Raw genomic sequence first — 53,756 nt, forward strand, 5'->3', positions numbered from 1 at the left:
ACTGGTCGCGCCGAACTCGCCGGACTCGCTGGGCGTCTACGGCGACCGCGGCGAACAGTACGTCGTCGTGTTGCTGGCCGGCGACCCGGGGACGGCACCGGCAGTCGGGGACATCGAACTGGTCGCCGGCGGGGAGACCTACCCCGCGACGACGGAGGTGGGCAACCAGGCGTGGACGCTGTTCGACCACGGGACGCCGTACCTGCCCGACCGCGACGCGTTCGACGGCTGGGTCGTCTTCCGCCTCCCGAAGCCGCTCGCCGTCGACGCCGCGGCGGTCTCCTGGCCGGGCGGCGACTACCCGCTCGTCGCCGACGCCCTCGCGGCGCTCGCCCGGCCGCCCGCGTCGTTCGAGGTCCGCTCGTTCGACGCACCCGACGCGGTGCCCGTCGGCGAGCGGTTCACACTCTCGCTCACCGTCGAGAACACCGGCGACGCCGACGGCACGTTCGTGGGCGCGGTGAACCGGAACTTCCCGGCGTACGCGCCGGTGGCGTCGGTCCGGTTGCCGGTCGCGGCCGGCGAGCGGGCGACGTGGGAGCGGACGGTCGAAGCGGGAACGATAGACAACGAGGGCGGTCAGTTGCGGCTCTGGCTATACTGGCGCGACGACGCGGCCGACCGGGAGGTGACGGTCGACGTGGGGTCGGGAACGCCCGACGGGACGGTCGCGAGGGCCGAACGGGACAGTCGGACGGGAACCGAACGGAGCGACACCTCGACGGAGACGGACGAACCGACCGAGGAGGACGGGGCGTCGACACCCACGAGGGTCGCCGCGACGCGGTAGCCGCCCGTCTCAGCGCCGGCCCGTCAGGTCGGCGGCCATGACGAAGTCGGGGTTCTCCGAGACGGCGATGCCGGCGTAGGCGGCGTCGGAGACGTGCCGCGGCGTCTCGGGGACGAGAACCCTGGTCCGGTCGGCGCCCAGGTCGGCGGCGTCGCGGGCGATCGCCGCGAACAGCGTCTGTGCCGCGGGCACGCCGTCCCAGGCGCCGACGCCGTACTCGACCCACCGCTCGGTCGAATCCTCGCCGTCCTCGTCGTCGCCGCGCTCGCGCTCGTACTCCCGCGTCCGGAGGGCAGCGCCCCGGGTGCCGTCGGGTCCCTGTACCGCGAACGCCCGCCGGTCGTCGGCGGCGGCGCGGAACCGCTCGCGGGTGGCCTCCGAGAGCGCCCACGACTCGTCGGGGTCGAGCGTCAGCCCGGCGAGTTCGCGCGCGGCGTCGCTGCGCTGCCAGTAACTCCAGGCGGCGTCGGGGTCGGCGGTCGCGTCCAGCCCGCCCGCGCCGTTCGCGTCGGCGCGGGCGTCGACGTCCGGGTCGGGGTGAGCCCACCGGAACTCCGTCGCGGGGTCGTACCCCACCCCGCGGGCGGCGCCGAGCCCGGCCGCGTTCCACGAGAACACCATGTTGTACATGCAGATACTTTACGTTTGCTATACAGCGCTCGACAGCTCTTTTTTAATCAGACTCATCTGTCTCGTGCGTGCCCCTCCTACGGGGATGGTGCCAAAAATCTCACTCGTTCTGGACACAGAAAATGGACCCATGGAATCACTCTGAATCTGCTTTAAGTACCCGTCATCATTACGGTTTAGATGGGAGGAGACGGCTGAAAGATGCTAAACTTCTTCCTCCGGCTGGAAACTGTTCAGCAAATCTGGCTGGATTGTCAAGTCATGAGGGGACCGGCAAGGTGTGAGAGCACCGGGTCAGTCGGTCTTTCTGTCGCAAGTCGCGGTGAAACTATGTCAACTAAGAGTAAGAGCAAGTGGACCAGCATCACGGTCCAGCGTGACGATGTCGATGCACTCGACAACTATGCAGAGGATACCTTCGGAACGGACGAAGTGAGCTATCGCGCTATCATCCAGAATCTTCTAACAGAGGCTGGTTACGATGAGTGAGAAACTGGTTCTCGAAGTCTCGGACGAACTGACTCAACAGATCGAAGCCGAGTACGAGGAGCGACAAGAGAAAGCTGTCGAGAGTATGGAGGCCCACGGATGGGACGAACAAGCCGAAAAAGTCGAGAAAACCAAGATAGCCGAGAACACGGCAGAGAAGGCTCTATTCGTCATTCAACAGGAGGTTGGTGAGTAATGGGGCTGTTCGGTGACTCTGACGGTTCATGCGCTATCAACCTCTCACTGCCGGAGCGAGCCGTTGAACGCGCACACTATGAAGCCACATACAGTGGCCGACGACAGGCATCTCAGGGCGCTGAGGCACCTATCTCCGTCTCCGTACAGTACGAGGGTGACGAACTGGACGATGACGACGTGGCACAAGTCGAGGACTGGTTGACTGGCCTTCTTTACGACGAGATAGGAAGTCGTCACTTCTGACGGGGCCGGGGGTGCGGGGTGAGTACATCAGAACAGGTGGCCCCACATATATTGCCCCCGGAACACGTCAGCACGCAAATAATCCCATAGTAGAGGTCGAACCGCTAAGAAACCAGAGAGTGCCGGATACAGAGGCTCTGAATCACCTACCCTCCAGAATACCGGCGTTCGGGTCGCAGAGCTGTCTCTAATCGGTTTTGCTTCTGAGAGTAAAGGTCGGGTGTCGCGCAAACACCCGATGTCAGGTGTGCACTTATACGGTGCGAATTGCTACGTCGCATGACTTACTACTACCTCCTGACACTTAAATCTGTCGGTCACAAAGCAACACAATCGGAACGACTGTCAGGAGATCTCCGATGAGTATTCGGAGTCTCCCGGCAGATTCTGTGGCCGATGTCGAACCAGATGAGGCACCCGTTCCACTCGAACTGGAGGGGATACGTCCAAATACGCCAACACATCACATCTCGGCTGAGGAGTCCCCTGATGACGGGCCACCACTGGCCGAACTGGTCGGTTCGGAGCCTGTTAGTGACGACGGAAAGAGCGCCCTGAAGTACGGAGCAAGTCGGTACGAACGGAAACGTCGAATCGTGGCCGAATTGCTGGTCCTTGGCCGGGACACACTGGCCCGCCGGGTTGCCTCGTGTGGAAACAACGACTTTCAGTGCGACCGGCCCCACCTGTGCCGACTGTGCCACCGACACAAGCGATTCGATGCCAAACAGCGATACGCCGAGTCGGTGAAGCAGTGGGACGAGCATGTGCTTGTGGCCCTGACGATGCCGACGACTCGGGATCATCCGGCTGTCGCTCGACAAGACGTACTCGACCGGTTCCAGACCATTCGCCGGCGAGCGGGGTTCAAGAACACGGTGAGTCGTTCGTTTGGTGGCGTTCACACAGTACAAGACGACGCCGGCGGGTTCCGGGCGCATCTCGACATGGTCGTGTCTGCCGGTGAGACGGACACAGTCCGGTCAGAACTGGCCGAAGTGTGGAGCGACGTAGGCGGTGGTCACGTCGAAGCAACAGCTGTGACGGCGTCGTCTGACGGCACATACGCCGATGCTGTGGAAGCAACGACGTGTTACGTGGTGGAGAAAACGGAGCTTTCTGTTTCGGCACAGACCGACTATGCGACCGTGCGCCCGGACGGAGCACACCACTGGGTATCGGTTGGGGGCGGACGGGATACTTAAACCGATCCCGTTTCAGAGTCTGTACCTACTGGAAAACGGCCATTCAGAAATTCCGTGTTCCAAACTGCATGTGTAGCAAGAGATAGGAACGATGTACCGTAGGATTCGACCTTGCCTCTGTACCTCTCTGACTGGGGAGGTCGAGGCCAATTAGGCCCCGACCTTTGCAGTGGTTCCCAATGCACCAATCCGACACTCTTGCTGATGCCTATCTTCTGAATCCCAACACCGGAGTGAGAGCATCGGCGAAATCAATCAACCACTGACCGAATTTTGAAAGCGGTCCGGCCAGATCTTCACGCTCTAATGCATCCTGACGTGCTCTATCAAGGTTCCTACTACACTCATGATGACAATCATGAATGCGTTGTTTCTGTTTCTCCGTTAGAGGGGCTAAACCACGGTAATCGTCTCCCAACGCCCATCGACGCCGGGTGTAGTCGCTATTCTTCTCAGGAAACCGTTTATACACCCTGTCAAAGTCCTTATGAAGAAAATCCTTCTCCGAATTACCTTCCTCATCAGGATTCAATGCCCCGAGCCGGGTGGCACTCAACTCGGAGAGACGTTCGTATGAATACCGCTCTCTAAGTGTAGATAGTCTCTCATCTAAGAATTCGTCATTATTGGAAGGGTCGGGTTTGTTGGGAAGTTGCTGGTCGGACGGGTTGATTTCTTCGTTGTCCGCACTCATGACGTTAAATTGTTGAGATAGTCGAATAAGTCTTCGGGAGGTCCGCAACGGTTACGCGATAGAGTCACCTCTTTCGACCGAACACTGAATAGTGTCTGACCCGTCACACTATCTAAGAGCATGAGTGAGGTGTCCGAATGGGTGCTGTCGTAGCCGGTTCCGCAGAGCAAGCGGGGGCCGTTACACTCGAATCGATCAATCAGTCAGATATTAGCACCCCTGATGAATTAGAGAGTCTTCGTAGCGAATTGGTGTCTGGAGAGTGTAAGGTCGTTTCAGAGTCTTTCGAGGCAGTATCCGACTACGTCGAAAAAGCGACCATACATGGTGACATCGATACAGACCCCGAGTTCTCTCGATTCCATGACCGTGCTGAACTACGGTCGTTTATTCTGAAACCGGAAGACGGCGGGGCAGTCAGATTCACTCTTGAAGGGGATTCGGTTTCGGTTCGCAGATACGGTCAATCTACTGATGAAACCGATGTTGAACTGCCGGAATATCAGACTGTTTACTTTGTTGGTCAGGTCATTCTGTTTGCGATGTATTCTGTTGACAGGTTCATTGACCGAAACGGGTTGCGCCCCGTAGTCGATGAAATAAAGGAACGACGATGGGTGATTCTGGTGACTTGCTCAATTCTTGCTGCCCATCTCTGAATAGTTTAGATTTTAACCCGTTCAACAAGTTCTTATCGTCAAAGGGGTTCCCCTTCAAGTCTGAGTGTCCCAGACGACGTATTCTCGCCCGTCCCCATTTCTCCGAACTGCGTGTTGTCGAGAATGACAGCGTACTCCCGACTGGTGACGTTAGTCGATGCTGCACCCACCCCCTCTATCTGATCGGAAAAGTCGAAATTCGGATCATCTCGCTCCTCAAAGTCTTCCATCTCGTCCCCATCGATGACGTAGAAGTCAACCCCGTTGCCTCCCGTGATTTTAAAGTCGTATGTCAGTCGGATGTTGATTGACGACGAGAACCCCTGTGATGTCCATTCTCCCGGTTCAAGACTGAATCGTCCGCCCGCCACGAAACGACCACCCTGTGGCTGAAAGTCCCACGTCTCCCATGCGTCATCACCCGCATTTTCAAACGTGTAGTCTGACGAACCACCGCTCAATGCCGAACACCCCGAAATTGCTGATACTGATGCCCCAGACGCCGTTATACGAAGAAATGACCGTCTATCCATACGTAGTTGATAATGAAGTGGGTACAAAAAATCATCCCCGAAACCAGCGTGTTCGTGGGTAAACACCGACTAAAAACACTCTCAGAAAACGAAGTTCAATTCAATCGAATATCATAACGATGGGCTACTGGTGGCCTACCAAAACACTCGGGTCGATGTCCACCTGTGTTCGGGCGATCTCGGCGTCGTCGTTGGTTGGGCCAGCACTATGCTTTCGGAGTCGTTCGGTTCGGCCCTGCTTCAGTGCCTTCAGGTACTCCAACGTGTTCCGAATATCGGAGTGGCCGAGTGCTATCTGAAGGTCACGCAGATTCATACCGTTCTTGATGGACTGGACTGCGTAAGCGTGTCGCAGAGTATGCATTGTCGGAACCGTCTTGGTGTATCCTCGCTTGTCCGTTCCGTATTCCCGTCGCAATCCAGCATTGTCGGCTGCCTCTACAACGACAGCGTTTGCGTGTGATTCGGTGATGTGCTCGTACTTTCCCTTCTCGGACCGGTTCCCCTCTTGACTCGGGAAGATATAGGGGTTCGACTCGGGGACGCCGGGTAGTGCGGTCCGTCGTTCATTGAGGTAGGTGTCAAGTAGTGTGTCAAGTTGCTGGTCGTAGGGCACCGTGCGACCCTTCGACTTGATGGCCGGGATGTCCACCGTCCGATTCGACGTATCGATGTCTTCCAGTTCCAGCACAACCAGTTCGGACACCCTCGCGCCAGTTTGATACGCAAGCCGAATCAGTAGTTCGTTGCGCATGGCCGGTGATTCCACGTTATTCGCCAGTCTGTCTTTCTGGTCGGGCGTCAGTGCGAAGAACCCCGCATCGTTCAGTTCCTGCTCTTTCTTGGTCTTGTTCTCCAGAAAGTCGATGGTGATGTCGGCAGGGTTGTCGAGTGTGGCACCGTTCGACTGCTCGCCTAACCAGTCATAGAACCGCTTGATACCGGCGTGTCGGCCCCGAATCGTGTTGTCGGCGTAGGGTTCGATGTCGGTGTCGTCGTCGGTATCCGTTGCGAGACTCGGCGTTGCCATCACCTTCAGGTAGTCTTTGACTCGGGACGGTTCGATGTCAGTCACAGTGTTTCCGTCGTCGTGGTGGAGTATCCAGAAGTAGTGTTTGACGCCCCGCCGGTAGGTACTCGATGTGGATTTCGGATGTCCCTCCGATTCGACCCACATCTCGTATCCCGATAGTAGCGTGTCGATGTCGGTGTCGATCTCGGGCGCGACGGCGTCGGCGTCGATGTCGTCAGTTCTGAATGTGGTCAGGTCGGCGTGAATCACATCAATCGGCACATCGACCCCTTCGGTGATGTTGAAGTCCATCATTCGACCCTCCAGAAGACGGAGTCCGGAGCACTCGGGTCGTCATCACGGCCTTCGCGTTCCTTCACGAATCCGGTGGTATCTGCCAGTCCGGAGAGGGTGTTCCGGATATCCGGCTTGTCGATGATGATGCCCCGAGAGTCGAGTGCGCCATGGACTTCCTCGGCAGTCATGGCCCACTTCTCCATTTGGTCGTGCTTCTCGACACCATCGGGAGGGGTCGGCAACACGTCTATGACGGCCTTCTCCATGTCGTACTCCGGCCCTTGGGAGTTCACCTCGTTTTCGAGCCTGTCTATCCGACCGTCGAGACTATCGATTCCACGGCGTATCTGTTCCAGTGCCGGGACGACTTCGTCCCGGACAGCCTCGGCAGTTGCGCCGGCGTCGAGCGAGCTGTTCTGGTTTGACTCGTCGCTATTCAGTTCCTTCTCGACCGACAGCGTGATGAGGTGAGTTAGGCTATCGTACTCGGGCGATTCAAGCGCATCGTCCCACCGGGACTTGGTTTCCTCCAGTACCCGGATGTTGACTTGGGTCTTGTCTGTCATGGTTCGACTCTGTGGCCCCAGTCGTATAGCAGTTGTCTACTATCTGGTGCCACAACACCATGTTCCGGCAGACCGTCGCGCCGCGCTCCCGGGCCCACGCGAAGCAGGCGTCGTTCATCGCCGCTGCGACGCCCTCCGCCCGGGCGTCGTCGGCCACGCGCATCCCCTGGGCCCACGCCTCGTGGACCGAGAGCGCGACGACCTGACAGACGCCGATGGCGCGACCGTCCGCCTCGGCCACCACCGTGTGCTGGTCGGGGCCGTCGCTCTCGACCCACTCGGGGAACACCTCGGGGATGTAGTCGCCGCGGTCGAAGCGGTCGCTCCACGTGTCGCTCGTGAACGCGACGATGTCGTCGTGGTCGTCGGCGCGGGCCTGGCGGACCTCCATCGTCACCGCCCCCGCGGCCGAGACCCGCGGACCGCCGCGCGCGCGGCCGCCACGTTCAGGTCCACGGGACCGACCGCTCGTTGATCTCGCCGGCCAGCGACGTGGCCATGGCCTCCTCGACGCTCTCGACGTTCGCCAGCGCCCACATGACCTTCACCTTCGCCGTCCCGGGCAGGGTGTCCTCGCCCTCGACGATGCCGGCCTCCAGCAGGTCGCGGCCGGTGTCGTACACCCGGTCGCAGACCCGCCCCTCGATACACTGGCTCGTCATCACGACCGTCGTCCCCTCGTCGACCAGCTCCTCGATACGCGGGATCCAGTCGGTGTGGACGTGGCCCAGTCCGGTGCCCTCCAGCACCACGCCGGATTTGCCTCCGAGGGCATCGAGGAACGCCGGGTCGGTGCTGGGGGTGAACTTCAGCAGTTCCACGTCGGTGTCCAGGTCGGGGTCGACGTCCAGTTCCGTCTCGCCGCGCTCGCGGTGCTCGCGGCGGAAGGAGACCTCGGTATCGCCGTCGGTGCCGTAGTCGACGACCCCGAGCGGCTTCGCGCCGACGGTCTCGAAGGCGTCCCGGCGGGAGGTGTGGTTCTTCCGGGCGCGGACGCCGCGGTGGAGCGCACAGCGGTCGTCGGACTCGTCCTCGTGCATACAGATCAGCACCTCGGCGCAGTCGGACTTGGCCGCCTCGACGGCGGAGACGGCGTTCATCACGTTGTCCGAGGAGGGGCGGTCCGCCGAGCGCTGGCTACCGGTGAACACGATGGGGACCGGCGTGTCGAGCATGAAGGCCATCGCCGCGGCGGTGAACTGCATCGTGTCCGTGCCGTGCATGACGACGACGCCGTCGGCGCCGGCCTCGATCTCCTCGTGGACGGCCTCGGCCAGGTCCTGCCACACGTCGGGCGTCATATTTTCGGAGAGGATGTTCGCGACGACGCGGCCGCGGTAGTTGGCCCGTCCGGCGAGGTCCGGGACGGCGCGGAGCACGTCCTCGGCGTCGAACTGCGCGGTGACGGCGCCGGTGCGGTAGTCGACCGTCGAGGCGATGGTGCCGCCCGTCGAGATGAGCGACACCGTGGGCAGGTCGTCGTCGAACTCGATGGTCGACTGCTCGCTGTCGGCCTGGGCCGATTCCACGTCGTAGGCGTTCGATTCGAGGACCTCCACGTCGGCCTCCGCGCGGTCGACGCCGACGTTGTACCCCCCGTCGAGCTTGACGACCAGGTGGTCGCGGGTCGTCGAGGGCAGGAGCACGCCCTCGTAGGTCTGGTCCGCGCGGTCGACGCGGACGCGGTCTCCGGCGTTCATGGGAGTCGGTTCCGCCGCGTCGGACTTGAATCCACTCGTTGACCCCGGCCCGGACGGCCGCCCCCTCGGCGGCCGCTCAGGGCCTGAACACCGGCCGGATCATCCCGTCCGCTTTCTCCTTGAACATCCGGTAGGCGGTCGGCCCGTCCTCCAGCGAGAACTCGTGGGTGGCGAGATAGGAAGGGTCCATCTCGCCCTCGACGACGTGGTCCAGCAACTGCGGGACGTACCGCTGGCCGTGTTGCTGGGCGGTCTTCACGGTGATTCCCTTGTTCATCAGGACGCCGACCGGGAACTTGTCCATCAGGCCGTAGACGCCGAGCACCGAGAGCGTGCCGCCCTTCCGGACGGCGCGGATCGCCTGCCGGAGCGCCTCGCCGCGGTCGGTGGGGAGGCCGAACTCCTGTTTCGCCCGGTCGTAGCGGTGAGCGAGGCCGGTGCCGTGGGCCTCCATGCCGACGGCGTCGATGCAGGCGTCGGGGCCGCGCCCGCCGGTCAGCGCGTCTAATCTGTCGACGACGCTGTCGACCTCGGTGTAGTCGACCGTCTCCGCGCCGGCGTGCTCGCGGGCGGCGTCCAGCCGCTCGGGGAACCGGTCGATGCCGATCACCTGCTCGGCGCCCATCAGCGCGGCGCTCTCCTGGGCCATGAGGCCGACGCCGCCGCAGCCCCACACCGCGACGGTGTCGCCGTCCTCGATGTCGCAGAAGTCCGCGCCCATGTAGCCGGTCGGCCAGGCGTCCGAGGCGAACAGGGCCTGCTCGTCGTCGAGTTCGTCGGGCACCTCGAAGCAGTTCACGTCGGCGTGGGGGACGCGGATGTACTCGGCGTGGGAGCCGGCGTAGCCGCCGAAGGCGTGGGTGTAGCCGTAGATGCCCGCCGTCGAGTCGCCCAGCACCGGCTCCTGCATCGCGGCGTTGGGGTTGGTGTTGTCGCAGAGCGACCAGAGGTCGTCGTGACAGTACGAGCAGGCGCCGCAGCCGATAAAGGAGGGGACGACGACCCGCTGGCCGGCCTCTACGTCCTCGACGGCTTCGCCGGTCTCCGCGACCTCCGCCACGAACTCGTGGCCGAGCACGTCCCCCTCGCGCATCGTCGGGATCAGCCCGTCGACGATGTGCAGGTCGGAGCCGCAGGCCGTCGAGGCGCGGACCTCCAGGACGGCGTCCTTCGGGTTCACGAGCGCGGGCCGCGGCACCGTGTCGACGCGGAGGTCGTTCTCGCCGTGCCAGCAGACCGCCCGCATGGTGCCGGTGCCCTCGACGGCCGCGCCGCTGGCGGCGTCGCTCACACGAGATCACCGGTCCCGCGGGCCGAGGGGTTGCGTTCGAGCGTCGGCATCTCGCCCGTCTCGACGAGGCTCTTGAACCGCCGGAGCGCCGTCCCGGCCGCGGCGTCGGGCACGAGGTCGGCCCGCTCGGCCAGCGCCGACCCGACGCGGCCGCCCGGCGGGTCGAAGCGGACGTGCAGCGTCACCTCCGTCTCCGCCTCGCCCCGCGAGCGGAACCGCACCGACCCCTCGTTGGGGACGCGGGCGCCGGGCAGCGACTTCCAGCGCAGGAACTCCCCGGGGTCGGCCGCCACCACCTCGGCGTCCCACTCCAGGGAGACGCCCCGCGGGCCGCTCACCGCCCAGTGCTGGCGGTCCTCGCCGACCTCGCGGACCTCGGCGAAGTGCGCCCAGACCCGCTCGTGGGTCTCCGGGTCGCGCCACCGCTCGTACAGCTCCTCGGCGGGGCGCTCGACGGTGATCGAGCGCTGCACGTCGAGCGACTCGGGCGGCGCCCCCTCGGGTTCGCGCCCGCGCTCCCGCGGGGCGCTCCAGTTCCCGGATCCGCCGGTCCCGCCGCGTTCGCGGTCCCCGCGCAGCGCCCGCGTCAGGAGCCACCCGCCGGCGACGGCCGCCGCCGCGCCGCGCAGCGACCGCCTGCCGAGCCCGTAGAGGACGAGCCCGGCGCCGGCGATCCCCCGGATCGCGCGCCCCCGTCGTTCCGTGTCGGTACCACTCGCCGAGCGGCCGGGTCGGTCGCTCCCCGGCGGCTCGCGTTCGCCTCGGTCGGTGTGTTGACTGGCCATGGAAGTGCTCCCGCACGGCGCGCCGCGAGGCTCGGACCCCCGGCGCGGATTCCGTGCGCTGGCGCGCCGCCCGCGCTCGTCGACCCGGCGGAGCGGCGACGCTCGGATCCGATCCTCGGCGGTCTCTTCAATCAGTCTCCACCCTGCACCAGCAGGCCGGGACGGTCCAGGCGGAACAGCCGGGGGGCCCGGAGTCGACGGGCCGACGCCCCGACGCGCTCAGACCCCGTCGAGGAACGACCGCAGTCGCTCGGTCGCGAACGCGCGGCGGTCGCGGAAGACGCAGTGGCCGGCGTCGTCGACGTGCAGCAGGCGGCCGTCGGGGAGCAGGTCGACGGCCTCGCGGTCGCGTTCGCGTGCCGCCTCGTCCACGTCGGCGCGGACAACCAGCGTCGGCGCCTCGATGTCGGGGAAGGCCTCCTCGGGATCGACCCAGCCGCTGGTAAACACCTCGGTGATGTTCGGGCTGACCCGCAGTCGGGCGTCGGCCAGCAGGCTCGCCAGTTCCTCGTCGCCGGCCGCGACGTGGTCGGCGAGTTCGTCGTCGGCCTCCAGCAGTTCGGCCTTGGTGTGGTCCTGCCACCACAGGATCCGCTGGCGGATCCCCTCGACCTCCGCCTCGTCCATGCGCTCGTCGCCGCGGTTCTCGGCGTTGTGTCCCAGCAGACACGCGGGGTCGACCGCGACGACGGCCCGCGGCCAACCGGGGTGGGTGGCGGCGGCCGCGAGCACGGTGTCCCCGCCCATCGAGTGACCGAAGAGGATCGGGTCGGCGACGCCGAGCCCTTCGAGCAGACCGATCAGGTCGGCTGCCCGGGTGTCGGGGTCGTAGCCCGACTCGCGGGCCGTCGACTGGCCGTGGCCGCGGGCGTCGTAGACGATCACGTCGTAGTCGTCCGCTAGGTCGCGGGCGAGCGGGAGCCGACAGCGCCCGTCGTCGAAGACGCCGTGGGCGACCACCAGCGGCGGCCCGTCGCCGCCGCTGCGGTCGTAGTGCAGTCTGACGCCCTCGGCGACCTCCACGTGGCCCGCCGTCCAGTCGGCCGGCGGGTGCGTCTCGATTGGCATGACGCCACGTACGCGCATCGGCCGCAAAAGCGTGCGGGCACCGGAACCACGGATCGGCGGTCGAACTCGCCCCCGGACCGCACCCGTTCTGTCGCCACGCGGCCGACGCGAGGAAAAGGCACATGGGCCCTCGGTCCGGAGTGTCGGGTATGTCAGAGCGGACGGACGAGCGGGTCGAGGACCTCGACGGCGACCTCGGCGACCCCGACGACGGCGACGTGGGGTTCAGCGACGACGAACTCGGGGTCGACGTGGACGCGCTGACCGGCGACCTCGACGGCGGGGGCGGCGGCTCGACCGCGACCCCGGACGCCGAATCGAGCGCCGGGTCCGCCGGGGCCGACTCGGGTCGGAGCCTGCGCTCGCGGCTGACGCCCTCCATCGGCCGGCCGAGCCTCGGGGTCAGCGTCCCCTCGCTGCGCTCGTTCCTGCTCGCCGCGGTGGTCGTGATCGGCGGGATGTTCGCCGGGAGCGTCGTCCCGCTGATCGGGTCGGTCACGGGCCTTATCGGCCTCTTCCTCGGCGCCTTCCTCCTCGGCGCGGCGAGCGGTACCCGTCGGTACGTCCCCGTGGCGGTCGCCGGCGCGGCCGCCGCCGTCTTCGCGACGATGATGCAGGGGGTACTGACGCTGACGTTCGTCGAGAGCATCGGCCTGGCGCCGACCGCCGCGCTCGGCGCGACCACCGGGATCGTCGTCGCCGTCCTCGGCCACTACTTCGGCCGGGACCTGCGCGACGGGCTCACCCGCGAAGTGTAACTCCCGGGTCGATCAGTCCGGCAGCGTCCACTCGTCGCCGTCGCGCTCGGCGACGCCCTCGTCGGCGAGCCGTTCGAGCGCCTCCTCGACGACCTCCGGGGGCGCCTCGACGCGGCGGCTCACCTCCTCGACGGTGCCCGACCGAGTGGCCAGCGCCGAGACCACGTCGCCGAGCAGGCGGGCGTCCTCGCCCTCGAACTGGTCGGTCAACTGCTCCATCACCTCCGAGAGGCGGCCGTGGACCCACCGCTGGGCCAGCGACAGTTCGCGATCGAGATCCTGCAGGCGGTCGAGTTCCGCGGCCAGGTCGCCGGCGTCCGACCCCGCCTCGACCTCGGCGTCGATGGACACGTGCCGGCAGGTGGTCACGTCGATGGAGCTGCCGGGGTAGCCGCTCTTGGTGCCGAACTGGTAGGGCGAGACGGTCACCTCCAGTCGGAGGTTCCGGGCGATGCGGAAGTACTTGCGGCGCTGGTCGTCGACGCTGCTCTCGACGAGGCCCGCCTCGTCCAGCCGTTCGAGGTGGTCGATGACCGCCTTCGGGCTCACGCCGATGTACTCGCTGATCTCCGTGACGTAACAGGGCTTGTGCGCGAGCAACCGGAGGATCCGCCGACGGTTGGCGTTGCCCAGCAGGTCGAGCAGTTCGGCGGAGTCCATTCACCTGAGGTTCGCGGTCGAGCCCTAAAAGCGTGTCCCCGCCGTCCCGACGCCGTCCGGGGGCCAGCGGCACGCGTCCGGTCACGGGGTCGAACCGGCATCGGTCCCCAGTCGCGGGAACGCGCGGGCGGCGAGGGCGACGGCGAGGACGGACGTGGCGACGCTCCCGGCGACCAAGACGAGGCTGGGCTCGTAGCGCAGCGGCGGGTGGAGGCCGAAGCCGTAGTCGACCAGGTCGTTGCCCAGCGCGAGCACGAGCGCGAGGCCGAGCGCGCCCGGCGTCGTCGTCCCGAAGTGCGGCAGGAAGTACGCCTCCGGGACAAAGAGGAGGTGCGTGACCAGCACGCCGAAGTACCGCCAGAGGTCGGGGAAGTACAGTCCGACGTGGAGGTTCAGCGCCAGCGCCGTCCACAGCCCCGTCTCGACCAGCCAGACGAACGATATCGTGTAGAGGTAGGCGAGCACGAGATTGGCGGGCGCGTCGTCCAGTCGGCGGCCGAGGTTCGGGAGCAGCGTCGCGAGCGCCAGCGCCATCAGCAGCGTCGCGACCGGCGAGTCCATGTAGACCGGCCACGCCAGCGTGTCGACGCTCGCCAGGGCGGGCTCCTCGACGCTGAGATAGAAGAAAAAGCCGACGAACACACCCGCGACGTTGGCGAATAGCAGCCACACGAGGCTGGGCGCGTTCTCCAGGTAGTAGCGGGCCCACCGCCGCGGGATCACGGCGTGGCGGCCGGTCGCTTCCCCGTCCGCCCGCTCGCCGTCCGCTCGCCCGTCGCCGGCCGGCGACTCGTCCATGGTCGACCCGGAGTCCCGCGGCCACAAAGCGGTACCGAAGCCCGCAGGCATCGTCGGACGCCGCTCGGCCGGCCTCGTCGCGGTCGCGTCGTGCGGTCTGATTGCGCGCCGTGATAAGGCTACCGGGGAAGACTTATCCGTTACCATGGTTGTGATCCACTCGCACGGCAATGTTCGAACAGTTCTCCAGCGGCTACTACCTGGGTCGGCTCTACGTCGAGCCCAGGGACGGCGACGCGGCGGCCATCGCCGCCGCCCAGCACGAGCGGGTCAACGAGCAGTTGTACGCGGACGAGGGGATCTCCCGGACGGATCTCCCCCTGGTCATGAAACTGGAGAACACACACTTCACCGTCTACGGCGACGAGAGCGTCCCGGCGGACACCATCGCCGTCCCCGAGTCGCTCGTCGAGGAGACGAACGTCCGCAACCCGCCCTCGCTGCGGGAGGTGTTCCTCGCCAAGGCCGAGCGGGCCAAACAGCTCCTCGCGGTCGCCGCAGGCACCCCGACCAGCGAGGAGGCCATCGAGGAGACCGTCCCCGACCACCCCTTCGACGGCGAGTTCGGTAGCCCTACCGGGATCTGAACGGCCGGCAGGGCGGTTGCGGTGCGGTCGGCGCGCGCTGTCGTCTCGGAATCGCTCGCGATTCCGAGGGCCGTCAGAGCTTGCTCTGACGTTGGCGCGCTTTCATGCGCGCGACGGAAGCCGCGCGAGGTCTTCGCGAGCCTGCGAGCGAAGGCGCGTCAGAGCTTGCTCTGACGGTAGATGAGAAGCGTAGCTTGCGAGCATCGCAATCGGCTGGGTTGGCTCGTGGCTGTCTGCGGTGCTGTCGCGGCGCTGTCCTGGTGGACTGAAAGGGCGAGGCGCGGTCGCGTGCATTTTAGTCGTCTGAGCGGGCACTACCCGAGCGGAGCGAGGGTATCCCGCTCAGCGACCGCGAGCGGGCCGAGGGCTTTCACCGCTTCCCGTCGACTGCGGTCGCGTTTCCAGCTAGCGAGCGGGCCGAGGGCTTTCATCGCTTGCCGTCGACTGCGGTCGCGTTTCCAGCTAGCGAGCGCACCCTGTAGTTTTAACCGGCCGCGGCGTCCCCATCCGGTGATGCTGGACCGGGTGCTCGGCCGCGCCGAACTCAAGGAGCGCATCGCGGAACTCGAAGACGAACTCGACAGCCGCGAGCAGCAGCTGGAGGCCGAGCAGCGCCGCCGGGCCGACGCCGTCAGCGACCGCCAGGAGGCGGAGGAACGGGTCAACCGCCTCGAAGACCGCATCGCCGAACTGGAGGGAGAGGTCGAGCGCCTGCGCGACGGCCAGGCCGGCGCCGACCGGTCGTTCGCCGCCGAGGAGACGCTGCGCGACGGCCGGCTCCGCGCGGTCCTCGACCGGCTGGAGTCCGTCGAGACCGACCCCGAGGGCGCGTTCACCGCGTACGTCCCCGACGGCCACGACCTCCCCGAGCCCGTCCGGGAGGCGTTCGGCGACCGCGCGGCGCTGGTGGGCCGGGCCGCGCCCTGTCTCGCCGTCACCGACGACGCTGCCCTCGTCGGCGCCTGCCTCTCCGTGCCGAACCCGCCCGAGCCGTTCACCGAGTGGAGCGACGCCTTCGCGTTCGACCGGTCGTGGTTCGAACCGACGGGTTCGTTCACGTTCGCCCTGGTGCGTTCGGATCTGTTCGCCATGGGCGAGTACGACGGCGGCGAGCGGGTCGCATTCCAGGGGTTCGACTCGGAGTTGAAGAGCCAGCACTCGAAGGGCGGCTACTCGCAGGCGCGCTTCGAGCGCCTGCGCGACGAGCAGATCGAGAACCACCTCGACCGCTGTCGGGTCGCGCTGGACGAGGCCGACACCGACCGGCTGTACGTCGTCGGCGAGCGGACGGTGCTGGACGAGTTCGACGAGATGGCCGACGGGGTTTCGTCGGTGAGCGCCTCCGGCGACCCCGAGCCCGCCCTGGAGTCGGCGTTTCGCGAGTTTTGGCAGGTACAGTTGCGAGCGTTGTAGAAAGTGACGTGGCGGGGATCGGAACGCTTGCGAGTAGCACGGCTACGAACAGCGCGACAGCTCTCGTAGCGACAGCAGCCGACAGGACTGCCGACCTGATCGTAGTGCAAAACAGCGTGAAAGCCCCGACCGTCTCGACTCGCGCGGCTCGCTGTCTCCGGAAATCGGAGATTTCCGGGATGACGAGAGAGCTCCGCTCTCTCGAACCACGCTCCTTGGGCTTCGCCCTGCGGTGCTTACTTCGCCGGGCTTCGTCGAGACGGTCGCCCCTTTCATTCCCACCCGTGTCGGTTGACCGGCCAGTCTGTGCGGGCGGGAATGAAAGGGGCCGGCCGTTCGCGGCGGCAGTGCCGCCGCGAGCTCGGGAGAGCTCCGCTCTCCCGGTGCTCCGGGAAGACGGGCGACGCAAGCACTGGAACGAGCGGAGCGAGTGAAGCGCGCAGCGAGCCACTCGACCGGAGCCGCCGGGGGCTTTCACGCTGTTCGCGGTCACGATCACGACTGTGGTCGCGGCGCTGAGAGCAGGGGCCGAGAGACCCCGATCTACCGTGCGATTAAACCGGGCGAGACCGAACACCGATCCATGCGCGTCGCGATCCTGGTCCACGAGGGGTTCCCCGACCGGGCGAAGACGGCCGTCGGGATCCTGCGGTACGGCGACGACGAGGTGGTCGCGGTCCTCGACCGGACCCGCGCCGGCGAGCGCGTCCGCGACCACGTCCCGGACGTACAGGACGCCCCCATCGTCGAGGGCATCGACGACGTGGACGAACCGCTGGACGCGCTCGTGGTCGGGATCGCGCCCATCGGCGGCGGCTTCGACGAGACCTGGCGGCCGGACGTGCGCGCCGCGTTAGAACGCGGCGCCGACGTGGTCGCCGGCCTCCACTACTTCCTGGCCGACGACGACGAGTTCGCCCGCCTCGCCGACGAACACGGCGCGGAACTCCGGGACCTGCGCCGACCCCCCGACGACCTGGCCGTCAGCGACGGCCGTGCGAGCGAGGTCGACGCCGAGGTGGTCCTGACGGTAGGCACCGACTGTTCGTCGGGGAAGATGACGACGACGTTCGAACTCGCGGAAGCGGCCCGCGAGCGGGGCGTCGACGCCGGCGTCGTCCCCACGGGACAGACCGGGATCGCGATCGAGAACTACGGGATCGCGGTCGACCGCGTCGTCTCCGACTTCGCCGCCGGCGCGGTCGAGCGGATGGTCGAGGAACGGGCCGCCGAGTTCGACGTGCTGTTCGTCGAGGGCCAGGGCGCCGTCGCCCACCCCGCCTATTCGGGGGTGACCACCAGCGTCCTCCACGGGGCGATGCCCGACCGGCTCGTCCTCTGTCACGCGGCCGGCCGCGACGCCGTCCACGGCTACGAACACGTCCCGATCCCGCCGCCCGGCGAGTACGCCGCCCTCTACGAGTCGCTAGTCGACCCCGTCGCGCCCGCGGAGGTGATCGCGGGGTCGCTGAACACCCAGGACCTCGACGCGGACGCGGCCGGCGACGCCGTGGACGAGTACGCCCACGCCATCGACGCGCCCGCGACCGACCCCGTCCGATTCGACGCGAGCGAGATTCTGCCGGCGGTCCTCGGAGCGGAGTGAGGATGCCGTCGAACAACACTGGCGCCGACCTCTCCACCGAGTTCGAACGCCTCTCCCTCCCGCTGGCGGACCCGTTCGCCATCGCCCGCGGGACGACCGAGACGGCCGAGAACGTCCTCGTCCGGGTCTCCGACGGAACCCGCGAGGGCGTCGGCGCCGCCGCACCCTCGACCTACTACGGCGAGACGCCCGCGACCGTCGCGGCCGTCCTGCCGGACCTCCTCGAAGTCGTCGAAGGCGCGGGCGACCCCCACGCCCGCCAGCGGATCGACCGGAAGTTACGGGAGCGCGTCGGCCACAACCCCGCCGCCCGTGCCGCCGTGGATATCGCCGTGGCAGACCTGGCCGCCAAGCGCCTCGGCGTCCCGCTCTCCCGCCAGTTGGGCCTCGACCCCGACGCGGCGCCCACGTCGTCGTTCTCCATCGGCCTCGCGAATCCCGAGGAGACCCGCCGGCGGGCCGAGCGCGCGGTCGCGGAGGGCTACTCGACCCTCAAGGTGAAACTGGGCGAGGGCCGCACGGTCGAGCGCCTGACAGCCGTCCGCGAGGGCGCGCCCGACGCGACGCTCCGGGTCGACGCCAACGCCGCCTGGACCCCCGCCGAGGCCGTCGCCAAGTCCGAGATCCTCGCGGACCACGGCGTCGAGTTCGTCGAACAGCCGGTCCCCGCCGACGACGTCGCGGGGCTCCGCCGCGTCCGCGACCGGGGCGCGGTCCCCGTCGCCGCCGACGAGTCCGTCGAGACCGCGGCGGACGCCGCCCGGGTCGCCGACGCCGTCGACATCGTCGTCGCGAAGCTCCAGAAGTGCGGGAGCCTGCGTGAGACGCGGCGAGTGGCCGAAGTCGCACATGCCCAGGGTTGCGAGGCGATGATCGGATGCATGGTCGCCTCGAACGCGACCATCGCGGCGAGCGCTCACCTCGCCCCGCTGTTCGACCACGCGGATCTCGACGGCTCGCTACTGCTCGACTCGGACCCCTTCGACGGCGTCCCGATGCCCGGCGGCGCGATCGACCTCGCGGCGGTCGAACGCGCGGGGACTGGGGCGGTCGAAACCGACGACGCGGAGTGACCGGTCGCCGCTTCGCTACAACCGGTCGACGGTCGCGGCGTAGACGCCGCCGAGCACCAGCCCGTAGACGGCGTGCCACAAAAGCGACGGGACGGCGAAGTTCGGGAACGGCGGCGACGCCGGCGACCCCACCGCGTCGAGCCACAGCGGCATCACGAGCGCGGCCAGCACGGCCCACGTCAGGACGCCCCAGGCGACGCCGGCGCCGACCTGCTCGCCGGGCGAATCGAGGTCGAGCGCGCCGACGATGGCCGCGAAGACCACGCCCAACAGTGCGCCGTGGGAGGCGTGGACGAACAGCCCCGCAGCGCCGCTGGGCGGCGGCGCCAGCGCGTACAGCGACGGGATCGCCACCGCGATCGTGGGTTCGTTCATCGCGACGATCAGCGCGCCCATCGCCAGCGCGCCGAGTATCCCCCCGACGACGCCCGCCTGCCAGGAGTCGTTCGCGTGCGCTTCCTCCGCCGCAGCCTCGGTCGCTGTCGACATGGTCGAGCGGACTCGTGGGGGACGAAAGAAATCGACTCGGCAGTGTGTCCGTGCCGTCACGACGCACGTCGGCGGTACGATTATGTGGGGCAACCACATCGCCAGCGACTCGCAACGAACGGCGGGCGGAGTGCCGATCACGCGGTCGACGGAGCGGCGGTCGCGCCGTCAGTCCGGTCCGCCCGCCACAGTTCGAGCGCCGTCCAGACGCTCCAGGCGCCGACCGCGAGGATCGAGACGAGTTCGGCGCCGCCGTAGCCGACCTGCGCCCGGCGGAGTCCCAGGTCGTAGGGGAGCCAGACGGCGAGCGCCGCGGTCCCGAGCGCGACCTGCGCGGCGCCGACCCGGCGCCGACCGGCGCGCCAGTCGGCGACACCGGCGATCCACGGGAGCAGCCACGCGACGAGGAAGATGACGGTCGCGACCGCGTGCAGCGGCGACCCCATCGGGAACAGCCCCGCGACCGCGAACGACGCGCCGAGCAGCGCGTAGAGCCCGCCCGACACCCGGCTTCGCGCGGTCCAGAGCCGCCAGGCGAACGGGAGCGCCAGCCCGCCGGCGGCGACCAGGCCCGCGTTGAACGCGAGCGCGGCCGCCCCCTCGGTCGCGCCGATCACCGAGAACGGTTCCGCGGGCCAGTCGTACCCGGTCGCGAGCGCCGCCCCGACTCCCAGCGTGAGCAGGACCGTCGCCGGCGAGCAGACCCCCGCGGCCGTCGCGAGCCGTCGGATCCTGTCGGCCATATCCGAGATGTCACCCGGCCGCGAAAAGTGCGTTCCGGTCAGATCCACTCGGCGAACGACTCGCGCTCGCGGCTCAGCTCGACGTACTCCTCGCTCATCAGGGCGAGCGCTTCCTCCAGGTCCGCCCCGTCGTTCAGGTGCTCGCGGACGCGGGCTTTCTTCCAGACGCTGGGCGTCACCCCGGCCTCCCAGCGGGCCTCGATGGGGTCGAGGTAGCGGTCTCGCGTTTCCTCGTCGATCCCCTGCTCGGCCAGCCCGCGCCGGGCGAACTCGAAGACCTCGGCGAAGATCTCGTCGCTGTCCGCGGTCCGCTCGCCGTCGGCGGTCACCCACGCCAGGTCGGCGTCGGGACCGTCCTCGACGGCGGCGTAGAAACTCCGCTCGGCGTCGTCCCGCGGGAGGTCTTCGAGCGGGTGGTCGGCGGCGACCAGTCCTTTGAGAAGGCCCGCGGTCAGGACCTGCAGGCCGACGATGTCGCGGACGGTCGGCTGGGTGGGCAGCGGGCGGTACTCGATACGCAGCGAGCGCCGGTCGCAGGCGCCGTCGACGGCGTTACCGCCGGCCACGCCGCGCACCCACCTCCAGAAGGTGCCCCGCTTGTAGTCGAACTCCCAGGCCTCGCTCGTCGGGTCGCCGCCCTTCTGCCCCTCTTCCTCCACGTCGTCCTCGTCCTCGATCCACTCCCGGAGGAAGGGCGCGAACGTGTCGTCCGTGACGACCTGTTCCAGCGCGTCAGCTGGCTCGTCGAGGTCGTCGGGGACGCGGACCTTCCGACAGCCCTGGTTCATCGACTGCTCGAAGGCGGCGACCCGGAGTTCGTGGTGAGTCTCCGCGACCAGCCGCTCGGGGTCGTCCACATTGTAGCAGTCGCCGGGCAGGAACGGCGAGTTGGCCGACAGCGCCACCAGCGGGCCGAGCGTCCGCGTCGCGAGGTTGTGGTATCGGGGGAACTCGCCGGTGTCGGGCACCTGCACGTGGGGCTGGATCGAGGTCGCCAGCGACTCGAAGAGGATGGTGCGGTAGCCCGCCGTCGCACCCGGAACGGAGAAGTCGATCTCGCCGCCGGCCCGCCGGACTGCGACGTTGTCCAGCGCGCCGTAGCGTGGGTCCCTCCGCATGTTCCGCGCGACGAGGACCGGGTCGTCGGGGTCGCCGCCGGGGACGACGACCGGCCGTTCCTCGGTGCTGGTCGGGCCCCCTTCGACCGCCACGTCGTCGAGGTAGGCGTGGGTCCCCTCGGCGGGCGCGACGGCCGGCATCGCGTCGAGGACGACCTCCAGCCCGTGCTCGCGCGCTCGCTCGCGGGTGGCCTCCAGATCGCCCTCGATCTCGGCGGCCTGGGCGGCGACGCCGTCGCCGTCGAAGCGGCTCGGCGCGGCGTTGAGTTCGGCGTTGTGCAGTCCCAGCTCCTTGTCGGCGGGCCCCTCGTACACGTCCTCGGGGATCGGGGCCAGCGAGCGACTCTCGCCCTCCCCGTCGCCCGCCAGCGCGTAGACCTCCAGTTCCAGTCCCAGCGTCGCCGCCTCGTTGTCGAAGGCGCCCTCACCCAGCGCGTCGGTCAGCCGGTCGGCCTGTGCGCGGACCCGCTCGTCGAATTCGTCGGTCCCGGCGAGCGAGCGCCTGACGAGCGACTCGTGGTCGGTCATTGCCCCGAACTGCGCTATCGCGGTCAAAAAAGGCTCCGGGCCGCCGGCCTCGAACGGTCGCGCCCGGCGGCCGCTCACTCCCCGTCGACGAGTTCGATGGCGTCGTCGCCGGTCGGGACCGCACAGAGGAAGGCGCCCTCCAGGTCGCGCTCGTTGCGGTACCAGTGGACCGCACCCGCAGGGATGTGCAGCGCGTCGCCGCCCTGCACGATGTGCTCCTCGCCGTCGATGCCGACGACGTACTCCCCCGCGAGCACGTACTGCTCGTGTTCGATCTCGTTTTTGTGTTTCGGCACCTCGGCGCCCGGTGCGAGCGTGAACCGCCGGATCGCGAGGTTCTCCGCACCGTGGTCCTCGCCGATCAGCACCGCCTTCGAGAGCCCCTCGGCGGCGTCGACCTGTTCGTACTCGATGTCCTCGGCGCGGCGCACCAGCGGCGTCGCCGGGTCCGCGGTCGCCTCGTCGTCGGTCGCCTCGCGCTCGCTCATACCGGCGGCTACGACCCCCGGGACAATGACTGTGGTCCCGACGGCGGAGCGTGGTCCGCAACGACAGACGACTGTTCGGGTGTGGTGGCGCGCGCTGTCGCGCGTTTCATCGCGCGACAGCACCGTGCGAGGGATGAGTTGCGAGGGACCGAAGGTCCCTCGGACCGTGCGAACGGCGCCTTCGGCGCCGTGAGCAGACATCGCAGGCCGAAGGCCGAGAAGCGCAATCGGTTGGGGAGGCTCGTGGCCGTCTGCGGTGCCGTGCGGTACAGTGCTGTGCCTGGCGGACTGAAAGGGCGAGGCGCGCTCGCGCCCAGTTCAGTCGTCTGAGCGACCACTACCCGAAGCGGCCGGAGGCCGCGAGGGTATGTCGCTCAGCGACCGCGAGCGCGCCGAGGGCTTTCATCGCCTGCTGTCCGCTGCGGTAGCGACTCCAGCTAGCGAACCCGATGGAACGGTCAGCGCGCCTCGACAACGGAGACCCGGAACATCCGATTCAGAGACCGGCGCGGTCGAACACGCGTCGAAGCGACTCGGCCGTCTCACGGGCGGCGTCCTCGTCGGCCATCGCCTCCAACTCGTCCGAAAACGGCTCGGCCATCACGGGGCCGTCGTAGCCCACGGCATCGAGGTGCAAGAGGAAGGTCTCGATGTCGATCACGCCCGTCGCGCCGGGCATGGCCCGTTCGGTGTCGACGTACTCGTCCATCGCGAGCCCCTCGGGGGCGTCGTTGACGTGGACGTCGACGATGTCGTCGGCGTCGAGCGCCTCCAGCGCCTCCGTCGACCCCCCGGCGGTGTGCCAGTGCCAGCTGTCGAGGAGGAGACCCACATTCTCCCCGACCGCCTCACAGAGGTCGAGCATCCCGTCGGCGGTCGAGACGAACTCGTACTCGTGGCCCGCCCGCAACGTCTCGGGGCCGAGAAACTCCAGGCCGAGGTCGATCCCGTGGTCGGCCAGCACGTCCGCGACCGGGTCGAGGCGGTCGCGGTGAAAGGCGAAGTTCTCCTCGAAGGGCCGCTCGTCGCTGAACGACATGATGTAGGTGGACATCCGGGTACAGCCGACCGCGGCGGCCGCCTCGGCCACCTCGGGGAGCGCGTCCAGACCCGACTCGTAGGTCTCGGCGTCGCCGGTCGCGTCGACGGGGAGGTTCGCGCTGCCGGTCCGGAGGCCGTGCTCGTCGAGGACGGCGCGGTAGTCGTCTGGACCGTGCTCGCGGAGGTATCCCAGGTCGACCTGGACCGCGTCGAAGCCGGTCTCGGCGGCGAGCGCGGCCGCCTCGGGGAACGGCAGGTCGACGCCCGCGGCGCCGGGTCCGAAGCTCGTGTACATGTCCCGAGCGTCGCCGCCCGACGGCATATACCTCCCGCAGGGAGCGAGTCTCGCCCGTGTCGGGCCGCGAGCGGGGTCGATCCCCGGCGCCACGCACGGGCTTAAGTTCGTGCCGGGAGTACCCGGAGGTATGCGACGATTCCGCATCGGGAGCGCCTTCGGGATCCCGATCGACGTGGATCTCACCTTCCTCCTCGTCCTGCCGCTGTTCGCCTGGGCGATCGGGTCACAGATCGGCCGGTACGTCGAGATCGTCAACGACCTGTTCGGGTCGGCGATCCCCGTCGACGCCCTGACGACCTCGACCGAACTCTCGCTGGCGCTGGGGCTGGTCGCGGCGCTGGGGCTGTTCGCCGGCGTCGTCCTCCACGAGCTGGGCCACTCGCTCGTTGCGATGCGCTACGGGTTCCCCATCTCGTCGATCACGCTGTGGATCTTCGGCGGCATCGCCCAACTGGACGAGATGCCCGAGGACTGGCGCCAGGAGTTTCTCATCGCCATCGCCGGCCCGGTCGTCAGCGTCGCGCTCGGCGCCGTCTCCTACGCCGCCTTCCTCGCGGTGCCGGCGGGCGAGTCGCTGGGGCTGGCGGCCGCGCAGTTCGTCCTCGGCTACCTGGCGCTGATGAACGTCGTGCTGGCAGCGTTCAACCTCCTGCCGGGCTTCCCGATGGACGGCGGGCGGGTCCTCCGGGCGCTGCTCAACCGCACCCGCCCGTACGCCCGCGCGACCGAGATCGCCGCCGAGGTCGGCAAGCTGTTCGCCATCGGCCTCGGCCTGTTCGGCCTGTTCGGTGGGGGCGGCCTGTTCATGGTGGCCATCGCCTTCTTCATCTACATCGGCGCGGCCAGCGAGGCCCAGCAGACGGTGATGCGTGCGGCCTTCGAGGGCGTCACCGTCGCGGACGTGATGACGCCGGCCGAGCGCGTGACGACCGTCGACGACGACCAGTCGGTCGCCGAGCTGATCGAGACGATGTTCCGCGAGCGCCACACCGGCTACCCCGTCGAACGCGACGGGGAGGTCGTCGGGCTCGTCACGCTCGAGGACGCCCGCGCGGTGCGGGAGGTCGAACGGGACGCATACCGCGTCGCGGAGGTCATGTCGACGGACCTCTACACGGTCGCGCCCGACGACGACGTGATGACGGCGCTGGAGGAGCTGGATTCGCACGCAGTCGGGCGGCTGCTCGTCATGGAGGACGACGAGTTCGTCGGCCTGATCACCCGGACGGACATCATGAGCGCGCTGTCGATCATCAAATCGAGCGGCCGCTACCAGTCCGAACCGGCCGACTCGACGGGCCCCGACGTGTTCCAGGCCGAGGAGTCGCGCCAGTCCTGAACGGCGGGAGCCGGTCCGACCGCGGCCGGTCACGTCGCCGCCGTCCGCGACGGGTCCCGGTCAGTCGGCGTGCTCGACGCCGGTAATCTCGAAGCGCGCGCCCGACTCGCCGTCGTGGCGGTCGGTGACACAGACGTCCCAGCCGTGGGCCTCGACGATGCTCTGGACGATGGCCAGCCCGAAGCCCGTCGACGCCTCCCCAGTCGAGTAGCCCGAGTCGAACACCGCGTCGCGGTCCTCCTCGGGGATGCCGCGGCCGTCGTCCTGGACGAAGAATCCGCCCTGGCGCGGCCCGCCGGGTTCGTCGCCGGTCGGGCAGTCCGGCATGTCGCCGACCGTGACCGTCACGTCCGGACCCCCGTGGGTGACCGCGTTGACGAAGAGGTTCTCGAGGGCGCTCCGGAGCCGGCTCCCGTCGGCCATGACCGTCGCGGTCGTCCGGACTTCGAGCGCCGCGTCACCCGTCTCGACGGTGTCCCAGGCCTCGCGGGCCACCTCGGCGAGCGCGACCGGCTCCAGCTCCGAGACGGACTGGCCCTGGCGGGCGAGCGCGAGCATGTCGTCGATGATCGCCTCCATCCGGTCGTGGGCGCGGGCGATCCGCTCGAAGTGTTCGCGGTCGTCGGGGTCGGCCGCCTCCGCGAGCGTCTCGGCCGTCCCGGCGGCGACGTTCAGCGGGTTGCGGAGGTCGTGGGAGACGACCCGGGCCACCTCCTCCAGGCGCTCGTTCTGCCGGCGGAGCTGGCGCTCCCACTCGCGGCGCTCGGTCACGTCGATGTAGATGGCGAACCCGCCGCTGGTGTCGTCGTAGGGGACGAACCGCAGGAGGAAATCGCGCGGGCCGTCGGGCGTCCGGCGGCGCACCTCGACCTCGAGGCGCTCGCCGGCGCGGGCCCGCTCGTTGAACGACGCGGCCGCCGCCCGCTCGTCGGCGGGGACGATGAGGTCGTCCAGCGGCCGGCCCACTGCGGCCTCGGCGTCGACGCCGAACGTCTCCGCGAACTCCGCGTTCACGTCGGTGACGACCGGCGCGTCGCCGTCGAACTCGGTCGCGACCACCGGCTCGCTGAGGTTCTCGAACAGCGTCGAGAACCGGTCCCGCTGCTCGCGCAGCGCCGCCTCCAGGCGCTTGTGCTCGGTGACGTTGTTCAGCACGGCCTGGGCCGCCGGCTCGCCCCCGTGGGTGACCGGTTGCATCGCGGCGACGACGTACTTCTCGGTGCCGTCGGCGGCCACGAGCGTCCGCTGGGCCGCCGGCGTGGGCTCGCGGTCGGCGACCACTCGTTCGAGGCGCTCGGCCGAGGTCGCGTGCCCCGCTTCCGGGATGAACTCCAGGCCGCTGCGACCGACCGCGTCCGCGGCCTCCTCCAGTTCGAGCAGCGCGGCGAGCGCGTCGTTGGCGGTCCGGATCACCCCCTTGGCGTCGAAGACGCAGACTGGGACCGGTGCGCGGTCGACCAGCGCCCGGTAGCGGTCGGCGTCCTCGGCGTCGGCCGCCCGCTCGCGGAACCGCTCGACCGCATCGTCGACGGCCGCGGACAGCGCCGCCTCGTCGCCGGGTTCGACGGCCGCGGCCAGCGCGCCGACGACGCCGGCCTCGACGTACGGGTCGAGGTCGCCGCCGGTGACGACCACGACGGGAACGGCGGCGTCGCGGTCGCGAACGTCGGCCACGAGCGCGACCGGGTCCCAGTCGGCCCCGTCGGGGTCGACGACGACACAGCCGGCGCGCCCCTCGTCGACCGCCGCGAGCGCGTCGGCGGGGCCGGCGACCCGCCGGACGGTCGCCCCGTCGAGGGCGGCGAGGCCGTCGCTGGCTGGCCCGCCGCCGACCCGCACGACCCGCGTCGGTCGCGTCCGTTCGTTCATCGACTCGTCACACCCACTCGTCTCGGCGGGCGCGATTGCGGCGCGCTCGCCGGGACTGCACACCCGATAGTTCGACTACTGGCGGATTACCCTTTCGACGGCGCGGTCGGCCCGCGGACGGGACCGCGGTCGGGGTCGGGAGAAAGCCCGCGGACGCGCTCTCAGCTGTCGCCCTCTAACTGGTCGAAGGCGGCGGGGTCCTGCCACAGCTCGTGGAGGGTGCCCGCGGCGAGGAACCGCGTCGGCGCGGCGACCCACTCGGTGGTCACGGGGTCGGACAGCTCCGGCGCGTCGGTCTCGAACCACCAGGCGACGTAGCGGCCGTCGGACAGCCGCGCCGTCGGGTACATCTGCCCGTCGACCTCCACGTCGACGCGGGTCTCGTCGTCGACCGGCGGCCGCTCGTCGCCGTCGGTCGCGACGCTGATCTCGATGGGGATCGACCGCTCCCCGCTCGCCTCGCCGACGCCGCTCTCGTCGCCGCGTTCCGTGGTCGGGATCATCCTCGTCTCGGTTCTACGGGAGGGCCCCGCGGCCCATAAACCCCAGTCGGTCAGGCGTCAGACGCCGCGCTCTCGGGCGGTGAGCGGGCCGGCGCGTGACGCCGCGCCCGGACCGGTCGCCCGGCATCGCCCGGCCGGTTCCCCGGCGGCCGCCTCCTCCGACTGACCGCCGCGTCCGCCCTGACCCCGGCGGCGGTCGCGGTCGCGTTCCCGCCGGTCGTCGACACCGGGATGAACCGGACGCTGACCGGGACGGCGACGCCGGCTGTCCGGCGTAGCTCCGCCTCGATATCGCCGGCGAGACCGGGGTCGATCTCGCCCCCGGGCGCGGTCACCGTCACGACGACGCGGGTCGGCGTCCGGCTGAACGGTTCGTCGCCGTACTCGACGGCGACATCGGTCAGCGTCAGGTCGGCGTACCGGTCGCTGTCGACGACCTCCTGGGCGGCGGCGTGTACGCGCTCCGTCGACGCCCCGGCCCGGTACGCCGAGTAGGTGAACGCGCCCAGGATCGCTGCGAGGACGAGCACGGCGACCGCGATGACGACGGTCCAGTTGTGCACCCGGCGGCGCGCCCCCCGGCGCTCGCGCTCGCCCTGGGCCCGGTAGCCCGAGAGCCACAGCGTCGCCAGCGCCATCAGGTTGATCGAGAGCGTGTTGACCAGCACCAACAGCCCGGCGCGGAGGACGATCGCCGGCAGCCCCCAGGCGATGCCGATGCCGACGGCGGCGGTCGGCGGGATCAGCGCCGCCGCCACCATGACCCCGACCAGCGGCGTCGAGATGTCGCCGGTCAGGCTCCTGGCGCCGGCCGCGCCCGACCCCAGCGCGACGACCAGCGAGAGGAGGTCCGGCGAGAGCCGCCCGGAGATCTGCTCGATCGCGGTCACGTCGACGTTCGGCGGGACGAGGAAGAACGTCCGGACGACCAGCGCGAAGGCGGTCGCGCTCGCGACGGCCAGCCCGAACCCGAGGACCTGGAACGTCACCCCCTCTCTGGTGAGGCTCCGGTCGGCCAGCACCGTCCCGACGCTGGCCGAGAGCGCCGGCCCGATCAGCGGCGCGATCACCATCGACCCGACGACGATCGACGCGCTGTCGAGCAACAGCCCGGCGGTCGCGACGACGGCGCTCGCCACCGACAGCAGGATGTACGTGAGCCTGTCGGGGACGAGCCCCTTCGCGACCATCCGGATCTCCTCGTGGGCGATGTGTTCGTCGGACGTCTGCTCGTCGTACTCGCGCTGGAGCTCGCCGAAGCGGTCGGAGACGACCGTCTGGACGTTCTGGACGACGACGTGGGACTCCTCGTCGATCCCGATCTCCCGCAACGAGGCCACCACCGGCTCGACGGCCTCGACCGGCAGCGGGAAGGTGGCGACCGCCTCGTACTCGCGGTCGTCCGGCCGCCGGTCGGTCCCGCCGACCTCGTCGGTGACCGCGTAGTCGACGCCGTGGTCCGCGAGGACCCCTTCGACGGCCGCTCGCTCCCCCTCGGGGATCGTCACGTGGACGAAACGCATGAGGAGAGGGAGTCTCGCGAGTCGACGGCCGAACCGGCCACCGGGCAGCGACCGGGCGGTCGGCGGACGCGAGTGCCGGACGGTCGACGGGCGGCTCGATCGCCGGACGGTCGACGGATGGGCCGACGGACGGGCGCCCGACGGGCGGACCGACCGCCGGGCGGTCCCCGCCCGGTCACGCCGCGACGATCGGCTCGTAGTCGTACTCGCTGGTGAGGTCTTTCAGCTTCTCCAGGGCGGCCTCCTCCTCTTCTAAGTTCTCGTGGAGGACGTCGCCGGCCTCGTCCATGCCGAGGCGGTCGGCCAACAGCGCGAGGTTGCCGTAGGCGGCGATCTCGTAGTGTTCGGTCTTCTGGGCGGCCGTCAGGTTGGCCACGTCGAGCACGTCCGGGTCCGGGTCCATCTCGACCAGCTCCTGGTGTTCCTCGATCAGCCCCTGGATGCCCTCGCACTCCTCCTCCTCGGGCTCCTGGCCGAGCATCTCGAACACCTCTTCGAGCCGGTCGATGTGGCCCTCCGTCTCCTCGCGGTGCTCCCGGAACGCCTGTGCGATCTCCTCGTGTTCTGTCTGCTCGGCGAGCTGGTCGAGCACGTCGAGCAGCTCGTTCTCGGCGTAGTAGATGTCTTCCAGTTCGTGCGTGAACAGCTCTTTCGCAGATGTGACTGCCATGGTGAACCTCCGTCGGCCCCTCCGGCCGCCCCGCCGATAGTAATCCGCTCGCTACCGACGGACCCGCTGACGGCGCCGTCGTATCCGCCGGTTACCGGCTCGAAAGCTCGCCTGAACCGACCCCGGTTCCCCGGAGAAACCGGCGCGAGCGGCACTGGCCGGTACGAACGGGCGGCCCGGGGTGAACGGACGCGCCCGTTTTTCACGTCGGGCGCGAACGGGGCGACATGGAAGGGGACCTGCTCGTCTACGGAGCGTACGGCTACACCGGCTCGCTGATAACCGAACGGGCCGTCGCGGACGGCCTCGACCCGGTCCTCGCCGGGCGGTCGGCCGAACGGGTCGAGGCGGCGGCGACCGAACGCGGCTGCGACCACCGGGTGTTCAGCCTGGAACACCCGACGGTCGTCGAGCGGATGGTCGCCGACGTCGACGCCGTGCTCAACTGCGCCGGGCCGTTCGAGGACACGGCGGAGCCGCTGGTCGACGCGTGTCTCCGCGCCGGCACCGACTACCTCGACCTCGCCGGGAACGTCGACGTGCTCGAAGCGACCGCGGCCCGCGACGCGGAGGCGACCGAGGCGGGCGTCGCGCTCGTCCCCGGCGTCGGGTTCGACGTGGTTCCGACCGACTGCCTGGCGGCGATCCTCCACGGCCTGCTCCCCGACGCCGAACAGCTCACCCTCGCCATCGACGGGCTCGGCACCTTCTCCCCGGGGACGGTGAAGTCGATGCTCCGCGGGCTCGACCGCCCGGGCGCCGTCCGCCGGGACGGCCGCGTCGAGACGGTCCCGATGGCGTACAAGCGACGCACCTTCGAGTTCCCGACCGGGGAGACGACCGCCGTCACCGTTCCCTGGGGCGACGTGTCCTCGGCGTACTACTCGACGGGCGTCCCGAACATCGAGGTGTACGCGGGCGTCCCCGACCGCGTCGCCGACGTACTGGAGCGGACCCGGCGGCTCGTCCCCGTCCTCGCCGCGGGGCCGGTCCGCCGGGCGGCCGAGGCCGTCGCCGGCCGGGTCGTGTCTGGCCCGACGGCCGAGGAACGGGCACAGAGTGAGACGCACATCTGGGCCGAAGTGGTCGAGGCGGACGGCACCGCCGCCCGCGCGCGGATGCGGACCCCCGACGCCTACGACCTGACCACGGCCACGGCGGTCGAGGCCGCGCGGCGCGTCCTCGACGGCGAAGCCGGCGACGGCTTCCAGACGCCCGCCTCGGCGTTCGGTCCGGAGTTCGCCGAGGCCTTCGAGGGCGTCGAGCGGGAGATCCTGACCGAGCCCGAACCGGAGCGGGTCGCGCAGTAGCGCGGCCGGCGACCGCCACCGGACGAGTGGCGACCGGCGACGGGGATCGGTCCAGCGGCGGCCCGCGGCCGTAAGACGCCGTTACCGCGGGTTCCCGCCCGTTACTTTTCCCCGGCGGTTCCCGAGGGCCGGGCATGGCGAAAGAGCTGGAAGAACTGGACATGACTCGCGACGAGGCGGCGGACAAGCTCGAATCGATCGCCGCGGACCTGCGCGGCGACGGGAGCTTCGACGTGAACGTGAACAACCGGACCGTCCACCTCGCGCCGCCTGACGAGATCGGCATGGAGATCGGCGTCCGCGAGATGTCGTCGCTGCTGCGGGGCAGCCGCGAGGCGTTCACCGTCAAACTCGACTGGAAACCGGAGTAGCGGCGGTCGCCGCTCGGCACGTTCGTCGATCCGGCCGTGTTCTCCGCCGACGCCGCCTTTTTGCCCGGCCGGTGCGGGAGTCCGGCAATGACGGTCGACATCGCCTTCGTCGGCGCCGGCGGCATCGCCCAGTGGCAGCACTTCGACAACCTCGAGGCTATCGACGACGCCCGGATCGTCGGGGTCTGCGACGTGGACGCCGAGACCGCGGAGTCCGCCGCGGAGCGGTTCGACGCGCCCGCCTTCTCGGACCACCACGACCTCTACGCGGAGACCGACCCCGACGCCGTCTTCGTCTGTCTCCCGCCCTTCGCCCACGACGACCAGGAGGTCGCCGCCGCCGAGCACGGCTACGACCTGTTCGTCGAGAAGCCGCTCGCGCTCTCCGCCGAGAAGGCACGGGAGATCGAGGCCGCGGTCGAGGACAACGACGTGCTCGCGCAGGTCGGCTACGACTGGCGCTACTCCGCGGGCGTCGAGCGCGCCCGGGAGATCCTGGCCGGCCGCGACGTGGGCTACGTCGACGGCTACTGGTGGGGCGGCGTCGCCGGCGGCGAGGACCACTGGTGGCGCCACGCCGACAAATCCGGCGGCCAGGTCGTCGAGCAGGCCACCCACGTCTACGACACCGTCCGGTACCTCGCCGGCGACGTGGAGCGCGTCGCGGCGGCCGGGAGCCACCGGATCGAGGAGGCCGTCGACTTCTCCGACGCCACCTCGGCGACGATGACCCACGAGAACGGCGCGATATCGCACGTCTCGACCACCTGCGCAGCCGAGGACGACAAGCACGGCCTCGAAGTGGTCGCCGACGGCGCGACCATCGAAGTGACCGAGCAGTCCGTCTCCGGCGTCGTCGACGGCGAGGCGGTCGACGAGGAGTTCGACCGCAACCCCTACGCCGCCGAGGTCGAGGCGTTCGTCGACGCCGTCGCGTCGGGCGACGGCGCCGGCCTGCGCTCGCCGTACAGCGACGCCCGCCGGACCTTCGAACTGACGCTGGCGGTCAACGAGTCCATCGAGGACGGCGAGCCGGTGGAGCTGTAGGCGTTCGGCGGCCGACCGCTTTCAGCGGTTGCGGTCGATCCACTTGCAGAACGCGTCAAAATCGTCCGCACCGGCTTGCTCGGCGATGTGCCGGAGCGTTCCCGTATCGATGCGGTCGTGACGCGGGACGCTCACCGTCCGCGGTTCCGTATCGTGGTCCTCCGGTGGAAACCACGTGAGGATGACGTGGTCGCCGGTCGTTCGCTACCACTCGAAGCCACCGACGTTCCCGAGGACTCTGATCACGTCGTCGCCGGAAAAGTCGCGCGAGACCATTCCCCGGGCTACTGCAGCACGTCCGGGAGGTCGCCGGAGGTGTTCTCGTCGGGGTCGATACCGACCTCGCGGAGTTCCTCGTCCGTCGGCTCGCGCCCCGTCTCGCCGTGGTAGAGTGCGACCGCCTCGTCGAGGTTGTCGAGCGCCGCCTCGCGAGTTTCCCCCTGCGACGCGACGCCGGTCTCCTCGTCGCGTGCGACCCACAGATCACCGCTCTCGCCGAGCGTGAGGGTAATCTCGACCGGCGTGGTCGGATCCTCGTCGCCGGTCCCGTCGGTGTCGGTGCTCATACGCCGGATCAGGTCGGGATGACTGATAAGTTCTCGGTGCCGTCGGTGCTCACTCCAGCAGGCTCTCGCCGGTCATCGCCGCCGGTTTCTCGATCCCCATCAGTTCCAGCAGCGTCGGCGCGAGGTCCTCCAGCGCGCCGCCCTCGCGCACCAGCCGGCCGCCGTCGGTGCCGTCGGGCGCGAGGTAGATCAGCGGCACGGGGTTCGTCGTGTGGGCGGTGTAGGGCTCTTCCTCGGTCCCCATGTCGTCGGCGTTGCCGTGGTCGGCGGTGACGAGGGCGTGGCCCCCGGCCGCCCGGATCGCCTCGACCAGCCGCCCGAGTTGCTCGTCGACCGCCTCGACCGCCGCGACGGCGGCGTCGAAGTCGCCGGTGTGGCCGACCATGTCGGGGTTCGCGTAGTTGAGCACCAGGAGATCGGGGTCGCGCTCCTCGATCTCGGCGACGGCGGTGTCGGTCACCGCGGCGGCGCTCATCTCCGGTTGCTGGTCGTAGGTCGGCACGTCGGGGCTGGGGACGATCTCGCGGATCTCGCCGTCGAACTCCACCTCGCGGCCGCCGTTGAGGAAGTAGGTGACGTGGGCGTACTTCTCGGTCTCGGCGAGTCTGAGCTGGGTGTGGCCCGTCTCCGAGACGACCTCGCCGAGCGTGTCCGCGGGCCGGATCGGCGGGAACGCGGTCGGCAGGTCGAAGGTCTCGTCGTACTGGGTCATCGTGACGACGCGGGTCTCGGGCGGGTCCGTGTGGCCGCCCCAGGCGTCCGGGCGGATGTCCGCGAGCATCCGCGTCAGCTGGCGGGCCCGGTCCGAGCGGAAGTTGAAGAAGACCACGCTGTCGCCGTCCTCCATCGCGGGTCCGCCCTCGATCAGCGTTGGCTCGACGAACTCGTCGGTGTCGCCGCGGTCGTACGACTCCCGCACTGCGTCGACCGCCGACTCCGCGGTGTGGCCCGCCCGCCGGTTCGCGATGGCGTCGTAGGCCAGTTCCGTGCGGTCCCAGTTCTCGTCGCGGTCCATCGCGTAGTAGCGGCCCGACACCGTCGCCACGCGGCCCGTGCCCTGTTCGTCGGCGTGGGCCTGCAGGGCGGACAGATAGTCCTCGCCGCCGGTGGGAGAGGTGTCGCGGCCGTCGGTGAAGGCGTGGGTGACCGCCTCGACGCCCTCCTCGGCGGCGAGTTCGATCAGCGCGTGGAGGTGCGACTGGTAGGAGTGGACGCCGCCGTCGGAGACCAGCCCCATGAAGTGGACGCGGCCGTCGTGGTCGCGGGCGTAGTCGAACGCCGACTGGATGGCCCCGTTGTCGTCGATGGCGCCGTCGCCCTGGGGGTCCGGGCGGTCCTCGCCTCGCCAGCGGGCGATGGCGTCGGTGACGCGGGCCGATTCCTGCTTGACGACGCGGCCGGCGCCGATGTTGAGGTGGCCGACCTCGGAGTTGCCCATCTGTCCCTCCGGCAGGCCGACGCGGCGGCCGGACGTGACGAGCGTGCCGTGGCCGCCCGCCGACCAGAAGCGGTCGAAGTTCGGCGTCTCCGCGGCGGCGACGGCGTCGCGGACTCCCTCGTCGGGGTTCAGCGCCCAGCCGTCCAGGATGACGAGCGCGGCTTTCATGTCTCGCCCTCGGCCCGGCCGACCCAAGTCGGTGTCGGTCGGGCGGGCGCGACCCTCGGAGGGGCGGCGGCGACGCCACACGGCGCCGGCCGTCGCCGCCCGGTCCGGGGAACCTTCTTGTGAGCGGGCGACCGTCGTTAGCGTATGGACGCGCAACTGCTGTCGGACGACCTCGCGGACCAGATCGTGACGACGGCCCGGACCGCCACCGGCGACAGCCTCCGGTCGGTGACCTTCTTCACGCGGTCGGATTTCGAGCAGCTGTACCTGCGGGAGGACCTGGAGCGGGACGCCGACCTGGACACCTTCGTCGGCCACGAGTGGCGCGGCTTCCGCGACACGCGCAACGCCTACCAGACATCCGAACTCGGGGAGTACCGCTACACCATCCGCGCGTTCACCAACGGCTACCTCCTCCGGGTGACCGGCGAGCGCCGCGGCGTGCTCATCACCACCGACGGCCTCCAGATGCAGTCCTACGAGGAGATCGCCGACGCCATCGAGAAGATGCTCGCCGAGGACCCGACCACGGAATGACCCTCGATCCCGTCCACGTCGACGGCATCGCCCGCCTCGCCGGCCGCGTCAGCGAGGGCGTCGACGAGGACGACCACCAGGACGCCGCCGAGACGGTGTGGGCGGAGTTTCTCGACCCCCTCTACCGTGACGGCGAGGCTGTCGTCGAACCGATCGGCGAGCAGCGCCGCGAGAAGGTCCCGATCGACGATATCGCGCTCCGAGAATCGCCGTTCCCCACCCAGCACGGCCTGGACTCGGGGACGATCAACCCCACCACGTTCAAGAACGGGCTCGTCCTCGACGTGTCCCAGGCCGCGATGGCCGCCGTGCCCTCGGACCTGGAACTGCACCGCGCGCGGACCATCGTGATGACCGCCCACTCCAACGACGACACCTACCGCATCGGCCAGGAGGACTGGACGATGCACGACGAGGGGTACGTCCGCGAGCGGGCGCTGCACGCCCCCCGCGTCGACCGCTACGAGCAGAACGTCGTCCACGCCCTGGCGCTGTACCTCGCGGAGAGCGAACACGCCCGCGAGCAGGCCGAGATCGTCGACGACCTCCTCGTGCTCGACGGCCCGCTGTACCCGACGGGCCTGCTGAAGTGGGCCGAACGCGACACCGAACTCGCGGACCTGCTCCTCGAAGACGAGCGCCCGCGCGACGTGGTCGAGAACTACGTCCGACTCGTCGAGACGTTCGTCGAGCGCGAGGTTCCCCTGATAGGGTTCATCAAGAACAGCACCGCCAAGGCGATCACGCGGGTCGTCCGCGAGAAGACCAACGCCCCCTGGGCCAACGACAACGCCTTCTTCGGGCGGGTGCTCGCCCGCCGCGACGACCGGGGAGAGCTGAAGACCGACGCGCTCACGGCGACGGGCTGGTTCCGCTCGCGGGTCGGCACCGACCGCGTGATGGCCGCCGCCGGCGACGCGCTCGGTATCGAGCGCGACCTCGACCCCGAGGCCTACGAGGTCACCTTCTTCGTGCTGTACGACCCGCGCGACGACCTCTGTTACCGGGTCGAGGCGCCCTACGCGTTCACCGAGGACGAGGCGACCCGCCGGGCGCTTCGGATGCAGGTGCTCCACGACGTGGCCGGCGAGCAGGGGCCGCCGCTGGCGGTCGCCAAGGCCGACGAACTCGCCCACATCGACCGCCAGGCCAACGAGCAGTTGCGCCGGCGCATCGAGCGCGAACTCGGTAGCGACCGCCACCGCGAGTACGACGACAAGCGCTGGGGCGTCGACGTCGAGGAGATGGTGTAGCGGGACCACCAGCCGTATAGCCCGGCCGCCCGAACCTCGCCGTGATGGACGCGAGCGACTGGCTCCAGAGCCACCAGGTCGCCGTCTACGCCGCGGGCGTCGCCCTCGCGGTCGGGTTCGGCGTCGGGGTCCCGTCGGCCGCGCCGCTGTTCGAGCGGGCGATCACCCCCGTACTGGCGGTGCTGTTGTACGTCACTTTCCTCGAAATCCCGTTCACGAGGTTCCGTGAGGCGTTCACCGACGCCCGGTTCGTGGGGACCGCGCTCGCGATGAACTTCCTCGTCGTCCCGGTCGTCGTCTACGCGCTCACCCGGTTGCTCCCACAAGACCCGGTCGTCCGCGTCGGGGTCTTCATGGTGTTGCTGACGCCCTGCGTCGACTACGTCATCGCGTTCACCGACCTGGCGGGGGGTGACGCCGAGCAGGTCACCGCGACGACGCCGGCGCTGCTGGTCGTCCAGTTCCTCCTGCTGCCGGTCTACCTGTGGCTGTTCACGGGCGGCCGGGCGGCCGACGCCATCAGCGCGTGGCCGTTCGTCGACGCGTTCCTGGCGCTCATCGCGGCCCCGCTGGCGCTCGCGTGGCTGACCGAACTTTGGGCAGACCACTCGGACACGGGCCGGCGGTGGCAGGACACGGTGGGACTACTCCCCGTGCCGGCGATGGGCGCGACGCTCCTGGTGGTCATCGCCTCCCAGATCCCGCGAGTCGGGGACTCTATCGGGGGGATCGCCGCGGTCGTCCCGGTCTACGTGGCCTTCCTCGTCGTGATGCCGCTCCTGGCGCGGTTCGCCGCCGGGGTCGTCCGGATGGACGCCGGCGCGGCCCGCGCGCTCGTGTTCACCTCGGTGACGCGGAACTCGCTGGTCGTCCTCCCGCTGGCGCTCGCGCTGCCGCCGCGGTACGCCCTCGTGCCGGCGGTCGTCGTCACGCAGACGCTGGTCGAACTCGCCGGGATGGTCGCGCTCACGCGACTCGTGCCCGAACGGCTCGTCCCCGCGGCGCCCGAACCCATCGCGGTCCCGAGGTTCGTTGAGCGGGGGTGACGGTCGAACTCTCGGTGGGGGCGTTCGTTACCGACCTTGGCGCGGAACGACGGTGTCGCGCCGACGGTCGCGATCGGGGGCGGTCAGTACAGCCCTTCGGTCAGGCTGACGGTGCCGTTGCCGACCTCGACGCGGATCGTGTGGTCGGGGGCGGAGCTGACCCGGCACTCGGCGGTCACCGCGCGGCGGTTGTCCAGTTCGACGACGACCTCGTACTCCCCGGGCGCGAGGACGTTCTCGACGGCTATCACCTCGCCGGGCTGGCAGTAGTACCGCGACTCGAAGGCCGACTCGTCGCCGCTCCCGCGGACGGTCACGTCGAGGTCGTACCCCCACTCGCTGTCGTAGTTTCGCAGGTGGATGTCCTCGCTGCGGGGAGTCTCGCGGGTCGCGGGGCGGCCGGGACTGCGGTCGGCGAACAGCGGGTCGCCGTCGGAGGGCAGGTTCGCTCGCATATCTCCGCCTTCGGACGGACGTATCAAAGGTCCGCTGAAGGGTTAAACGGCGATTTTACTCGTTCCGTGTGCGATCGGTCGACCGCCGGACCCCGCCCGGATCCCGTCCGGACCGGCGGTCCCGCCGCCGGACGGATCGACCGGCGCTCCGGTCGCCGAACGGATCGACCGTCGCGACGACCGAGCGGTTAACACGTTCGGCGCCCTCCCGGATTCCATGGGACTGATCGCTGAGTTCCGGCTGACCGGCGACGCACTCCCGCTGGTGGACGTGGCGGCGGGCGTGCCGGCGGCGACCGTCGAGTTCGAGTCGATGGCGGCGGCGCCGTCGGGGCCGCCGGAGTTCGTGGTGCGGACGGTCGGCGGCGACCGCGAGACCGTCGAGGACGCCTTCGACGCGGCCGACTCGGTGACCGACCACTCGCTGGTCGTCGCCGACGGCGACACCCGCCGCTACCAGTGTCGCCCCACCGGCGGGCCCCCGGAGGGGCTGGAGACGCTCGCGGACAACAGGTCCATCCCGGACCGGGTGACGGTCGAGCCCGACGGCTGGACCGAGCGCCGGTGGTTCGCCGACCGCGAGGAGTTCGACGCCTTCCGCGAGTTCTGCCGCGCCAACGACTACACCTTCCGCCTCGACCGCCTCGTCGCGGTCGACGGCGAGGACGACCCCGAGGAGCCCGGACCCTTCGGCGCGGTCGACGGCGATTCGGCGCGTCCACCGGGGATGACCGAACCCCAGCGCGAGGCGCTGGTCACCGCCCACGAGATGGGCTACTTCGACGTGCCGCGGACGGCCTCGACCGCCGACGTGGCCGACGAACTCGGGGTCGCCCCCGCCTCCTGCTCCGAGCGACTGCGCCGCGCCCAGGGCCACCTCGTCGCGCAGTTCCGCCGTGCGGACACCAACATAAAACCCCGAATTGATTAGGGCCAGGGCTACGGGCGCGTGGCCGTTACGGACGCCCGTGAGAGAACGGACACCGCGACCGGACGGCGGGACCGCCGGGGACGGCGGCGGGAACGCCATCGAAGCGAGCGGCGTGGAGCTGACCTACGCCGACGGGACCGAGGCCGTCAAGGGGATCGACCTCACAGTACCGGAAGGCGAGTTCTTCGGCTTCCTCGGCCCCAACGGCGCCGGGAAGACGACGACGATCAAGACCTTCGCGACCCTCCTCTCGCCGACCGGCGGCTCCATCACCGTCAACGGCTACGACGTGCGGAGCGAGGCCCGCCGCGTCCGCGAGACTATCGGCTACATGGCCCAGGAGACGAGCGTCGACGAGGAACTCACGGCCCGCGAGAACATCCGCTTCGCCGCGCGGGCCTACGGCGTGCCCAAGAGCGAGCGCGCCGACCGCATCGACGAACTGCTCGACCTGGTGGACCTGGCCGACGTGGGCGACAAACGCGCCGGCGAGTTCTCCGGCGGGATGAAAAAGCGCCTGGACGCCGCGACGGCGCTGGTCCACAGCCCGCCGCTGGTCTTCCTCGACGAGCCGACGACGGGGCTGGACCCCAAAGCGCGAAACCGCCTCTGGGAGTACTTCGAGCGCATCAACGAGCGCGGAACGACCCTCTTCCTGACCACGCAGTACCTGGAGGAGGCCGACCACCTCTGTGACCGCCTCTCGGTCATCCTCGACGGGGAGATCGTCGCGACGGGGTCGCCCACGGAGCTGAAACGGCGCGTCGGCGGGGAGATCCTCGACGTGGAGGTCGAGGACGAGGCGGTCGACGCGTCCGGGGACGGGAGCGCCGACGACGCCCGCGAGCGCGCCGCCGAGATCGCCCGCACCGGCGACGTGTTCGACGCCGACGCGGACGTGACGGTCACCGACGAGGGAATCAGCGTCACCGCCGAGCGGGCCCGCGAGCACGGGACCGACCTGCTCGTCGCGCTCCGGGACGCCGGGATCACGGTGACCGGGTTCAACATCCGCGCGCCGACGCTGGACGACGTGTTCCTCGCGATCACCGGCGAGGAACTCGACTCCGAGGACCGGGCGGCCGACGCCGCCGACGTGACCGGCCCGGAGGTGACGGCCGAATGAGTGGCGATACTCCCGGAAACGACGACAGCGTACGAGCCGACGGCGGCACCGCCCGCCCGTCGGGCGAGCGGCTGTCGGGCAACTCCTTCCTGGGCGACTTCTGGGTGAACTTCGTCCGCTGGAACATCAAGGCGGTGCGCAACCCCTTCGTCGTCGTCGGGTCGCTCGTCCAGCCGATCATCTTCCTCGTCCTGTTCACGCAGGTGTTCGGCCAGGTCGCCACGGGCGCGCTCAGCGGCGGTGCCGCCGGTGGGATCACCTACGAGACGTTCCTGCTGCCGGCCATCGCCATGCAGGTGTCGCTGGCGGCCGCTGCCGGGTCGGGCATCGGCCTCGTCAACGACATGGAGGAGGGCCTCTTCGAGAAGACGCTAGTGATGCCGATGAGCCGCTCGGCGATGTTCCTCGGCAAGACCGCCGCCGAGATCCTCCGCATCGTCGTCCAGATCGCCATCATCCTCGGCCTCGGGACCGTCCTCGGCGCAAACGTCGCTACCGGGTTCGTCGGCGCGGTCGGGATCGTCCTGATCGGGATCCTCTTCTCGCTGTGGTTCATCGCGCTCTCGAACATCTTCGCCGTCGTCACGAAGGACCAGGAGTCGACGATCATCGGCGCGAACCTCCTGCAGTTCCCCCTCCTGTTCGTCTCGACGGCGTTCCTCCCGCTGTCGGCGATGCCCGGCTGGATCCAGACCGTCGCGACGTTCAACCCGATCACCTACGGCGTCGACGCCGCCCGCGCGCTGATGCTCGACCGCGACGTGATGACCGTGATCGAGGTCACCCGCTTCGGCGGGATCTGGGACACGCTCGTCCCCGCGGTGGCCGTCCTGCTCGCGCTCGACCTGTTGCTGGGCGGGATCGCCGTCTACCTGCTCAACCGCGCGTCCTCCTCGGACGTGCAGTAGCGCGACGGACGCCCTCCGGGCTGCCGACCGCTACGGGTCCGGTTGCTCCCTGTCGGGGTTCTCGACGACCTCGATATCCACGTCCTCGCCCCGGAGCCCGAGCCGGGCGAACTGCGTGCGGACGTGTTCCTCGGCCGCTTCTAGCGCGGCGTCGCGGGTTTCGAACCCGCGGGTCGTCGGGGCCTCGAAGGCGACGCGGCGCTCCCGACCGTCGATCCGCTGGACCTGCCCGCCGGACTCCACCTCGTAGAACTCGTCGCAGATCCAGACGTAGGGGGCGCCCTCGTCGGGCGCGCCCTCGAAGGTCGGCGGCCGCTCGCCGCGCTCGTAGAGCGTCCCCGTCAGCGCCGTCCCGCCCGCGTGGCCGCGTACCAGTAGCATATCCGCGACAGTAGGGGGTCGAGCGGCAAAAGCGCGCCGGGCCGGCGTACGCGCCGTGGACTCGCGCCGCCGTCCGGGCGGCGTCCCGCTCACAGCGCCAGGTCGACGACGACGGGCAGGTGGTCGGAGGGGAACCAGCCGTCGCCGACCACGTCGGCGGCGACGCCGTACCCGTCGACCGCCGCGCCGGCGACGAAGACGTGGTCGATCCCCCGGCCGGGCAACAGCGTCTCGAAGTCGGTCCGGGTGGTGTCGGGGCCGTGTGGCGGGTACGGGCTCGCCTCGCGGGCGTCGACCAGCGCCGGTCCGGCCCGGTCCCCCCCGCTGTCCCCGTCGTTACCGTCAACGAGCGCTCGATACGGTTCGTCGCCGGCCACGCAGTTGAAGTCCCCCCCGACGACCACCGGCTCGTCGCCCTCGCGGAGTCGAGTCACCCGCTCGCGGAGCACCCGCGCGCCCTCCGCGCGGGCGCGGGCGCCCTCGTGGTCGAGGTGAGTGTTACAGTACAACAGCGTGTCGCCGCGGTCGCGGTCGCGCAGGCGAGCCCACGTCGCGATCCGCGGGTAGGCGGCGTCCCAGCCGACGCTTCCGGGTTCGTCGGGCGTCGGCGAGAGCCAGAACGTCCCGGCGTCGACCCGCTCGAAGCGATCGGGGCGGTAGCCGACGGGGCAGAACTCCCCCTCGCCCTCGCCGGCTTCCCGGGAGGCACCGACCCACTCGAAGCCGGGCAGCGCCTCGCGCAGGTCGGCGTACTGGCCTGCGAGCGGTTCCTGGAGCCCGACGACGTCGGGGCGGTGAAAGCGGATCGTGCCCGCGACGGCATCGCGTCGGCCCGCCCAGTCGAACCGCCCGTCGTCCGCCACGTCGCGGCGGACGTTGTACGTGAGCACCCGGACCGCGTCGCCGTGCATACCCGCCTCTCCGGCGTCAGGGGTCTTGAGAGTACCGCGACCCGAGTAGCCGGCCAGTCGCTCGACGGCCTCGTCCGCGGGTCGACGGGGGGAAACGCGTTTCACGTCGCAGTACGACGTGGCTGGTATGTCCGATCTCGGGGATTTCACTGACTTCGACGGGAGCGACGAGGACGAGGGCGAGGCGAGCGCGCCCCCGGAAGGCGATTCCGTGGCCGATACCGACGGCTCGGAGCCCGACCCGGCTGGCGTCGACACGTTCGACGCGGGCGAGGCCGACGACGACTTCGAGGCGATGGACGTGACGCCCGCCGGCGAGGACCGCGGCGTCGGCGTCGTCTCGGCGACCGAGGGGCTACGCATCAGCGAGGACGGCGAGGAGACGGAACTGCGGGCGTACGTCACCGTCGAGAACCGCTCGGACGTGCGCATCGGCAAGTACCTGCTGATCCCATACCAGGACGACGAGCGACTCTTCTGCCGGATCACCGCCCTGGAGTACGCCCAGGAGTTCCGCGCCGACGACGCCACCGAGATCCACGCCCGCCGCGCGATGCGGCGGGGCGACATCGACGAACAGGACTTCAAGTTCGTCGCCACGCTCGACCCCGTCGCCGTGCTGTACTCCGAGGACGGCGAACTCAAGCGGCGGATGACCGACCGCGTCCCCAAGCCCGAGACCGTCGTCCGGGAGGCGACCGACAAGTCGGAGATCAAGACCGGCCTCAAGATCCCCGAGGACGGCGTCTTCCTCGGCCACCTCTCCGTGGGGGGCGAGAAGGTGAAGACCGCCGCCGACCCGCCACACATCGACTACCGGCTGAAAGACGACTACGGGGACGGCGACCCGCTCGTCTTCCGGCACACGCTGGTCGCCGGCGGCACCGGGTCCGGCAAGACCCACAGCGCGAAGAACGTCCTCCGGCAGTACCTCGCCGAGGACCGCACCTACCCCGTCGAGGACGGCGACCGGGACGTCTCGCCCGGGCTCGTGATGTTCGACCCGCAGGACGAGTACGCCCAGATGCACGACGACAACCCCGACCTCGACGCCGAGTTCGAACGCCGGCTGGAACGGGAGGGCATCGCCCACGGCGGCGTCGACGACACGGTCGCCTTCATCCCGAAGGTCCAGGGGGCCTCCTACGCGGCCGGCGACCACCGCGCCGAGCAGGTGGAGTTCACCATCCCCTTCTCGATGGTCCAGGACAACCCCTGGCTCATCGCCGGCTCCAGTCTCAACGGCAACCAGTACAACGCCCTCCAGTTGCTCCTGAACCGTTTCTCCCGCGAGTACGGGCCCGACGGGACCTACCAGCAGTTCAAGACGTTCCTCGACGACCCGGCGCTGCGGGAGGAACTCGACGAGACCGGGCGGGTCCACGAGGCGACGTTCAACGCGGTCAAGCGCCGCGCGCTGGGCTTCGACGGCATCTTCGACCAGGACGCCCGCCCGATCACCGACCGCGTCCACGAGTTCGTCCGCGCGGGCGGGGTCTCGGTGGTCCCGACCTACCACATCAACAACTCCCGGACCACGGTGACGGTCGTGCTCGCGCTGGCGGCGCTCATCGTCGACCAGAAACTCTCCAACGACCCCGACTACGAGCGCATCAAGAATACGCCGCTCGTCCTCGGCCTCGACGAGGCCCACAACTTCCTCTCCGAAGTGGACAGCGTCCAGGGCGAGCAGATCATCGGCAAGTTCACCGAGGCCGCCAAACAGGGCCGCAAGGAACGACTGGGCCTGTTTCTCATCACCCAGGACCCGCAGGACATCGCCGACCCCGTGTTCAAGCAGATCAACACGACGGTCGTCCTCAACCTCGGTGACGACGACGCCATCTCGGCGGTGAACATCCCCGCCAACCTGGAGCAGAAGGTGCCCTACATGGAGAAGGGCCAGAAGGTCGTCTACTCGCCGGACAACTCCGAGCCGGTCGAGCTGATCGGCCTGTCGAAGTGTCTGACGAACCACGAGTGACTGGTCGGGGTGCGATCGAGCGCGATCCCGTCCGAACGTTTTTCCGGGATATCGACCTACCCTTTCGTGATGGCGAGGGCGTCACGACCCGGCGAGAACGAGCGGAGCGACGAGGTCCACCTCTGGCGCGAGGGCGATACCTGGATCGCGAAGGACGTGGCGACCGGGGTCGCGAGTCAGGGGGATTCCCGCGGCGAGGCTCTGGAGATGCTCGACGAGGCGGTCGCGCTCCACGAGGGCGAGGCCGGCCGCCCGGTCACCGACGCGGACCTCGAAGACCTCGGTATCGACCCGGACTCGGTCCCCGACGAACCCCGGGAACCCGACGCGCCGTGGTTCGATTCCGGGGAGTAGCGTGTCGCGCTCGACGTTCACCGGCCGAGAGGTCGCCGACGCGCTGGTCGAGATGGGATACGTGCCCGTCGACCGTACCGGGAGTCACCTGGAACTGCGGTACGTCCACCCGGAGACCGGCGAAGTCCGGAACGTGACGGTGCCGATCCACGGGGAGATCGACGGCGGGACGCTCCGGTCGATCGCCGACCAGTGCGGCGCCGAGGAGTTCGACGCGTGGTGCGAGTGGATCGAGGACCTGATCTGAGGGGCGGAGCCGTTCGCCGGCGTGTCGATTCCGTCACAGCGGCGTCAGCTCGGTCACGTCGGCGCCGGCTCGGTCGGCCAGCGCGTCGCGGGCGTCGGGTTTGCAGGTCAGGTACACCACCTGCCAGCCGTCGTCGACGAGGTCGCCGACCACTTCGGCCTGCCGGCGGAGCCGCCCGGGGTCGGCCGACAGGAACGCCTCGTCCATGAGGAAGAAGCCGTCGCGGCCCGCCATGAGCCGGCGGCCGAGCGCGACGCGGACGGCGAGGTACAGCTGGTCGCGCGCCCCGCGGGACAGCTCCGCGGGGGGAAGGCGCTCGCCGCTCGCCAGCTCGACGACGAGCCGGGAGTCGTCGGTCAGCCCCACGTCGACGTAGCGGTCGGCGGTCACCCGCCGGAACACGTCGGCGGCCTCGCCGTCGGCGAACAGCGTCCGCATCTTCTCGGTCTCGGCGTCGGCCATCCGGTCGAGCACCGTCGCCGCGGCCCGCGCGGCGCCCGCGTCGGTCTCGACGGCGTCGACGACCGCTCGAAGCCGGTCGGCCAGGTCTTCGAGCGCACCGAGGTTGGTGACCGTCAGATCCAGCGGCTCGCCGGTGAACGCCTCGAAGCGGACGCCGCCGGCGCGCTCGCCGAACCGCTCCAGCTGCCGGCGGTGCTCGCGGAACTGCTCGCGCAGCTCCTCCTCGCGTTCGCGGGCCGTCTCGGCGCGCTCGCGGGCCGCCTCCAGCTTCTCCTCGGTGAACTCGCGGTCGGCGTCGAAGTCGACCTCGGCGCGCCGCGCGTCGAGGGCGTCTTCGGCCTCGGCGACGACCTCGCGGGGCTCGTCGGCGTCGATGTCGAGCCACTGCCGCAGCACCTCCGTGTTGCCCTGGATGACCTCCGCGTGGTCCTCGTGGTCCTCGCGGTAGTCGGCGACGGCTCCGCGGACCGCCGGCGGGTCGTAGGCGTCGATACCGGCCTCGGCGGCGCGCTCGACGACGGCCTCGCGCTCGCGGTCCAGCCGGGCTATCGCGTTGCTGGCCGACCGATAGGCCGCGAGCGCGACGAGGGCGACGACGCCGAAGGCCGCGGGCCCGGCGGCGACCAGCTGCGGCTCGCGGATCCCCAGCCCGAGCGGCACCGCGCCCGCGACGACACCGGCGGCCAGCGCCGCGAGCGTCGCCCGCCGGTACCACGTCTTCCGCGCCTCCAGTTCGTCCTCGCTGCCGGTCGCCAGGTCGTCCAGGCGCTCTTCGAGTTCGTCGAGGTCGCGCTCGTCGGGCAGTTCGGCCCGCTCGTCGAGGCTGCGCTCCAGCGACCCCTTCGTCTTGACGAGCTGTTCGTAGTCCTCGCGGGCCTTCGCGGCCTCCAGCGCCTCGACCTCGGCCTCGGCCTCCCGGCGCTCGCGGGCGGCCTCGTAGCAGGCCACCTCGACGCCGTCCAGGTCCTCGGCCTCGGCGCGGTCGAGGTACGCCTCCGCGTCGGCGAGCAGGTCGGCGGCCGACTCGCGCTGTTCGGCGGCGTCGTCGTACTGGTCGGACAGCTCCCGGCCCTCGGGGCTCAGCCGGCCGCGTTCGAGGACGCGCTCGCGGACGGTCTCGATGTCGCCGGTCCAGATCCCGACGACGCGGTCGGTCACCCGGCGGTAGAACGCCCGCTCGTCGAGCACGCGGAGGTCGCCGTCGCGGACGACGAACACGTTGCGGAACTCCGCCGGCGTCGGCTCGAAGTTGTACCGCTCGGCGTAGCGGTCCAGCAGCGTCTCGTCGTCCGCGAGTTCGAACCGCTCGTCGTCGCCGTCGAGGGCGACGTACCCCTCCGGGCGCTCGTCGATCCGCGGGTCGGCGACCCGGCGGTCGCCCGTCAGCGACCGCAACAGCGCCTCGACCAGCAGCGTCTTCCCCGACTCGTTGGGGCCGTAGACGACCTGCGCGTCGTCGAGTCGGAGCGTCTCCCGGAGCGGGCCGTAGCGGTCGACGTGGACCTCGCGCAGCTTCACGCGTGTGTCACCTCGCCGGCCGCGAGCAGTTCGGCGAGCGTCCCGACCAGCCGCTCCTCGACCGCCTCGCGGTCCTCGACGCGGTCGAACTCGTCGAGGTCGAGGTCGTCGAGGCGGTCGACGAAGTCGGCGTAGATGGGGTGGTCGAGGGCCGCCGCGACCCCGCGGACCTCGTTGACCACCGTCGCCGGGCCGGCGGCGGCGTGCAGCCGCTCGTCGAACGTCGACTCGTCGAGCTCGGTGAACCCGTCGACCCGGACTTCGAGCTCGCTCCGGTCGGGCTCCTGGCCGTCGACCCACCCCTCGACGCGCTCGATGACGTCGTAGCCGTCGCCGGGGGCGACGGTCGCCGCGAACCGGTCGCGGTAGACGGTGTCGAGCGCGACCGGCTGGACGTTGGCGTCGTCCGTGTCGACGACGACGGCGTGGCGGCGGCCCGTCTCGGCCCACGAGTGGCTGACGGGGGACCCGGGGTAGATGAACAGGCCGCCGTTGGGGAGCTTCCGCTGGTAGAGCTCGCCGTGGACGTGGCCCGCGAGGACGAACTCGTAGCCGAGCTCGCCCAGCGTCTCGGTCTGGACGGGACAGTGGTTCGGTTCGGCCTCGTCGCCGGTCGCGCCGGTGCCGAACCCGGCGTCGAGCGTGCAGTGCAGCAGGAGGACCGCCTCCTCGCTCGCGCGCTCGCGCAGGTCGAAGTACAGTTCCTCGCCCAGCCCGTCGCGGGCGGGGACGCCGACGACCTCGCCGTCACCGGCGGTCGCTACCTCGACGGGATCGGTCGCGAGCGCCCGGAAGTCCGGGCCGAACTCGACGTTGCCGCGGAAGACCTCGGCGTCGTGGTTGCCGGGGACGGCCAGCACGTCGAAGGGGTTGTCGGTGAACCGCTCGCGCAACTCGGGGCGGAGGTCGTCGGCGTCGGCTGCCGACTCGAAGCAGTCGCCGCCGACGGTCAGGGCGTCGACGTCCTCGCGTTCCGCCGCGGCCAGGAGGGCGTCGAGCGCGGCCAGCGACCGCTCGCCGCGCCCGATGTGCAGATCTGCGGTGTGCAGTAGCCGCATGTGTCCCGTCCCGCGGGGCCGAACGACTTAAGGATTGGTTACGCGGTCGACAGAACGCCACATCGACGTAAGCGGTCGCTACCGGCCGATTCAGAGCCGCAACTCGCGGGCCTCCTCCCACCGGGGGGCGAACTCGGCGGCGACGTCGGCCGTAAAGTCGGGGTCTTTCAGGTCGATGACCGCGAGCGTCTCGTCCTCGGTGAGCGGGTGGGGGACCTCGATGCAGACCTCGGTGTCGTCGACGATCTCGAAGGTCCCGGTGACGTTCGCGCTCGTCCGCGTCTCGAAGTTCGCGTGGGGCTGGAGCGCCTCGCGGTAGCGCTCGCCGACCGCCTCGGGGAGCGCGTCGACCATCTCGGGGGTCAGCAGGACCGACACCGACACCCCCCGCTCCAGGGCGTCCTCCAGCGCGGCGGTGACGCGGGCGGCCACGTCGTCGATGTCGAACTGCTGGACCGGGGCGGAGGCGACGACGACGATCCGCTCGTCGGCCGCCGTCAGCCGCTCGACCAGGAGATCCAGCGCCTCCGCGGCGCCGACGCTGGCCGTCCAGAACGGCTCCTCGACCGGTTCGGTCCCGTCGAGTTCGTCCGTCAGGTCGTCGACGATGTCCTCGTACTGCTCGGCCTGCCGTTCGAGCTCCCGTTTCTTGCTGTCCAGCAGCCGGTCCAGGGCCGTGTCGGACTCGACGGCGACGTACTTCTTCGGCCGGCTCGCCGTCTGACTGCGCGCCAGGCTCTGCGTTTCAAGACTGTTGAGCACGTCGTAGATCCGCCCCATCGGCACGTCGCTCGCCCGCGAGAGCTCCTTCGCCGTCGTGGGCCCCGCCTCCAGCAGGGCGCGGTAGGCCCGCGCCTCGTACTCCGAGAGGCCCAGGTCTCTCAGACTCGCCATTATCCCCGTCTCGCCCCGCTCAAACAAAAAACAACGGGTGAGTTTCTACTGGAGCTCTGCCGCCCTTCTCGTCCCGCTCCGCCGCCGTCACCCCGTCAGGACGGTTTCGAGGTCCTCGGGCGTGCTCGCCCGGTCTTCGGGCTCGCTGTCGACGAGGACGACCGCTTCGCCCTCGTCGGCGCGGTCGTCGGCGGGCGCGACGACGGTCTCGTGGTCGGTCAGCCGCAGCGCCGCGCGGTGGAGGTCGCTGCCGGCGTCGGCCCCGACGGCGACCACGCGCGGGTCGCGCAGGCGAGCGACCGCGGAGGCGTAGGTCGCCACCTCGACGCCCATCCGGTCGGTCGCGTCGGCGAACGCCGACAGGGCACTCTCGGCGGCCGCCCGGTAGCGGTCGTCGTCGGTCAGCAGCCACGTCTCGACTAGGGCGTCGGCCACGTCGACGTTCGTGTCCAGCGGGTACAGCGGCCGGTCGAGCAGGCCCGCGCCCTCGGTCGGCCCGTCGCGGAACGCGCCCGATTCGCCCTGCAGTTCGTCGACGGCGTAGTCAGCCACCGCTTCCATCGGTCCCGGCTCGCCCAGTACCGACGCGCTCGTCGTCAGCCCCGAGAGGACCCGCGCCTGCGAAGTCAGCAGTCCCGTCTCGCCCACCGCACCGGTCTCGGGGTCGCCGAAGTGGACGACGGCGCCGTCCTCGCCGACGAATTCGGCGAGCACGTGGTCGCGGGCGCGCTCGGCGTAGCGGCGGGCGCGCTCGTCGTCGGTGTACGCCGCGAGGGTGAGCAGGCCGTCGACGGCGACGCCGTTGTGGCCGGCGAACACCGTCCCGTCGACCGGCGGCGCCTCGCTGTCCTCGCGCTCGGTCGCCTCCTGCCGGTAGTACGAGTCGTCGCCGCCCTGGCTCGCCGCGAAGGCGTCGCCGGTCCACAGGTCCGTCGTCAGGTACTCCACGGTGTCCTCGGCGGTTTCCCGGTAGGCTTCCTCCCCGGTGTAGCGGTAGCCGTGGGCGAAGGCCCGCACCAGGGCGGCGTTCTCGTCGACGAGCTTCTCGCGCTGGGGCGACCCCCAGTCGCGGTCGTGGGCGAACCGGAAGAAGCCGCCGTCGTAGGTGTCCGCGAGCCGGGTGCGGACCGCTTCGAGCGTCCGGGTCGCCTGGTCGCGGGCCCGCACCAGTGCGAACTCGATGGTCCGCGGGAGCGGGAATTTGACATCGGTCCCCCACCCGCCGTACTCCTCGTCGTAGGCCGCGAGCAACTGCTCGACCATGTGCTCCTCGACGCGGGCCGACAGCTCGCCGCCCGGCGGCTCGGCATCGCCCAGTTGCCGCGGGATCGACCCCGCCTCGGCTCCCTTGCCGTCCCAGGTGCGCCGGACGGCGTCGAGGATCTCGCGGAAGCCGTCGATCCCGAGGAAGGTCGCGCCGGTGATGACCTCGCCGTCGGGCGTCGTGAAGACGGTCGAGGGGAACCCGCCCATGTTGTAGCGGTCGCGGACGCGCGGCCGGCGGTCGACGTTGACCCGCACCGGGACGAACCCGTCGTTGACGTTCGCGGCGATGCGGGGCTCGGAGTAGGTCGTCTCGTCCATCTCCCGGCAGTCCTCGCTCCAGGGCGCCCACAGCGACAACAGGACCGGCTTGCCCGCCCGCTCGGCGGTCGCGAAGGCCTCCTCGCCCCACTCGCGCCACTCGACTTTCGTCGCGTCCGCTGAGTCGTCCATACCCCGGATTGGAACTCGCCCCGGTAAGGCTCACTGATCGGACTCGGGCGACGGAATCCGTGGCGCGCGCTGTCGAGCGGTGCGAGGCGCGACTTTGGAGCGCCTCGGTGCGAACGGCTCCGCCGTGAGCGTGCCCGCCTCCTGGCGGGCCGCTCGAAATAGTCGTGCGAGGGATGAGTAACGCAGGAGCGAAGCGACGAGTAACGCAATCGGCTGGGGAGGTTCGTGGCCGTCTGCGGTGCTGTGCGGGGCGGTTACTGTCGCGGTGCTGTGCGGTCGCGGTCCCTGGTGGACTGAAAGGGCGAGGCGCGCTCGCGCCGGGAGTCGCCTGAGCGGGCCACTATCCGCGCGGTGCGAGGCGCCGTGCGCCTCGAAGCGAACGGCTGTGCCGTGAGCGGGCGGTGCGGAGAGCGCGGATATCCCGCTCAGCGACCGCGAGCGCGCCGAGGGCTTTCAACGCTTTCCGTTTACTGCGGCTACGATCACTGCTAGTGAGCGCGCCGAGGGCTTTCAGCGCCTGCTGTCCCCTGCTGTCGAAATACCAGCCAGCGAGCGAGACGGAGGGTCGGAGGGAACACGCCACGAGGCTTATCCCGGTCGGCCACCACGTCCGAACAGACCGATGGGCATCTTCAATCGACTCGGCCGGGAGGTCGAGGAGTTCAAGCAGAGCGCCAAGCAGGCGGCCGAGGAGGGCCGCGACTACCGATGCGAGGCCTGTGACGCGCGCTTCTCCACCGACTACGAGGAGTGTCCCGACTGCGGCGCCGAGGCGGTCGTGGCAGCGACGGACGACGAGTAGCCGACTCGGCGGGACACTTTTGCCGCCGCAGGCTGACGGTCCGCGCGTGTCGTCCGCCGAGGAACTGCGGTCACAGCCCGAGCGGTGGTCGACCCGTCCGGCGCTACTGCTCGCGCTGGGTGTCGTTCTCGTCGTCGCGTTCGCCCGGGCGCAGTTGCTAAACCCGCGTCTCGGGTCGGTAGGGCTCCGTCCCGTTCTCAAGTGGACGCTGGCCGCGAGTGCGGCCTGCCTCGCGCTCGTGTGGGCCGTCGCGCCGCTCAGGGTCCGCGCCGCGGCCGCGCTCGCCGTCGGCCTCTGCGGCTCCGCGGTGACCGTCGTCGGGGTCGTACTCGACCCGTACACGGCCACGGCCGCTGGCTACGCGGTCACCCTCGGAACACTCGCGATACTCCTGGCGGGCGTCCTCGAAACCGCCCGCCGGTTCGACTGGAACCGCTCCCCGTAGCCGCGCGAATCCCGGCTACCGCTCCCGAACCACGACGAACTCGGCCAGATCGCGCAGGTAGTCCATCGCCTTCGAGTCCGCGGCGTCGACGGCGGCGAGCGCGTCCAGCGCCACCTGCGATTGCTCGTGAGCCCTATCGTTCGCTTCCTCGGGGGTCAGGTCGGCCACCTGCACGAGCGACGGCCGCTCCATGGCGGCGTCGTGGCCGGTGGGCTTGCCGAGGTCCTCGGCGTCGGCGGTGGCGTCTAACACGTCGTCGCGCATCTGGAAGGCGACGCCGACGCGCTCGGCGTACTTGCCGAAGTTCTCGACCGTGTAGGCGTCGGCCTCGGCGGCGATCGCACCCAGCTCGGCCGCCGCGCGAAAGAGTGCGCCGGTCTTCCGGCGGGCGAGTTCCATGTACTCCTCCTCGCTGGTCGGCCGGGCGACGAGTTCGGTCGCCTCGCCCTCGCCGAGTTCGACCATCGACTCGGAGACGGCCTGCATGGCGCGCTCGTTCGCGGAGAAGAGGGCGAACGCCTCGCCGAGCAGGCCGTCGCTGGCGATGATGGCGGGGCCGTGGCCGAACGCCGCCCACGCCGAGGGCGTCCCGCGGCGCAGTTCCGACCGGTCGATGATGTCGTCGACGACCAGCGACGCGCTGTGGACGAGTTCGATGCCGACCGCGAACTCCACGGCGGTGTCGACGTCGCCGCCCAGCGCCTCGCAGACCAGCACCGTCACCGTCGGCCGCACCCGCTTGCCCCCCGACAGCACCACGTGGCGAACCTCCTCGCCGAGCTCGTCGGGCTCGACGCCGTCGAGGACCGCCTCCAGCCGCTCCTCGACGCGCTCCCGACGACTCTCCAGGTACTCCATCGCCCCACGCTTGGGAACAGCCCCGCAAGTAGCTGACGAAACCGCCGCTGTGCGCTCGTCGGCTGGCATCCGAGATCCGCCCAGCTCTACGACTCGGCGACGGTCTCGCCCGGTACGTCGGCTGCGCTGGACCCGGTCGCTCGCGCTTCCGAGCGCTCGGCGGCGAGGGCGACGAGCGGACTCGCGGCGATCGCGGCCGCGACGGCGCCGAAGCCCATGGCGAAGAGCACGAGCCCGAACGGGGTGGACGCGAAGGGGACGTAGACGGCGCCCGCCACGAACCAGCCGGTCAGTGCCACGGCGGCGCCGAACAGCACCGGGCGGAGTCCGCCGACGGCCCGGTACGCCGCGAGCGACCGGCCGACGAGCAGCCCCGCGGCGACGGGGAGGTGATAGACGGCCAGCTCGGCCGTCGGGCCGAACCCGACCGGACCGTCGAGCACCGCCTCCAGCCCGGCGTACAGGCCGCCGACGGCGACCAGCGAGGCGACGCCGAGGGCGGCCGCGCCCCGGAGGGACCGGAGCAGCCGCGGCGCGACCGTCCCGGCTCCGCCGGCGACGAGATACACGGCCGCGATACCGACCAGCCAGCGCCCGTTCGGCACCACGGGGACGGCCGCGACCGCGAGCCCGCCGAGCGCGGCGACCTGCTTCGGATGCACGCCCCGGCCGGACGACAGCAGGCCGTCCACTCCCGCGACGACGACGAACAGCAGCCCCGCGAAGACGAACGCCGTCGGCACGACGAAGCTACCGAGGTTGCCGAGCCAGATCGGCGCGGTCGTCAGCGCCGTCGCGCCGGCCACGCGCCAGCCGTCGGTCTCCGAATCGCCGTAGACGACGTAGAGATCCTCGTAGAACACCGGGCCGTGTTCCTGGCCGGGCGACCCGTGCCAGGTGACGCGCCCGCCGTCGACCGCCGGCGTCGCCTCGGGCGGCGCGTACTCCGAGTCGATGGCCGCGGCGGGGTCGTTCAGGACCGTCGCGCCCGACGGCCCGACGAGCGTGAACTCGTCGATGTCGAGGATCCACCCGCCCTGGACCCCGTCGGAGTGGAAGTAGTCCACGACGAGCGTCCCCAGCCGGCGCGTGCCCGCGTCGGAGTCGGTGAACCGGACGGTGACCGACCGGCCCCCGACCGCGACGGACTCGACGGTCAGCGGCCCCTCCTCGTAGACGTGGGGCAGTCCGTGACCCTCCCGGACGGCCGCCCGAGCCACCGACTCGGCGGCGTCCTCCTCGGTGAGCGCGTCGGCGTCCGCCCCGTCGAGCCGGTTGGTCACCGTCCACGTCGCCGACCCGTTCG

The 53,756-nt window shown here is 69.9% G+C and carries 57 protein-coding genes and 1 pseudogene (2 of these 58 only partly in view); 25 read left to right on the forward strand and 33 right to left on the reverse strand.

The window, feature by feature from the left end:
• Window positions 1-790: the 3' portion of a hypothetical protein gene (locus ACMGFI_RS07075; protein WP_436908449.1), read on the forward strand. It extends 242 nt beyond the left edge of the window; the window shows 790 of its 1,032 coding nt (coding positions 243-1,032); its start codon lies beyond the left edge, outside the window; it ends in the stop codon at window positions 788-790.
• Window positions 791-799: 9 nt separating this feature from the next.
• On the opposite strand, the gene ACMGFI_RS07080 is transcribed toward ACMGFI_RS07075, so the two are convergent.
• Window positions 800-1,411, reverse strand: a complete 612-nt coding sequence (locus tag ACMGFI_RS07080; RefSeq protein ID WP_436908451.1) for a hypothetical protein — start codon at window positions 1,409-1,411, stop codon at window positions 800-802.
• A gap of 490 nt (window positions 1,412-1,901) precedes the next feature.
• On the opposite strand from ACMGFI_RS07080, the gene ACMGFI_RS07085 reads away from it, so the two are divergent.
• The 3 genes from ACMGFI_RS07085 (at window position 1,902) to ACMGFI_RS07095 (ending at window position 3,555) form a co-directional block, all read left to right on the forward strand.
• The gene (locus tag ACMGFI_RS07085; protein WP_436908452.1) at window positions 1,902-2,105 is read left to right on the forward strand and encodes a hypothetical protein; all 204 of its coding nucleotides are present in this window, start codon (window positions 1,902-1,904) and stop codon (window positions 2,103-2,105) included.
• On the forward strand, window positions 2,105-2,350 hold the full coding sequence (locus ACMGFI_RS07090) for a hypothetical protein (protein WP_436908454.1): 246 nt from the start codon (window positions 2,105-2,107) through the stop codon (window positions 2,348-2,350). Before ACMGFI_RS07085 ends, ACMGFI_RS07090 begins: the two co-directional genes overlap by 1 nt.
• A 746-nt stretch (window positions 2,351-3,096) precedes the next feature.
• Window positions 3,097-3,555, forward strand: a complete 459-nt coding sequence (locus tag ACMGFI_RS07095; RefSeq protein ID WP_436908455.1) for a hypothetical protein — start codon at window positions 3,097-3,099, stop codon at window positions 3,553-3,555.
• A gap of 208 nt (window positions 3,556-3,763) precedes the next feature.
• Here the strand turns inward: ACMGFI_RS07095 and ACMGFI_RS07100 are convergent, their stop codons facing one another.
• Window positions 3,764-4,249: a hypothetical protein gene (locus tag ACMGFI_RS07100; RefSeq protein WP_436908456.1), complete on the reverse strand. Its 486-nt coding sequence runs from the start codon at window positions 4,247-4,249 to the stop codon at window positions 3,764-3,766.
• 137 nt (window positions 4,250-4,386) lie between these two features.
• On the opposite strand from ACMGFI_RS07100, the gene ACMGFI_RS07105 reads away from it, so the two are divergent.
• Window positions 4,387-4,908, forward strand: a complete 522-nt coding sequence (locus tag ACMGFI_RS07105; protein WP_436908458.1) for a hypothetical protein — start codon at window positions 4,387-4,389, stop codon at window positions 4,906-4,908.
• Window positions 4,909-4,946: 38 nt separating this feature from the next.
• Here the strand turns inward: ACMGFI_RS07105 and ACMGFI_RS07110 are convergent, their stop codons facing one another.
• The 8 genes from ACMGFI_RS07110 to ACMGFI_RS07145 all read right to left on the reverse strand — a co-directional run bounded on the left by ACMGFI_RS07110 (window position 4,947) and on the right by ACMGFI_RS07145 (window position 12,160).
• Window positions 4,947-5,441: a hypothetical protein gene (locus ACMGFI_RS07110; RefSeq protein ID WP_436908459.1), complete on the reverse strand. Its 495-nt coding sequence runs from the start codon at window positions 5,439-5,441 to the stop codon at window positions 4,947-4,949.
• A 124-nt stretch (window positions 5,442-5,565) separates the two neighbouring features.
• Window positions 5,566-6,765, reverse strand: coding sequence for a tyrosine-type recombinase/integrase (locus ACMGFI_RS07115; RefSeq protein WP_436908460.1), 1,200 nt, complete (start codon window positions 6,763-6,765; stop codon window positions 5,566-5,568).
• Window positions 6,765-7,316, reverse strand: a complete 552-nt coding sequence (locus ACMGFI_RS07120) for a hypothetical protein (protein ID WP_436908461.1) — start codon at window positions 7,314-7,316, stop codon at window positions 6,765-6,767. The genes ACMGFI_RS07115 and ACMGFI_RS07120 overlap by 1 nt, the downstream gene beginning before the upstream one ends.
• A complete protein-coding gene (locus ACMGFI_RS07125) occupies window positions 7,246-7,707 on the reverse strand; it encodes a GNAT family N-acetyltransferase (RefSeq protein WP_436908462.1) in 462 nt (153 codons plus the stop codon). The genes ACMGFI_RS07120 and ACMGFI_RS07125 overlap by 71 nt, the downstream gene beginning before the upstream one ends.
• A 55-nt stretch (window positions 7,708-7,762) precedes the next feature.
• Window positions 7,763-9,016: a Glu-tRNA(Gln) amidotransferase subunit GatD gene (gatD, locus tag ACMGFI_RS07130; protein WP_436908464.1), complete on the reverse strand. Its 1,254-nt coding sequence runs from the start codon at window positions 9,014-9,016 to the stop codon at window positions 7,763-7,765.
• Window positions 9,017-9,092: 76 nt separating this feature from the next.
• The gene (locus ACMGFI_RS07135) at window positions 9,093-10,262 is read right to left on the reverse strand and encodes a zinc-dependent alcohol dehydrogenase (RefSeq protein ID WP_436908851.1); all 1,170 of its coding nucleotides are present in this window, start codon (window positions 10,260-10,262) and stop codon (window positions 9,093-9,095) included.
• Window positions 10,263-10,303: 41 nt separating this feature from the next.
• Complete coding sequence (locus ACMGFI_RS07140) at window positions 10,304-11,092, reverse strand: SRPBCC family protein (RefSeq protein ID WP_436908466.1); 789 nt, start codon at window positions 11,090-11,092, stop codon at window positions 10,304-10,306.
• Window positions 11,093-11,311: 219 nt separating this feature from the next.
• Window positions 11,312-12,160, reverse strand: coding sequence for an alpha/beta fold hydrolase (locus ACMGFI_RS07145; protein ID WP_436908467.1), 849 nt, complete (start codon window positions 12,158-12,160; stop codon window positions 11,312-11,314).
• 149 nt (window positions 12,161-12,309) lie between these two features.
• Here ACMGFI_RS07145 and ACMGFI_RS07150 point away from each other — a divergent pair, with 149 nt between their 5' ends.
• On the forward strand, window positions 12,310-12,918 hold the full coding sequence (locus ACMGFI_RS07150) for a DUF8526 domain-containing protein (RefSeq protein ID WP_436908468.1): 609 nt from the start codon (window positions 12,310-12,312) through the stop codon (window positions 12,916-12,918).
• Between the two features lie 12 nt (window positions 12,919-12,930).
• Here the strand turns inward: ACMGFI_RS07150 and ACMGFI_RS07155 are convergent, their stop codons facing one another.
• Both ACMGFI_RS07155 and ACMGFI_RS07160 read right to left on the reverse strand, forming a co-directional pair.
• Entirely contained in the window at window positions 12,931-13,578 is a 648-nt protein-coding gene (locus ACMGFI_RS07155; protein WP_436908470.1) for an ArsR/SmtB family transcription factor, read from the reverse strand.
• An 81-nt stretch (window positions 13,579-13,659) separates the two neighbouring features.
• Complete coding sequence (locus ACMGFI_RS07160) at window positions 13,660-14,376, reverse strand: DUF1405 domain-containing protein (protein WP_436908471.1); 717 nt, start codon at window positions 14,374-14,376, stop codon at window positions 13,660-13,662.
• Window positions 14,377-14,546: 170 nt separating this feature from the next.
• Between ACMGFI_RS07160 and ACMGFI_RS07165 the strand changes: the two genes are divergently transcribed.
• The 4 genes from ACMGFI_RS07165 (at window position 14,547) to ACMGFI_RS07180 (ending at window position 19,055) form a co-directional block, all read left to right on the forward strand.
• The gene (locus ACMGFI_RS07165; protein ID WP_436908473.1) at window positions 14,547-14,963 is read left to right on the forward strand and encodes a DUF5802 family protein; all 417 of its coding nucleotides are present in this window, start codon (window positions 14,547-14,549) and stop codon (window positions 14,961-14,963) included.
• A 513-nt stretch (window positions 14,964-15,476) separates the two neighbouring features.
• Window positions 15,477-16,376 carry a Vms1/Ankzf1 family peptidyl-tRNA hydrolase gene (locus ACMGFI_RS07170; protein WP_436908475.1) on the forward strand — a complete coding sequence of 300 codons (900 nt, stop codon included), beginning with the start codon at window positions 15,477-15,479 and terminating at the stop codon, window positions 16,374-16,376.
• 583 nt (window positions 16,377-16,959) lie between these two features.
• Entirely contained in the window at window positions 16,960-17,982 is a 1,023-nt protein-coding gene (locus ACMGFI_RS07175; protein WP_436908476.1) for an N-acetyltransferase DgcN family protein, read from the forward strand.
• Window positions 17,983-17,984: 2 nt separating this feature from the next.
• On the forward strand, window positions 17,985-19,055 hold the full coding sequence (locus ACMGFI_RS07180; protein WP_436908477.1) for a dipeptide epimerase: 1,071 nt from the start codon (window positions 17,985-17,987) through the stop codon (window positions 19,053-19,055).
• Between the two features lie 15 nt (window positions 19,056-19,070).
• Here ACMGFI_RS07180 and ACMGFI_RS07185 read toward each other — a convergent pair whose 3' ends face one another.
• From ACMGFI_RS07185 to ACMGFI_RS07205, 5 genes are all read right to left on the reverse strand, one after another.
• Window positions 19,071-19,544: a DUF6789 family protein gene (locus ACMGFI_RS07185; protein ID WP_436908478.1), complete on the reverse strand. Its 474-nt coding sequence runs from the start codon at window positions 19,542-19,544 to the stop codon at window positions 19,071-19,073.
• A gap of 137 nt (window positions 19,545-19,681) precedes the next feature.
• Window positions 19,682-20,287: a DUF998 domain-containing protein gene (locus ACMGFI_RS07190; RefSeq protein ID WP_436908479.1), complete on the reverse strand. Its 606-nt coding sequence runs from the start codon at window positions 20,285-20,287 to the stop codon at window positions 19,682-19,684.
• Window positions 20,288-20,325: 38 nt separating this feature from the next.
• The gene (locus ACMGFI_RS07195; RefSeq protein ID WP_436908480.1) at window positions 20,326-21,933 is read right to left on the reverse strand and encodes a glutamate-cysteine ligase family protein; all 1,608 of its coding nucleotides are present in this window, start codon (window positions 21,931-21,933) and stop codon (window positions 20,326-20,328) included.
• 74 nt (window positions 21,934-22,007) lie between these two features.
• On the reverse strand, window positions 22,008-22,421 hold the full coding sequence (locus ACMGFI_RS07200; RefSeq protein WP_436908482.1) for a cupin domain-containing protein: 414 nt from the start codon (window positions 22,419-22,421) through the stop codon (window positions 22,008-22,010).
• Window positions 22,422-22,917: 496 nt separating this feature from the next.
• A complete protein-coding gene (locus ACMGFI_RS07205; protein ID WP_436908483.1) occupies window positions 22,918-23,757 on the reverse strand; it encodes a sugar phosphate isomerase/epimerase family protein in 840 nt (279 codons plus the stop codon).
• Between the two features lie 130 nt (window positions 23,758-23,887).
• Between ACMGFI_RS07205 and ACMGFI_RS07210 the strand changes: the two genes are divergently transcribed.
• Entirely contained in the window at window positions 23,888-25,099 is a 1,212-nt protein-coding gene (locus ACMGFI_RS07210) for a site-2 protease family protein (protein WP_436908485.1), read from the forward strand.
• A gap of 60 nt (window positions 25,100-25,159) precedes the next feature.
• On the opposite strand, the gene ACMGFI_RS07215 is transcribed toward ACMGFI_RS07210, so the two are convergent.
• From ACMGFI_RS07215 to ACMGFI_RS07230, 4 genes are all read right to left on the reverse strand, one after another.
• Complete coding sequence (locus ACMGFI_RS07215) at window positions 25,160-26,968, reverse strand: PAS domain-containing sensor histidine kinase (RefSeq protein ID WP_436908487.1); 1,809 nt, start codon at window positions 26,966-26,968, stop codon at window positions 25,160-25,162.
• A 161-nt stretch (window positions 26,969-27,129) separates the two neighbouring features.
• Complete coding sequence (locus tag ACMGFI_RS07220; RefSeq protein ID WP_436908489.1) at window positions 27,130-27,471, reverse strand: hypothetical protein; 342 nt, start codon at window positions 27,469-27,471, stop codon at window positions 27,130-27,132.
• Between the two features lie 50 nt (window positions 27,472-27,521).
• A complete protein-coding gene (locus ACMGFI_RS07225) occupies window positions 27,522-28,994 on the reverse strand; it encodes a TIGR00341 family protein (protein WP_436908491.1) in 1,473 nt (490 codons plus the stop codon).
• 175 nt (window positions 28,995-29,169) lie between these two features.
• Complete coding sequence (locus ACMGFI_RS07230; RefSeq protein WP_436908492.1) at window positions 29,170-29,664, reverse strand: DUF892 family protein; 495 nt, start codon at window positions 29,662-29,664, stop codon at window positions 29,170-29,172.
• A gap of 227 nt (window positions 29,665-29,891) precedes the next feature.
• On the opposite strand from ACMGFI_RS07230, the gene ACMGFI_RS07235 reads away from it, so the two are divergent.
• The 3 genes from ACMGFI_RS07235 to ACMGFI_RS07245 all read left to right on the forward strand — a co-directional run bounded on the left by ACMGFI_RS07235 (window position 29,892) and on the right by ACMGFI_RS07245 (window position 32,392).
• A complete protein-coding gene (locus tag ACMGFI_RS07235; protein ID WP_436908493.1) occupies window positions 29,892-30,974 on the forward strand; it encodes a saccharopine dehydrogenase family protein in 1,083 nt (360 codons plus the stop codon).
• 134 nt (window positions 30,975-31,108) lie between these two features.
• Window positions 31,109-31,345: an amphi-Trp domain-containing protein gene (locus ACMGFI_RS07240; RefSeq protein WP_135365093.1), complete on the forward strand. Its 237-nt coding sequence runs from the start codon at window positions 31,109-31,111 to the stop codon at window positions 31,343-31,345.
• Between the two features lie 87 nt (window positions 31,346-31,432).
• The gene (locus tag ACMGFI_RS07245; RefSeq protein WP_436908495.1) at window positions 31,433-32,392 is read left to right on the forward strand and encodes a Gfo/Idh/MocA family protein; all 960 of its coding nucleotides are present in this window, start codon (window positions 31,433-31,435) and stop codon (window positions 32,390-32,392) included.
• A 21-nt stretch (window positions 32,393-32,413) separates the two neighbouring features.
• Here the strand turns inward: ACMGFI_RS07245 and ACMGFI_RS07250 are convergent.
• The 3 genes and pseudogenes from ACMGFI_RS07250 to gpmI all read right to left on the reverse strand — a co-directional run.
• A pseudogene (locus ACMGFI_RS07250) lies at window positions 32,414-32,584 on the reverse strand (type II toxin-antitoxin system HicA family toxin); the annotation flags it as partial.
• Window positions 32,585-32,676: 92 nt separating this feature from the next.
• Window positions 32,677-32,958 carry a type II toxin-antitoxin system HicB family antitoxin gene (locus tag ACMGFI_RS07255; protein WP_436908496.1) on the reverse strand — a complete coding sequence of 94 codons (282 nt, stop codon included), beginning with the start codon at window positions 32,956-32,958 and terminating at the stop codon, window positions 32,677-32,679.
• Between the two features lie 49 nt (window positions 32,959-33,007).
• Complete coding sequence (gene gpmI, locus ACMGFI_RS07260) at window positions 33,008-34,564, reverse strand: 2,3-bisphosphoglycerate-independent phosphoglycerate mutase (RefSeq protein WP_436908497.1); 1,557 nt, start codon at window positions 34,562-34,564, stop codon at window positions 33,008-33,010.
• 144 nt (window positions 34,565-34,708) lie between these two features.
• On the opposite strand from gpmI, the gene ACMGFI_RS07265 reads away from it, so the two are divergent.
• From ACMGFI_RS07265 to ACMGFI_RS07275, 3 genes are read left to right on the forward strand one after another with little or no spacing between them, the layout of a single operon-like run.
• Entirely contained in the window at window positions 34,709-35,101 is a 393-nt protein-coding gene (locus tag ACMGFI_RS07265) for a DUF7522 family protein (protein ID WP_436908498.1), read from the forward strand.
• Window positions 35,098-36,354 carry a DNA double-strand break repair nuclease NurA gene (locus tag ACMGFI_RS07270; protein WP_436908499.1) on the forward strand — a complete coding sequence of 419 codons (1,257 nt, stop codon included), beginning with the start codon at window positions 35,098-35,100 and terminating at the stop codon, window positions 36,352-36,354. The genes ACMGFI_RS07265 and ACMGFI_RS07270 overlap by 4 nt, the downstream gene beginning before the upstream one ends.
• 44 nt (window positions 36,355-36,398) lie before the next feature.
• Window positions 36,399-37,400, forward strand: a complete 1,002-nt coding sequence (locus tag ACMGFI_RS07275) for an arsenic resistance protein (protein ID WP_436908501.1) — start codon at window positions 36,399-36,401, stop codon at window positions 37,398-37,400.
• 83 nt (window positions 37,401-37,483) lie between these two features.
• On the opposite strand, the gene ACMGFI_RS07280 is transcribed toward ACMGFI_RS07275, so the two are convergent.
• Window positions 37,484-37,855: an Ig-like domain-containing protein gene (locus tag ACMGFI_RS07280; protein WP_436908503.1), complete on the reverse strand. Its 372-nt coding sequence runs from the start codon at window positions 37,853-37,855 to the stop codon at window positions 37,484-37,486.
• Window positions 37,856-38,072: 217 nt separating this feature from the next.
• Here ACMGFI_RS07280 and ACMGFI_RS07285 point away from each other — a divergent pair, with 217 nt between their 5' ends.
• Genes ACMGFI_RS07285 through ACMGFI_RS07295 form a run of 3 tightly spaced genes read left to right on the forward strand, consistent with a single transcriptional unit; the run spans window position 38,073 to window position 40,820 of the window.
• A complete protein-coding gene (locus ACMGFI_RS07285; RefSeq protein ID WP_436908504.1) occupies window positions 38,073-38,786 on the forward strand; it encodes a helix-turn-helix domain-containing protein in 714 nt (237 codons plus the stop codon).
• A gap of 37 nt (window positions 38,787-38,823) precedes the next feature.
• Complete coding sequence (locus ACMGFI_RS07290; RefSeq protein ID WP_436908506.1) at window positions 38,824-39,912, forward strand: ABC transporter ATP-binding protein; 1,089 nt, start codon at window positions 38,824-38,826, stop codon at window positions 39,910-39,912.
• Entirely contained in the window at window positions 39,909-40,820 is a 912-nt protein-coding gene (locus ACMGFI_RS07295; protein WP_436908508.1) for an ABC transporter permease, read from the forward strand. The genes ACMGFI_RS07290 and ACMGFI_RS07295 overlap by 4 nt, the downstream gene beginning before the upstream one ends.
• Before the next feature lie 30 nt (window positions 40,821-40,850).
• Here the strand turns inward: ACMGFI_RS07295 and ACMGFI_RS07300 are convergent, their stop codons facing one another.
• Window positions 40,851-41,201 (reverse strand): DUF7113 family protein, encoded by a 351-nt coding sequence (locus ACMGFI_RS07300; protein ID WP_436908510.1) that lies wholly within the window; start codon window positions 41,199-41,201, stop codon window positions 40,851-40,853.
• Window positions 41,202-41,290: 89 nt separating this feature from the next.
• Entirely contained in the window at window positions 41,291-42,112 is an 822-nt protein-coding gene (locus ACMGFI_RS07305; RefSeq protein ID WP_436908511.1) for an endonuclease/exonuclease/phosphatase family protein, read from the reverse strand.
• A 127-nt stretch (window positions 42,113-42,239) separates the two neighbouring features.
• On the opposite strand from ACMGFI_RS07305, the gene ACMGFI_RS07310 reads away from it, so the two are divergent.
• The 3 genes from ACMGFI_RS07310 to ACMGFI_RS07320 all read left to right on the forward strand — a co-directional run bounded on the left by ACMGFI_RS07310 (window position 42,240) and on the right by ACMGFI_RS07320 (window position 44,697).
• The gene (locus ACMGFI_RS07310; RefSeq protein ID WP_436908513.1) at window positions 42,240-44,096 is read left to right on the forward strand and encodes an ATP-binding protein; all 1,857 of its coding nucleotides are present in this window, start codon (window positions 42,240-42,242) and stop codon (window positions 44,094-44,096) included.
• A 69-nt stretch (window positions 44,097-44,165) separates the two neighbouring features.
• Entirely contained in the window at window positions 44,166-44,450 is a 285-nt protein-coding gene (locus tag ACMGFI_RS07315; protein WP_436908514.1) for a type II toxin-antitoxin system HicB family antitoxin, read from the forward strand.
• A 1-nt stretch (window position 44,451) separates the two neighbouring features.
• The gene (locus ACMGFI_RS07320) at window positions 44,452-44,697 is read left to right on the forward strand and encodes a type II toxin-antitoxin system HicA family toxin (RefSeq protein ID WP_436908515.1); all 246 of its coding nucleotides are present in this window, start codon (window positions 44,452-44,454) and stop codon (window positions 44,695-44,697) included.
• 33 nt (window positions 44,698-44,730) lie between these two features.
• Here ACMGFI_RS07320 and ACMGFI_RS07325 read toward each other — a convergent pair whose 3' ends face one another.
• The 4 genes from ACMGFI_RS07325 to ACMGFI_RS07340 form a co-directional block, all read right to left on the reverse strand.
• Complete coding sequence (locus ACMGFI_RS07325; protein WP_436908516.1) at window positions 44,731-46,677, reverse strand: ATP-binding protein; 1,947 nt, start codon at window positions 46,675-46,677, stop codon at window positions 44,731-44,733.
• Window positions 46,674-47,735: a metallophosphoesterase family protein gene (locus tag ACMGFI_RS07330; protein WP_436908517.1), complete on the reverse strand. Its 1,062-nt coding sequence runs from the start codon at window positions 47,733-47,735 to the stop codon at window positions 46,674-46,676. The genes ACMGFI_RS07325 and ACMGFI_RS07330 overlap by 4 nt, the downstream gene beginning before the upstream one ends.
• A gap of 90 nt (window positions 47,736-47,825) precedes the next feature.
• Window positions 47,826-48,629 (reverse strand): TrmB family transcriptional regulator, encoded by an 804-nt coding sequence (locus tag ACMGFI_RS07335; RefSeq protein ID WP_436908518.1) that lies wholly within the window; start codon window positions 48,627-48,629, stop codon window positions 47,826-47,828.
• 87 nt (window positions 48,630-48,716) lie between these two features.
• Window positions 48,717-50,345, reverse strand: coding sequence for a DUF255 domain-containing protein (locus ACMGFI_RS07340; RefSeq protein WP_436908519.1), 1,629 nt, complete (start codon window positions 50,343-50,345; stop codon window positions 48,717-48,719).
• A 622-nt stretch (window positions 50,346-50,967) separates the two neighbouring features.
• On the opposite strand from ACMGFI_RS07340, the gene ACMGFI_RS07345 reads away from it, so the two are divergent.
• Both ACMGFI_RS07345 and ACMGFI_RS07350 read left to right on the forward strand, forming a co-directional pair.
• Window positions 50,968-51,147 carry a hypothetical protein gene (locus ACMGFI_RS07345; RefSeq protein WP_436908520.1) on the forward strand — a complete coding sequence of 60 codons (180 nt, stop codon included), beginning with the start codon at window positions 50,968-50,970 and terminating at the stop codon, window positions 51,145-51,147.
• Between the two features lie 46 nt (window positions 51,148-51,193).
• Window positions 51,194-51,592 (forward strand): hypothetical protein, encoded by a 399-nt coding sequence (locus ACMGFI_RS07350; protein ID WP_436908522.1) that lies wholly within the window; start codon window positions 51,194-51,196, stop codon window positions 51,590-51,592.
• A gap of 15 nt (window positions 51,593-51,607) precedes the next feature.
• Here the strand turns inward: ACMGFI_RS07350 and ACMGFI_RS07355 are convergent, their stop codons facing one another.
• Window positions 51,608-52,450 (reverse strand): polyprenyl synthetase family protein, encoded by an 843-nt coding sequence (locus tag ACMGFI_RS07355; RefSeq protein WP_436908523.1) that lies wholly within the window; start codon window positions 52,448-52,450, stop codon window positions 51,608-51,610.
• Window positions 52,451-52,536: 86 nt separating this feature from the next.
• Window positions 52,537-53,756, reverse strand: the 3' portion of a protein-coding gene (locus ACMGFI_RS07360) for a hypothetical protein (protein WP_436908525.1). Its footprint extends 187 nt past the window's final position; the window shows 1,220 of its 1,407 coding nt (coding positions 188-1,407); the start codon falls outside the window, past its right edge — the gene reads right to left on this strand; its stop codon occupies window positions 52,537-52,539.

Origin of the sequence: Halosimplex marinum, from assembly GCF_051414075.1 — an archaeon.
GTDB lineage: Archaea > Halobacteriota > Halobacteria > Halobacteriales > Haloarculaceae > Halosimplex > Halosimplex marinum.

Bases quoted from the DNA above. Each gene is read 5' to 3' on its own strand.
- ACMGFI_RS07210 (WP_436908485.1), top strand. From the start codon at position 23,888: ATGCGACGATTCCGCATCGGGAGCGCCTTCGGGATCCCGATCGACGTG.
- ACMGFI_RS07135 (WP_436908851.1), bottom strand. From the start codon at position 10,262: ATGCGGGCGGTCTGCTGGCACGGCGAGAACGACCTCCGCGTCGACACG.
- ACMGFI_RS07100 (WP_436908456.1), bottom strand. From the start codon at position 4,249: ATGAGTGCGGACAACGAAGAAATCAACCCGTCCGACCAGCAACTTCCC.
- ACMGFI_RS07240 (WP_135365093.1), top strand. From the start codon at position 31,109: ATGGCGAAAGAGCTGGAAGAACTGGACATGACTCGCGACGAGGCGGCG.
- ACMGFI_RS07355 (WP_436908523.1), bottom strand. From the start codon at position 52,450: ATGGAGTACCTGGAGAGTCGTCGGGAGCGCGTCGAGGAGCGGCTGGAG.
- ACMGFI_RS07310 (WP_436908513.1), top strand. From the start codon at position 42,240: ATGTCCGATCTCGGGGATTTCACTGACTTCGACGGGAGCGACGAGGAC.
- ACMGFI_RS07125 (WP_436908462.1), bottom strand. From the start codon at position 7,707: ATGGAGGTCCGCCAGGCCCGCGCCGACGACCACGACGACATCGTCGCG.
- ACMGFI_RS07180 (WP_436908477.1), top strand. From the start codon at position 17,985: ATGCCGTCGAACAACACTGGCGCCGACCTCTCCACCGAGTTCGAACGC.
- ACMGFI_RS07105 (WP_436908458.1), top strand. From the start codon at position 4,387: ATGGGTGCTGTCGTAGCCGGTTCCGCAGAGCAAGCGGGGGCCGTTACA.
- ACMGFI_RS07165 (WP_436908473.1), top strand. From the start codon at position 14,547: ATGTTCGAACAGTTCTCCAGCGGCTACTACCTGGGTCGGCTCTACGTC.
- ACMGFI_RS07090 (WP_436908454.1), top strand. From the start codon at position 2,105: ATGGGGCTGTTCGGTGACTCTGACGGTTCATGCGCTATCAACCTCTCA.
- ACMGFI_RS07340 (WP_436908519.1), bottom strand. From the start codon at position 50,345: ATGGACGACTCAGCGGACGCGACGAAAGTCGAGTGGCGCGAGTGGGGC.
- ACMGFI_RS07175 (WP_436908476.1), top strand. From the start codon at position 16,960: ATGCGCGTCGCGATCCTGGTCCACGAGGGGTTCCCCGACCGGGCGAAG.
- ACMGFI_RS07335 (WP_436908518.1), bottom strand. From the start codon at position 48,629: ATGGCGAGTCTGAGAGACCTGGGCCTCTCGGAGTACGAGGCGCGGGCC.
- ACMGFI_RS07160 (WP_436908471.1), bottom strand. From the start codon at position 14,376: ATGGACGAGTCGCCGGCCGGCGACGGGCGAGCGGACGGCGAGCGGGCG.
- ACMGFI_RS07265 (WP_436908498.1), top strand. From the start codon at position 34,709: ATGGACGCGCAACTGCTGTCGGACGACCTCGCGGACCAGATCGTGACG.
- ACMGFI_RS07300 (WP_436908510.1), bottom strand. From the start codon at position 41,201: ATGCTACTGGTACGCGGCCACGCGGGCGGGACGGCGCTGACGGGGACG.
- ACMGFI_RS07140 (WP_436908466.1), bottom strand. From the start codon at position 11,092: ATGGCCAGTCAACACACCGACCGAGGCGAACGCGAGCCGCCGGGGAGC.
- gatD (WP_436908464.1), bottom strand. From the start codon at position 9,016: ATGAACGCCGGAGACCGCGTCCGCGTCGACCGCGCGGACCAGACCTAC.
- ACMGFI_RS07245 (WP_436908495.1), top strand. From the start codon at position 31,433: ATGACGGTCGACATCGCCTTCGTCGGCGCCGGCGGCATCGCCCAGTGG.
- ACMGFI_RS07120 (WP_436908461.1), bottom strand. From the start codon at position 7,316: ATGACAGACAAGACCCAAGTCAACATCCGGGTACTGGAGGAAACCAAG.
- ACMGFI_RS07255 (WP_436908496.1), bottom strand. From the start codon at position 32,958: ATGAGCACCGACACCGACGGGACCGGCGACGAGGATCCGACCACGCCG.
- ACMGFI_RS07170 (WP_436908475.1), top strand. From the start codon at position 15,477: ATGCTGGACCGGGTGCTCGGCCGCGCCGAACTCAAGGAGCGCATCGCG.
- ACMGFI_RS07215 (WP_436908487.1), bottom strand. From the start codon at position 26,968: ATGAACGAACGGACGCGACCGACGCGGGTCGTGCGGGTCGGCGGCGGG.
- ACMGFI_RS07220 (WP_436908489.1), bottom strand. From the start codon at position 27,471: ATGATCCCGACCACGGAACGCGGCGACGAGAGCGGCGTCGGCGAGGCG.
- ACMGFI_RS07115 (WP_436908460.1), bottom strand. From the start codon at position 6,765: ATGGACTTCAACATCACCGAAGGGGTCGATGTGCCGATTGATGTGATT.
- ACMGFI_RS07330 (WP_436908517.1), bottom strand. From the start codon at position 47,735: ATGCGGCTACTGCACACCGCAGATCTGCACATCGGGCGCGGCGAGCGG.
- ACMGFI_RS07315 (WP_436908514.1), top strand. From the start codon at position 44,166: ATGGCGAGGGCGTCACGACCCGGCGAGAACGAGCGGAGCGACGAGGTC.
- ACMGFI_RS07205 (WP_436908483.1), bottom strand. From the start codon at position 23,757: ATGTACACGAGCTTCGGACCCGGCGCCGCGGGCGTCGACCTGCCGTTC.
- ACMGFI_RS07200 (WP_436908482.1), bottom strand. From the start codon at position 22,421: ATGAGCGAGCGCGAGGCGACCGACGACGAGGCGACCGCGGACCCGGCG.
- ACMGFI_RS07190 (WP_436908479.1), bottom strand. From the start codon at position 20,287: ATGGCCGACAGGATCCGACGGCTCGCGACGGCCGCGGGGGTCTGCTCG.
- ACMGFI_RS07080 (WP_436908451.1), bottom strand. From the start codon at position 1,411: ATGGTGTTCTCGTGGAACGCGGCCGGGCTCGGCGCCGCCCGCGGGGTG.
- ACMGFI_RS07295 (WP_436908508.1), top strand. From the start codon at position 39,909: ATGAGTGGCGATACTCCCGGAAACGACGACAGCGTACGAGCCGACGGC.
- ACMGFI_RS07110 (WP_436908459.1), bottom strand. From the start codon at position 5,441: ATGGATAGACGGTCATTTCTTCGTATAACGGCGTCTGGGGCATCAGTA.
- ACMGFI_RS07275 (WP_436908501.1), top strand. From the start codon at position 36,399: ATGGACGCGAGCGACTGGCTCCAGAGCCACCAGGTCGCCGTCTACGCC.
- ACMGFI_RS07230 (WP_436908492.1), bottom strand. From the start codon at position 29,664: ATGGCAGTCACATCTGCGAAAGAGCTGTTCACGCACGAACTGGAAGAC.
- ACMGFI_RS07085 (WP_436908452.1), top strand. From the start codon at position 1,902: ATGAGTGAGAAACTGGTTCTCGAAGTCTCGGACGAACTGACTCAACAG.
- ACMGFI_RS07225 (WP_436908491.1), bottom strand. From the start codon at position 28,994: ATGCGTTTCGTCCACGTGACGATCCCCGAGGGGGAGCGAGCGGCCGTC.
- ACMGFI_RS07150 (WP_436908468.1), top strand. From the start codon at position 12,310: ATGTCAGAGCGGACGGACGAGCGGGTCGAGGACCTCGACGGCGACCTC.
- ACMGFI_RS07345 (WP_436908520.1), top strand. From the start codon at position 50,968: ATGGGCATCTTCAATCGACTCGGCCGGGAGGTCGAGGAGTTCAAGCAG.
- ACMGFI_RS07155 (WP_436908470.1), bottom strand. From the start codon at position 13,578: ATGGACTCCGCCGAACTGCTCGACCTGCTGGGCAACGCCAACCGTCGG.
- ACMGFI_RS07145 (WP_436908467.1), bottom strand. From the start codon at position 12,160: ATGCCAATCGAGACGCACCCGCCGGCCGACTGGACGGCGGGCCACGTG.
- ACMGFI_RS07195 (WP_436908480.1), bottom strand. From the start codon at position 21,933: ATGACCGACCACGAGTCGCTCGTCAGGCGCTCGCTCGCCGGGACCGAC.
- ACMGFI_RS07235 (WP_436908493.1), top strand. From the start codon at position 29,892: ATGGAAGGGGACCTGCTCGTCTACGGAGCGTACGGCTACACCGGCTCG.
- gpmI (WP_436908497.1), bottom strand. From the start codon at position 34,564: ATGAAAGCCGCGCTCGTCATCCTGGACGGCTGGGCGCTGAACCCCGAC.
- ACMGFI_RS07305 (WP_436908511.1), bottom strand. From the start codon at position 42,112: ATGCACGGCGACGCGGTCCGGGTGCTCACGTACAACGTCCGCCGCGAC.
- ACMGFI_RS07285 (WP_436908504.1), top strand. From the start codon at position 38,073: ATGGGACTGATCGCTGAGTTCCGGCTGACCGGCGACGCACTCCCGCTG.
- ACMGFI_RS07280 (WP_436908503.1), bottom strand. From the start codon at position 37,855: ATGCGAGCGAACCTGCCCTCCGACGGCGACCCGCTGTTCGCCGACCGC.
- ACMGFI_RS07270 (WP_436908499.1), top strand. From the start codon at position 35,098: ATGACCCTCGATCCCGTCCACGTCGACGGCATCGCCCGCCTCGCCGGC.
- ACMGFI_RS07185 (WP_436908478.1), bottom strand. From the start codon at position 19,544: ATGTCGACAGCGACCGAGGCTGCGGCGGAGGAAGCGCACGCGAACGAC.